The 57671-nt window shown below is 36.1% G+C and carries 54 protein-coding genes (1 of these 54 running past the window's edge); 32 read left to right on the top strand and 22 right to left on the bottom strand.

The window, feature by feature from the left end; translation table 11 throughout:
• On the top strand, positions 1 to 156 hold the 3' end of the coding sequence (locus ACMA47_RS11370; protein WP_062675364.1) for a carboxymuconolactone decarboxylase family protein. 288 nt of this gene lie to the left of the window's left edge; only the last 156 of its 444 coding nucleotides appear in the window; the start codon falls outside the window, past its left edge; its stop codon occupies positions 154 to 156.
• 490 nt (positions 157 to 646) lie between these two features.
• Here ACMA47_RS11370 and ACMA47_RS11365 read toward each other — a convergent pair whose 3' ends face one another.
• The 6 genes from ACMA47_RS11365 to ACMA47_RS11340 form a co-directional block, all read right to left on the bottom strand.
• The gene (locus ACMA47_RS11365; protein WP_413929881.1) at positions 647 to 1615 is read right to left on the bottom strand and encodes a cyclase family protein; all 969 of its coding nucleotides are present in this window, start codon (positions 1613 to 1615) and stop codon (positions 647 to 649) included.
• 186 nt (positions 1616 to 1801) lie between these two features.
• On the bottom strand, positions 1802 to 2785 hold the full coding sequence (locus ACMA47_RS11360; protein WP_413929880.1) for an aldo/keto reductase: 984 nt from the start codon (positions 2783 to 2785) through the stop codon (positions 1802 to 1804).
• A 228-nt stretch (positions 2786 to 3013) separates the two neighbouring features.
• On the bottom strand, positions 3014 to 3766 hold the full coding sequence (locus ACMA47_RS11355) for a type 1 glutamine amidotransferase domain-containing protein (RefSeq protein WP_413929879.1): 753 nt from the start codon (positions 3764 to 3766) through the stop codon (positions 3014 to 3016).
• Positions 3767 to 3768: 2 nt separating this feature from the next.
• Positions 3769 to 4056, bottom strand: coding sequence for a putative quinol monooxygenase (locus ACMA47_RS11350; RefSeq protein ID WP_413929878.1), 288 nt, complete (start codon positions 4054 to 4056; stop codon positions 3769 to 3771).
• Between the two features lie 2 nt (positions 4057 to 4058).
• Positions 4059 to 4943 carry an NAD-dependent epimerase/dehydratase family protein gene (locus ACMA47_RS11345; protein WP_413929877.1) on the bottom strand — a complete coding sequence of 295 codons (885 nt, stop codon included), beginning with the start codon at positions 4941 to 4943 and terminating at the stop codon, positions 4059 to 4061.
• Positions 4940 to 5557 (bottom strand): NAD(P)H-dependent oxidoreductase, encoded by a 618-nt coding sequence (locus ACMA47_RS11340; RefSeq protein ID WP_413929876.1) that lies wholly within the window; start codon positions 5555 to 5557, stop codon positions 4940 to 4942. The genes ACMA47_RS11345 and ACMA47_RS11340 overlap by 4 nt, the downstream gene beginning before the upstream one ends.
• Positions 5558 to 5972: 415 nt before the next feature.
• Between ACMA47_RS11340 and ACMA47_RS11335 the strand changes: the two genes are divergently transcribed.
• Complete coding sequence (locus tag ACMA47_RS11335; protein ID WP_413929875.1) at positions 5973 to 6719, top strand: metallophosphoesterase family protein; 747 nt, start codon at positions 5973 to 5975, stop codon at positions 6717 to 6719.
• 40 nt (positions 6720 to 6759) lie between these two features.
• Positions 6760 to 7656: a LysR family transcriptional regulator gene (locus ACMA47_RS11330; RefSeq protein WP_413929874.1), complete on the top strand. Its 897-nt coding sequence runs from the start codon at positions 6760 to 6762 to the stop codon at positions 7654 to 7656.
• Here ACMA47_RS11330 and ACMA47_RS11325 read toward each other — a convergent pair.
• Together ACMA47_RS11325 and ACMA47_RS11320 are read right to left on the bottom strand one after the other, a co-directional pair.
• The gene (locus tag ACMA47_RS11325) at positions 7633 to 8100 is read right to left on the bottom strand and encodes a GNAT family N-acetyltransferase (protein WP_413929873.1); all 468 of its coding nucleotides are present in this window, start codon (positions 8098 to 8100) and stop codon (positions 7633 to 7635) included. The genes ACMA47_RS11330 and ACMA47_RS11325 overlap by 24 nt on opposite strands.
• Positions 8101 to 8535, bottom strand: coding sequence for a GNAT family N-acetyltransferase (locus tag ACMA47_RS11320; protein ID WP_413929872.1), 435 nt, complete (start codon positions 8533 to 8535; stop codon positions 8101 to 8103).
• Positions 8536 to 9013: 478 nt separating this feature from the next.
• Here ACMA47_RS11320 and ACMA47_RS11315 point away from each other — a divergent pair, with 478 nt between their 5' ends.
• The 4 genes from ACMA47_RS11315 (at position 9014) to ACMA47_RS11300 (ending at position 12609) form a co-directional block, all read left to right on the top strand.
• Positions 9014 to 9889, top strand: a complete 876-nt coding sequence (locus tag ACMA47_RS11315; RefSeq protein ID WP_413929871.1) for an aldo/keto reductase — start codon at positions 9014 to 9016, stop codon at positions 9887 to 9889.
• Between the two features lie 102 nt (positions 9890 to 9991).
• A complete protein-coding gene (locus ACMA47_RS11310) occupies positions 9992 to 10696 on the top strand; it encodes a DNA alkylation repair protein (RefSeq protein WP_413929870.1) in 705 nt (234 codons plus the stop codon).
• A 147-nt stretch (positions 10697 to 10843) separates the two neighbouring features.
• Positions 10844 to 11902, top strand: a complete 1059-nt coding sequence (locus ACMA47_RS11305) for an NAD(P)H-dependent flavin oxidoreductase (RefSeq protein ID WP_413929869.1) — start codon at positions 10844 to 10846, stop codon at positions 11900 to 11902.
• Positions 11903 to 11997: 95 nt separating this feature from the next.
• The gene (locus tag ACMA47_RS11300) at positions 11998 to 12609 is read left to right on the top strand and encodes a hypothetical protein (RefSeq protein ID WP_413929868.1); all 612 of its coding nucleotides are present in this window, start codon (positions 11998 to 12000) and stop codon (positions 12607 to 12609) included.
• A 50-nt stretch (positions 12610 to 12659) separates the two neighbouring features.
• Here the strand turns inward: ACMA47_RS11300 and ACMA47_RS11295 are convergent, their stop codons facing one another.
• The 4 genes from ACMA47_RS11295 to ACMA47_RS11280 are packed head-to-tail and all read right to left on the bottom strand — an operon-like array spanning position 12660 to position 15920.
• Entirely contained in the window at positions 12660 to 13997 is a 1338-nt protein-coding gene (locus ACMA47_RS11295; RefSeq protein ID WP_413929867.1) for a UDP-N-acetylmuramate--L-alanine ligase, read from the bottom strand.
• Positions 13998 to 14003: 6 nt separating this feature from the next.
• The gene (locus tag ACMA47_RS11290) at positions 14004 to 14441 is read right to left on the bottom strand and encodes a hypothetical protein (protein WP_413929866.1); all 438 of its coding nucleotides are present in this window, start codon (positions 14439 to 14441) and stop codon (positions 14004 to 14006) included.
• A gap of 15 nt (positions 14442 to 14456) precedes the next feature.
• Positions 14457 to 15263: a lysophospholipid acyltransferase family protein gene (locus tag ACMA47_RS11285; RefSeq protein WP_034697173.1), complete on the bottom strand. Its 807-nt coding sequence runs from the start codon at positions 15261 to 15263 to the stop codon at positions 14457 to 14459.
• Between the two features lie 27 nt (positions 15264 to 15290).
• A complete protein-coding gene (locus ACMA47_RS11280; protein ID WP_413929865.1) occupies positions 15291 to 15920 on the bottom strand; it encodes an NUDIX hydrolase in 630 nt (209 codons plus the stop codon).
• Positions 15921 to 16400: 480 nt separating this feature from the next.
• On the opposite strand from ACMA47_RS11280, the gene ACMA47_RS11275 reads away from it, so the two are divergent.
• The 6 genes from ACMA47_RS11275 (at position 16401) to ACMA47_RS11250 (ending at position 21811) form a co-directional block, all read left to right on the top strand.
• On the top strand, positions 16401 to 17219 hold the full coding sequence (locus tag ACMA47_RS11275) for a hypothetical protein (RefSeq protein WP_413929864.1): 819 nt from the start codon (positions 16401 to 16403) through the stop codon (positions 17217 to 17219).
• A 117-nt stretch (positions 17220 to 17336) separates the two neighbouring features.
• Positions 17337 to 17735 carry a hypothetical protein gene (locus ACMA47_RS11270; protein WP_099049832.1) on the top strand — a complete coding sequence of 133 codons (399 nt, stop codon included), beginning with the start codon at positions 17337 to 17339 and terminating at the stop codon, positions 17733 to 17735.
• Between the two features lie 7 nt (positions 17736 to 17742).
• Positions 17743 to 18477, top strand: a complete 735-nt coding sequence (gene csgH, locus ACMA47_RS11265; protein WP_413929863.1) for a curli-like amyloid fiber formation chaperone CsgH — start codon at positions 17743 to 17745, stop codon at positions 18475 to 18477.
• Positions 18478 to 18488: 11 nt separating this feature from the next.
• The gene (locus tag ACMA47_RS11260) at positions 18489 to 18899 is read left to right on the top strand and encodes a curli production assembly/transport component CsgF (protein ID WP_034697196.1); all 411 of its coding nucleotides are present in this window, start codon (positions 18489 to 18491) and stop codon (positions 18897 to 18899) included.
• Between the two features lie 24 nt (positions 18900 to 18923).
• Positions 18924 to 20288, top strand: a complete 1365-nt coding sequence (locus ACMA47_RS11255; RefSeq protein ID WP_413929862.1) for a CsgG/HfaB family protein — start codon at positions 18924 to 18926, stop codon at positions 20286 to 20288.
• An 11-nt stretch (positions 20289 to 20299) separates the two neighbouring features.
• Positions 20300 to 21811, top strand: coding sequence for a carboxypeptidase-like regulatory domain-containing protein (locus tag ACMA47_RS11250; protein WP_413929861.1), 1512 nt, complete (start codon positions 20300 to 20302; stop codon positions 21809 to 21811).
• A 291-nt stretch (positions 21812 to 22102) separates the two neighbouring features.
• Here ACMA47_RS11250 and ACMA47_RS11245 read toward each other — a convergent pair whose 3' ends face one another.
• The 5 genes from ACMA47_RS11245 to ACMA47_RS11225 all read right to left on the bottom strand — a co-directional run bounded on the left by ACMA47_RS11245 (position 22103) and on the right by ACMA47_RS11225 (position 26923).
• Positions 22103 to 22753 carry a LuxR C-terminal-related transcriptional regulator gene (locus tag ACMA47_RS11245; RefSeq protein WP_413929860.1) on the bottom strand — a complete coding sequence of 217 codons (651 nt, stop codon included), beginning with the start codon at positions 22751 to 22753 and terminating at the stop codon, positions 22103 to 22105.
• 213 nt (positions 22754 to 22966) lie between these two features.
• Complete coding sequence (locus ACMA47_RS11240) at positions 22967 to 23434, bottom strand: OsmC family protein (RefSeq protein ID WP_413929859.1); 468 nt, start codon at positions 23432 to 23434, stop codon at positions 22967 to 22969.
• Between the two features lie 280 nt (positions 23435 to 23714).
• On the bottom strand, positions 23715 to 25274 hold the full coding sequence (locus ACMA47_RS11235) for a ribonuclease E/G (RefSeq protein WP_079240676.1): 1560 nt from the start codon (positions 25272 to 25274) through the stop codon (positions 23715 to 23717).
• 368 nt (positions 25275 to 25642) lie between these two features.
• The gene (locus ACMA47_RS11230; protein WP_002984212.1) at positions 25643 to 25933 is read right to left on the bottom strand and encodes an HU family DNA-binding protein; all 291 of its coding nucleotides are present in this window, start codon (positions 25931 to 25933) and stop codon (positions 25643 to 25645) included.
• A 318-nt stretch (positions 25934 to 26251) separates the two neighbouring features.
• Positions 26252 to 26923 (bottom strand): response regulator transcription factor, encoded by a 672-nt coding sequence (locus tag ACMA47_RS11225; protein WP_034697153.1) that lies wholly within the window; start codon positions 26921 to 26923, stop codon positions 26252 to 26254.
• A 179-nt stretch (positions 26924 to 27102) separates the two neighbouring features.
• On the opposite strand from ACMA47_RS11225, the gene tssO reads away from it, so the two are divergent.
• The 15 genes from tssO (at position 27103) to polA (ending at position 46503) form a co-directional block, all read left to right on the top strand.
• Entirely contained in the window at positions 27103 to 27639 is a 537-nt protein-coding gene (tssO, locus tag ACMA47_RS11220; protein ID WP_034697151.1) for a type VI secretion system TssO, read from the top strand.
• An 11-nt stretch (positions 27640 to 27650) separates the two neighbouring features.
• Entirely contained in the window at positions 27651 to 28175 is a 525-nt protein-coding gene (locus ACMA47_RS11215) for a type VI secretion system transmembrane protein TssO (protein WP_034697149.1), read from the top strand.
• 48 nt (positions 28176 to 28223) lie between these two features.
• The gene (locus tag ACMA47_RS11210) at positions 28224 to 29135 is read left to right on the top strand and encodes a PKD domain-containing protein (protein ID WP_413929858.1); all 912 of its coding nucleotides are present in this window, start codon (positions 28224 to 28226) and stop codon (positions 29133 to 29135) included.
• 47 nt (positions 29136 to 29182) lie between these two features.
• A complete protein-coding gene (tssR, locus tag ACMA47_RS11205; RefSeq protein WP_413929857.1) occupies positions 29183 to 31588 on the top strand; it encodes a type VI secretion system protein TssR domain-containing protein in 2406 nt (801 codons plus the stop codon).
• Positions 31589 to 31961: 373 nt separating this feature from the next.
• Positions 31962 to 32369: a type VI secretion system tube protein TssD gene (gene tssD / locus ACMA47_RS11200; protein ID WP_034697144.1), complete on the top strand. Its 408-nt coding sequence runs from the start codon at positions 31962 to 31964 to the stop codon at positions 32367 to 32369.
• Between the two features lie 170 nt (positions 32370 to 32539).
• Positions 32540 to 34465, top strand: coding sequence for a type VI secretion system Vgr family protein (locus ACMA47_RS11195; protein ID WP_413929856.1), 1926 nt, complete (start codon positions 32540 to 32542; stop codon positions 34463 to 34465).
• A gap of 3 nt (positions 34466 to 34468) precedes the next feature.
• Positions 34469 to 35872 carry a hypothetical protein gene (locus ACMA47_RS11190; protein WP_413929855.1) on the top strand — a complete coding sequence of 468 codons (1404 nt, stop codon included), beginning with the start codon at positions 34469 to 34471 and terminating at the stop codon, positions 35870 to 35872.
• Positions 35856 to 36920, top strand: coding sequence for a hypothetical protein (locus ACMA47_RS11185; protein ID WP_413929854.1), 1065 nt, complete (start codon positions 35856 to 35858; stop codon positions 36918 to 36920). Before ACMA47_RS11190 ends, ACMA47_RS11185 begins: the two co-directional genes overlap by 17 nt.
• Positions 36921 to 36947: 27 nt before the next feature.
• Complete coding sequence (locus tag ACMA47_RS11180) at positions 36948 to 37346, top strand: hypothetical protein (RefSeq protein ID WP_413929853.1); 399 nt, start codon at positions 36948 to 36950, stop codon at positions 37344 to 37346.
• Between the two features lie 39 nt (positions 37347 to 37385).
• On the top strand, positions 37386 to 38057 hold the full coding sequence (locus ACMA47_RS11175; protein WP_413929852.1) for a hypothetical protein: 672 nt from the start codon (positions 37386 to 37388) through the stop codon (positions 38055 to 38057).
• Between the two features lie 259 nt (positions 38058 to 38316).
• Positions 38317 to 40812, top strand: coding sequence for an ATP-dependent Clp protease ATP-binding subunit (locus ACMA47_RS11170; protein WP_413929851.1), 2496 nt, complete (start codon positions 38317 to 38319; stop codon positions 40810 to 40812).
• Between the two features lie 63 nt (positions 40813 to 40875).
• Positions 40876 to 41739 (top strand): lytic transglycosylase domain-containing protein, encoded by an 864-nt coding sequence (locus ACMA47_RS11165; protein WP_062675332.1) that lies wholly within the window; start codon positions 40876 to 40878, stop codon positions 41737 to 41739.
• 347 nt (positions 41740 to 42086) lie between these two features.
• On the top strand, positions 42087 to 42500 hold the full coding sequence (tssD, locus tag ACMA47_RS11160; protein ID WP_047429480.1) for a type VI secretion system tube protein TssD: 414 nt from the start codon (positions 42087 to 42089) through the stop codon (positions 42498 to 42500).
• A 583-nt stretch (positions 42501 to 43083) separates the two neighbouring features.
• A complete protein-coding gene (tssD, locus tag ACMA47_RS11155) occupies positions 43084 to 43497 on the top strand; it encodes a type VI secretion system tube protein TssD (protein ID WP_034697132.1) in 414 nt (137 codons plus the stop codon).
• Positions 43498 to 43662: 165 nt separating this feature from the next.
• Positions 43663 to 46503 carry a DNA polymerase I gene (gene polA, locus ACMA47_RS11150; RefSeq protein WP_413929850.1) on the top strand — a complete coding sequence of 947 codons (2841 nt, stop codon included), beginning with the start codon at positions 43663 to 43665 and terminating at the stop codon, positions 46501 to 46503.
• A 115-nt stretch (positions 46504 to 46618) separates the two neighbouring features.
• Here polA and ACMA47_RS11145 read toward each other — a convergent pair whose 3' ends face one another.
• Positions 46619 to 47182: a hypothetical protein gene (locus ACMA47_RS11145; RefSeq protein ID WP_413929849.1), complete on the bottom strand. Its 564-nt coding sequence runs from the start codon at positions 47180 to 47182 to the stop codon at positions 46619 to 46621.
• Between the two features lie 7 nt (positions 47183 to 47189).
• Positions 47190 to 47588, bottom strand: coding sequence for an immunity 22 family protein (locus ACMA47_RS11140; protein ID WP_413929848.1), 399 nt, complete (start codon positions 47586 to 47588; stop codon positions 47190 to 47192).
• 231 nt (positions 47589 to 47819) lie between these two features.
• Between ACMA47_RS11140 and ACMA47_RS11135 the strand changes: the two genes are divergently transcribed.
• Positions 47820 to 48467, top strand: coding sequence for an MgtC/SapB family protein (locus ACMA47_RS11135; protein ID WP_413929847.1), 648 nt, complete (start codon positions 47820 to 47822; stop codon positions 48465 to 48467).
• 41 nt (positions 48468 to 48508) lie between these two features.
• Here ACMA47_RS11135 and ACMA47_RS11130 read toward each other — a convergent pair whose 3' ends face one another.
• A complete protein-coding gene (locus ACMA47_RS11130) occupies positions 48509 to 48994 on the bottom strand; it encodes a copper resistance protein NlpE (RefSeq protein ID WP_413929846.1) in 486 nt (161 codons plus the stop codon).
• Positions 48995 to 49319: 325 nt separating this feature from the next.
• On the opposite strand from ACMA47_RS11130, the gene ACMA47_RS11125 reads away from it, so the two are divergent.
• The 3 genes from ACMA47_RS11125 (at position 49320) to ACMA47_RS11115 (ending at position 53601) form a co-directional block, all read left to right on the top strand.
• Positions 49320 to 51458, top strand: a complete 2139-nt coding sequence (locus tag ACMA47_RS11125) for a S46 family peptidase (protein WP_413929845.1) — start codon at positions 49320 to 49322, stop codon at positions 51456 to 51458.
• Between the two features lie 71 nt (positions 51459 to 51529).
• A complete protein-coding gene (locus ACMA47_RS11120; protein WP_413929844.1) occupies positions 51530 to 52528 on the top strand; it encodes a polysaccharide deacetylase family protein in 999 nt (332 codons plus the stop codon).
• Entirely contained in the window at positions 52525 to 53601 is a 1077-nt protein-coding gene (locus ACMA47_RS11115; RefSeq protein ID WP_413929843.1) for a GNAT family N-acetyltransferase, read from the top strand. Before ACMA47_RS11120 ends, ACMA47_RS11115 begins: the two co-directional genes overlap by 4 nt.
• An 87-nt stretch (positions 53602 to 53688) precedes the next feature.
• On the opposite strand, the gene ACMA47_RS11110 is transcribed toward ACMA47_RS11115, so the two are convergent.
• Positions 53689 to 56556: a M16 family metallopeptidase gene (locus ACMA47_RS11110; RefSeq protein ID WP_413929842.1), complete on the bottom strand. Its 2868-nt coding sequence runs from the start codon at positions 56554 to 56556 to the stop codon at positions 53689 to 53691.
• Between the two features lie 911 nt (positions 56557 to 57467).
• Positions 57468 to 57671 (bottom strand): hypothetical protein (locus tag ACMA47_RS11105; RefSeq protein WP_413929841.1); only part of this gene is annotated, 204 nt, incomplete at its 5' end.

Below are 57671 nucleotides of genomic sequence, written 5' to 3'. Positions count from 1 at the left end.
ACACTGATCAGCGACAAAGGTTTAACCGAAGAAACGTATCAGAAAGCAAAGTCTTTCTTTGATGATAACCAGATCGCTCAGATCATTATGGCGATCATTACGATCAATGCCTGGAACAGAATTGCAGTAAGTACTCATCTTCCGATTGCAAAATAATGAAATCAGGGAGTGAGTAGATGGAGGATGGATGTGATGAAGACTGCATCATCTACGGATGTTTACTTTATTTAAAAAAACGGCCTTTCAAATTTTTGAAAGGCCGTTTTGATGCAAGATGCAAAGTGACAGTGTAACACAGTTCGGGTATTAATTCTAAAAATAAATTCTTTGGTTCATTTTATTTTTTAAACCGGAATTACATTGTCTCTCCGTTTCTCGGATATAAAAGTTGTTTGAATTTTATCCAACCACAAAAGTCACAAAAGGTTTTATTTTAGAAAACTTGAGTTGACTTAAGTAAGTTTAAAATGATACCGCAGAAAAGTTCACACAAGATGAAAATCAAAGATTTTTACAAAACTTAGGGGTACTTATTACGCATAAGGCCTGGTTCTGAAAAAACTTAAGTGTTTTAAACTTTTGTGCCTTTTGTGGTTAAAATAATGAATATAAAAGTTTAAACGATCTTATACTTTAAGCATTTAATTTAATAAATCGCCACAGGATTTACATTCACCTGAGTAGAGCCTACATATAAAGGCTGACCCAGCACGAATAGAAATTCCCAGACTTTTTGCTTCACCAATGGACGACTATCGATCAGCTCCAGATTATAGATTCCTTTTTTTGCCAGCATAAACTGGTTGATAGGGAATTCTTCTTTACTTTTAGGGTTGGGATATACTTCTGAAGCCCAGGTGTCACCACCAAAAGCAACGATTCCCTGATCGGCAAGCCATTTTGCGGCCTCCATTCCGATTCCGGGTTCTGTTTCCAGGAATTGTTGGTTGTTTTTGCCAATCAATTCAAGCCATCCCGTATTGAAAAGAACGATATCGCCTTTTCGCAGAGTAAGTCCCTGTTTCTTCAAAACAGATTTAATATCTTCTACTGTAAATTCTGTTCCTCCGGGCACGATTGATTTTCCATAATGAGTAGTCATATCAAGCACTACACTGCGGGTAACGAAAGGAGGTACTTTTTCAACACCCAGTTTTTTCACACCTTCTACGGTTACAAAATCTGTTGCCTTGTTGCCGTTGTAGTAAGTATTATCAATACCGATGTGTCCGATACCGTTCAGCTGTGTTCCCACTCCGGTCCATCCGTTTACTAACTCGTCATTGAAGGTGAATTTATTAGGACCTATGCTTTTTCCACCCTGCTCTCCGGGCTGAATATTATATAAATTGAAGCTTCTGTGTCTGAAAGCAGGAAGGTTTTTATCAATAGGAACGGCAAGTGCTAATGTTTTACCTTGTTTTACCAGTCCTAGTGCTTGTTTTACAACTTCAGGTGTTAATAGATTGGCTGCTCCAATCTCATCTTTCGCGCCGTAAGCAGAAGGATACCATGATTGATCTTCCGGATTGACGAGTGTCTGGGCTTTTAAACTCATGCTGTTGAAAGTCAATAGGGTAGCTAACCCGAACATTTTGATCAGATTATTTTTCATTTTTTATGAGGTTTGGGGTTAAAGGAGGGAAGCAGGAAGCTGGGCGAGGGAGGTTCTTGAAGTCTGATAACAGATAGATTAGTGTACAATTCAACTTCAGTCATTCCGACGAAGGAGGAATCTCTTTGTTGCATTCAGAATAGTACAATAGAAACCTAACATAGCATCCAGCTTCCAACATTTACATTAAATTTCGCTCAATGCCGAATTGATAAAGTTCAATTCTTCCTGTGAAAGGTCAATAGACATTGCTTTTGCGTTTTCGATGGCTTGCTGTGCATTTCTTGCTCCTGCCAATACGACTGTGATTGCCGGCTGCAAAGTAGTCCATCTTAATACCAGTTGAGAAAGGCTTGCACCTTTTTCCTGAGCGATAGGTTCTATTTTTTCTAAGAATGTTTTCACTTTATTCAGATCAAACTGAGAGAAATATCCGTTTCTGTGATCGTTATCTTTCAATTGAGTTTCTTTGAAATATTTACCGGTTAAAAGACCTCTTTCCATTGGACTGTACACGATGATTCCTGTATTGTTTTCTAAAGAATAAGGAACAAGATCGTTTTCAATAGCGCGGTTCAGCATGCTGTAGGAAACCTGGTTGCTGGCAAGTTGTAAAGTTCTGTTGGCTTCTTCCATTTGAGCTACACTGTAGTTGCTTACTCCTGCTGTACGAATTTTTCCCTGTTGGATCAATAATTCCATGGCTTCCATAGTTTCAGAGATAGGCGTTGTGCTGTCCGGCCAGTGAAGCTGTAAAAGATCAATATAATCTGTGCCTAATCTTTTTAAGCTCTCTTCAACTTCTTTGATGATGTTTTCTTTAGAAGCCAATTTATAAACGGGAAGTGTCTTTCCTTCGTCTTCTGCATCAAAGAAAAATTCTCCTTTGCCATTATTGCTTCCGTACCATACCAATCCGAATTTGGTTAAAAGCTGGATTTTTGAACGGTCTTTTCCTTTGATGGCTTCACCGATCATTTCTTCACTCAGTCCGAAACCATAGAATGGTGCAGTATCGATAGAAGTTACGCCATGATCCAATGAGGCGTGAATAGAATTGATAGAATCCTGTTTTTCATTACCTCCCCACATGTTTCCGCCAATGGCAAAAGCTCCGTGTGTGATGGTTGATAATTCTAAGTCAGTGTTTCCTAATTTTCTATATTCCATTTTTGTTTGTTTTAAAATTGTTGTTGTGTTAAACCACCCCGTCAAAAATTCTTTGAATTTTCGCCACCCCTCCAGAGGAGGGGAATTCTCGCCGTTTCAATGGTGACACTTTTAAGAACTTTTCGGATTTAAAAAGAACTTAAGTGTTCTTTTCTGTATTCTGAATAGCAACTTCTTTTTACTTAAGTGTGTGAAAACTGTTGTGACTTTTGGGGTTAAAATTGTCTGTTATTTCTTTAGTTCTTTTGCGATAGCTTCTCCAACGCTTTTTGCAGACTGTGGATTCTGTCCTGTGATCACTCTCTGATCGGTTACCACATGATTCTGCCATAGCCCGGATTTTTCAAATTTTGCTCCTCTTTCTTTCAGTTTATCTTCCAGTAAGAAAGGAACAACGTTGGTTAATTTCACTTCAGATTCCTCTTCATTGGTAAAAGCATTGATTTTTTTACCATCTACAAGATATTTTCCGTTATTCAGTTTGATATTCACCAAACCTGCAGGACCGTGACATACTCCGGCTACAATTCCTCCGTTTTCATAAATTTTAGAAGCAATATCTGCCAGTTCCTTATTGTCTGCAAAATCCCACATTGCTCCATGTCCTCCTGCATAAAAAATGGTTGAATATTCTTTTGGATTCACCTGTGACGGAGTCATTGAATGATCAATCTTGTTTTTGTATTCCTGGTTTTCCCAGAATTCTTTATTGACAGGATCTTTCAAATCGAAGCCGTCTACCGGAGGAGTTCCGCCTTTCGGGCTTACAAAGTCAATTTCATATCCTGCTTTGTGAAGAACTTCCCAAGGATGAGAAACTTCACCCAGATAATATCCTGTATCTTCGCCTGTACTGCCTTTTTTATCATGGCTGGTAACGACGAATAAGATTTTCTTTTTCATATTCTTTGATTTTTTGGTTTGTGCCTGAACGAATCCTATCGTAAAGACTGCCAGCATTAACAACGCTAATTTTTTCATAGTTAAATGATATTGGTAAGATAAATCTGTGGTTTTTCCTGAAGCTTTTCCTCTACCAAAGCTCCGAAAGCCTGAATGTAAGGTTGCTGATTGTGTTGAGCCAGTCCTTCCTCGCTTTTCCAGATTTCGTAGAAAACAAATTCATTTTTGTCTTCAATGCCCTGATGCAGACTGTAAAGTTCGCAAGCTTCTTCTTTTCTTGTTTCTTTTACCATATTCTGAAGAACTTCCAGGACCTCTGCCTGATGTTCTTCTTTGGATTTTATAATAGCTGTAAGATGAATTTTCATAATTAAATAAAATTTTCGATTGAGTTATAGATAGGTTTCCAATCCAGTTCTGCTTTAGCTTTATCCGAGCTGCATCTGCTGTTGGAGGCAAATCCGAAATAGCCTCCCGCAGGACCGAATTTATCAACTGCTTCCTGTATACTTAATGATTCTGCAGGTTTTAGACTATATTTTTTACTGATGTTTTCTGCAATGTTTTTTAAAGAAGATGAACCATTTTCTGCATAATAAATGGAGCCTCCTTTTGCTTTTTCCAATGCGAGTACATACAAATCTGCAAGGTCTTCAATATGTAAATTAGACCAGATATTTTCTCCTTCACCAAAATACACTCCATGTCCTTTTTCCTTTGAAAAATTGATGAGAGCGGGAATCTGGATACTGTCTTTTTTTATTCCCAAACCTTCTCCGTAAACCATTGTAGGAACAATAACAATACTTCTTATGCCCTTGTTTGAAGATTGTAGGACATAATTGTTGATCAATACTCTTGATGCCATTTCCAGTCTTGGTTGCAAAGGGAAATCTTCTCTGAAGATAAAATCACTTTTTTGACCATTCTCTTTTCCTCCAAAAATGGCAGAGCCTGAAGTGAATATAAACGTTTTGTGACTTCCTTCCAGAGCTTTGATAAAGTTATCTGCTGCATAAGAATCATCTGCTGAATCTGCATTATGGATCACTGCATCTACACCGGAAACCGCTGTTCTGATAAGATCTTCATCATGGATATTTCCCACAATAGCTTTGATTCCTAATGATTCCAGTTCCTGTACATGGGTTTCATTACGAACCAGTCCTGTCACTTCATAATTCCTGTCAAGGAGTTTTTTTGCGATAGTTCCGCCAATATAGCCGGTAATACCTGTGATCAGTACTTTTTTCATAATACTAATTCCTGTTTTAATTCTTTTTCAAATACATTTCTTACATGCGCTCTGTACAATGTCATATCACGTTCTACATTAGCATTTTTCTCTACATCATGGAAGTGGAAGCTTTCCATTTTTTCTAGTGAAACAAAGGCATTCATTCTGTGAAACCCAAATAATGGTCCTTCATCCACACTTTTTTCACTGAAAAATTCTCCGGGAAGAGTGAAAGCTGTTGCAGGAGCATTCCAGCTGGTAGTCAGCATATATTTTCTTCCTCCAAGCATTCCTCCTGTTCCGTAGTTGATTTCCGGATTCTCAGCATTTCTTCCGTCGCTCATATAAATTCCTTTGGCATGACCCGCTGTGAACACTTCGTCAATATATTTTTTCAATCCATTAGGCAATTGGAACCACCAGATAGGAGTGTGGTAAATAATGTAATCTGCCCATACAAACTTCTCCACTTCTTCATTTTTGTCGTAATTTTCACTTACATTGGTTATCTTTACTTCTACATTCTCAAATTCTTTAAGAACGGCTAATGTATTGTCTGCGATAGTCTGATTATATTTTCCTCCGGAATGTCCGAAATTCTGTCCTCCGTTGATGATTAGTACTTTTTTCATTTTTTTATGATTGTTTAAATTTTACTCTGCAAAGTTAGGATGGATGTTTGTATAATAAAAATAATATAAATTATAGGGTGTTATTATTTTTATGATAGTTTATTGAGTTCAAGGTTTTGGGTTCAAAATTTAAGGTTATGTATGTGAATGGTCAATGGTCAATGGTCAATGGTCAACCCGCTTTGCTTGTGAATTTGTTATGTGTTTCGGGTTGCGTGATTCGAGGTTGAGTTCAATTGATTCGTTTGTGTATGCAGGTATTGCTAACCAGTAGTTAATCATTCACAATTGACTTTGCGCAGCAAAAATTGACAATTGACAATTGACCATTTCCTTTTTCATGGTAAAATGTCATATTCTCTTTGAACTGAAATTCCTTTCCGTCATGTAAATTTGTCTAACAAATTGAAGGACAATGATACAGATAGCTGTTTTTAGTGATGTGCATGGAAATCTTCCTGCATTGGAGGTTGTGTTGAAGGATATGGAGCAAAGAGGAATCCGCCAGAGGTTCTGTTTGGGAGATCTGGTAGATTTTGCACCCTGGGGAAATGAAGTGATAGAAAAAATAAGAAGTCTGAACATTCCTTGTCTGATGGGAAATCATGATGAAAGAATTGCCTTTGATATTCCTGTGGTTCCTTTATCCAAGCATTCAGAAGAAGAAACCACTGCCAGATTCATTGCGATAGATCATTCAAAAAAACATATTACAGAACCAAACAAAAAATTTCTTTCCGAACTTCCTTTTCATTTAAAATTAAATTATAAAACAGGTAAGAAACATTGGAATATACAGTTAGTACACTCCAGTCTTGAAAGTAATGATACCTATTTATACGAATCTGAGAATGATGAGGTTTTCACATCTATGCTGAAAAATGCGAAAGCTGATCTGATAGTGATGGGGCATACTCATTTATCATTTAAAAAACAGTTTGAAAATAATACATGGGCTGTCAATTGTGGCTCGGTGGGACGTTCTAAAGAAGAAAACAGACTGGCTTCTTATCTGGTTCTGACTTTAGATGAAGAAAAAATTACTCCTGAAATTATACAGTTGCCTTATCCCATCGATGAAACTGCCCGCCAGATAAGGGAAAGCGGAATTCCGGATTATTATGCTTCTTTTTTAAAGAATGAAAAATTATCAATATTATAATTATTTTGTAATTTTGTATCAGAATATTAATAATTAAGTCATGGTTAATTTAGAATGGTATCGTACTTTTAAGGCGATCTATAAAACCGGGACATTGACAGGTGCTGCCGATGCTCTGTTTATATCACAGCCAGGAGTGAGCCTTCACTTAAGCTCATTGGAAGCTTATGTAGGATACAAACTATTCGACAGGACGGGTCGAAAAATGATTCCGACAGAAAGAGGAAAAGTATTGTTTAATGCAGTTGCTGAACCTATTACCAAACTGGAAGATGTAGAGAAAAATTTTCAAAAATCTACAGAGAAGCATACTCCAACCATCAGTGTAGGGATGTGTTTTGAGACTTTTCAGACCACTTTGGAGCAATATGTTTCTTCATTGCCTTTTAATCTGATTATCAGTTTCGGAGAATATCCTGAAATGTTGGATCAGCTGGACAAAGGGATTCTTGATCTGATCATCACTCCGAAAAAAGGATCTTCACCCAATATCGAACATGAAGCATTCTCTTCCGAGCAGATCATTCTGGTAGGAGGGAAGGATGTAGATAAAACAGCTTTCAATAAGGTGTTGAAAACAAAAGATGCAGAGCAGATTGAAGAGTGGCTGAAGAATGAAAAATGGTATGGAACCACCGGTGATATGGAACACCTTTTCCAGTACTGGATATTGAATTTTGGTCATAAACCGAATTTCCGTCCTAATTATATCGTTCCCAACATGAACTCAATCATCCGTTGTCTCAAAGGAGGGACAGGATTAGCTGTTGTTCCTGATTTTCTGTGCAGAAATGACATTGAAAGCGGTGATATTCAGCTGATCTGGGAAGGAAAGAAAAAGTTTGAAAACACCCTGTATTTCGGTTGTCGTAAGAAAACCAATTATCAAACCGAAATAGAGCATATCAAAGGATTATTCCGCAAGGTGATGGCTTAATAAAACCATATCTCTCATCTGTAAACCGTTTTCATAAATAGGAGCCGGATAGTTTTCAATAAAAAAATCTTTCAGGATTCCACTTTTAATGAAACCGTTTTTCTCATAAAATCTGATCTGTTGGACACCGGTATCCGATGTTCCAACAGTCAGTGTTTTATAATGATTTTCTTTTGCAATTTCTTTTGCTTTGTCCATCAGGGTACTTCCGATGCCTTTACTTCGGTAGTTTTCAATGACGGCAATATTCTTAATTTCCAGTTCAGTATTGCTTTTTCTGTACAATGCCATCACCGCAATGTTTTCAGTACCATCATGTAAAAGATAGATGTCAGAATTAAAAATATATTGATTAATTGCCTCTTGGGTTTCATCTGCCAACAACAAAAGATGATAAGGAATTTCCTCATCAGAATGTAGCAGACTGAAAGTGAAATTTTCCATTTACAGACTCATATGAATAAGTGGATAATCTTTTCCTGAACCGTCTTTTTCAGATCTTCCCGTCTTTTTGAACCCCATTTTTTCATAGAATCCAATAGCTTGAGGGTTTTGTTCATTGACGTCTACTTTGGTTAATCCGGTTTTCTCTTTCATAAATTGGTAAAGCGTTTTTCCGTAGCCTTTTCCACGGGTATCATTATGAATGAAAAGCATTTCCAGATTGCCTTCTGCTACGGATGCAAAACCTTTAGATTCGTTGTTTTCAGTAATTAAATACACTTCCAGATGAGGAAGATAATCTCTTGGTATGGCTTCTTTGAAATAATTGAAATCCTCTTCAGCAAGAAAATCGTGAGTTGCTTTTACTGCTGATTCCCATATTTCCATAATTCTCGGATAATCCTCTGCTGTAGCCAATCTTATATTTTGTGACATGATTTTTAAATTTTGAACAAAAATAGAGAAAATAGAGGTGAGATGCTAGGAGAAGGGTGAATTTTGAGGCTAGAGGCTGGGAGATGGGTGCTGGAAGTTAGAAGTTAGAAGTTAGAAGTTAGAAGTTAGAAGCGGACATAGTCGGTTTTATTGACCACTTTATTCCCCTTCTCTGAAGGGGTGGATTTTTGTGAAGCAAAAAGACGGGGTAGTTAAAAATTCGGTATATAATGTTTTGGTTAACGCAAAGACGCAAGAAATCTTTCTAAAGACGTAATAGATAAGACGCAAAGATTTTATCTTCGATAAAATTGATTAATCAAAATAAACAACTTTACACCTTTACATTTTCTAACCTATTCTGGGGCTAATAAAATACCTTTCTTAGAAGAAAAACAGTAAAATTGGTAGGCAGGATTTTCAATTTTTTATTGCAAATTTGTTTATCACTTTATATTAATAACTAAAATAAAGATTTATGCAAAAGAAAACCTATACAGGACAACCTGTGGTAACATTAAATAACGGAGTGGATATTCCGGCTTTAGGATTTGGAGTATGGCAGATGGAAGATCTGAAAGAATGTGAAAATGCGGTAATCAAAGCTATTCAGACGGGATATAGAATGATTGACACTGCTGCTATTTATCAGAATGAAACTGCGGTAGGTGCTGGCGTGAAAAATAGTGGTGTAAACAGAGACGAACTGTTTATCACATCCAAAGTATGGGTTCAGGATCATGGATACGAAAAGGCAAAAAGTGCTTTTCAGAGAACGTTAGACAGATTACAGATGGATTATCTTGATATGTATCTTATCCACTGGCCTTACGGAGATTTTCTGGGTACATGGAAAGCTTTGGAAGAATTATATCATGAAGGAAAAATCAAAGCAATTGGAGTGTGCAATTTTACAGTAGAAAAACTGGAGGAATTGAAAGCTAACTCAACCGTTTTACCCGTTATCAATCAGATTGAACTGCATCCTGTGTTCCAACAGAAAGAATTACAGGTGTATGACAGAGACAATAACATCGTAACTCAACCTTGGAGCCCGCTTGGAAACGGTAATGCGAATCTTTTAAGCAATCCTGATCTGAAAGCCATTGCAGAAAAATATGGAAAAACAGTAGCTCAGGTAATCTTGAGATGGCATCTGCAGGAAGGGTTTGTAGTGATTCCAAAGTCTGTAACCCCTTCAAGAATTGAAGAAAACTTTAACGTATTTGATTTTGAGCTGACAGAAGATGAAATGAATGTTGTTCGTTCTTTAGATACAGGAAAAAGATTATTCTTTGATCCTAAAGATCCTGAATGGGAGCAAAAAATGTTAAATTCCGTAGCGGATATTTAATCTGGAATTTAAAAAAAATACATCCCGCAGTTTTCACGAATTTACAGACCTACGAATCTGAGTTATTGTGAGATCTGCGGGATTTTTAAATCAATAATCACCATGACTGCAAAAGAATTCATAGAAACACTCGCGCTATTTAAGAATGAAAAAGAACTTAATAAAGCTGAGAAGTTTTTCAAAGGAAATGATGGCATTACCAAGAGTTTCGGAGTGAAATTCGGAGATGTTTTTACTACGGCGAAGGCATTTTCGATGATGCCTCTGGAGGAAATCAACAAGCTTCTTGATAGTGATTTTTATGAAGTAAGAATGGGAGCGGTGAGTATCATGGATTTTCAGGCGAGAAGTAAAAAAACGTCTGAAGACCTGAAGAAAGCCCTTTTTGATTTGTATCTCAACCGTCATGATCGGCTGAATAACTGGGATTTTGTTGACAGAGCAGCCAGAAGTATTATTGGTGAATATCTTATCGATAAACCAAGGGATATTTTATATAAACTTGCTGATTCTGAAAGTCCGTGGGAAAGAAGAACGGCTATTGTAAGCACTCATGCATTTATCCGGAAAAATGATGTGGCAGACACCTTTGCTATTGCGGAAATCCTTGTTCACGATCCAAACGAGCTTGTGAATAAAGCGGTAGGAAGCTGGGTTCGGGAAGCCGGAAAAAAAGACAAAAAGAAATTACACGGTTTTCTCACTGCTTATGTAAAAACAATGCCTGCCGTTACATTTTCTTACGCAACAGAAAAACTGGATACGGAATCAAAATTATCCTACAAAGAACTCAGGAAGAAAAAGTAAATCTGCATTCATTTAATATACAATAGAAGTTAATCAACAACCTTAAACCTTAAACTTTAAACCTTGAACAAGATCGTGAGCAATATCATATCCTGGAACAAAAAGTATTGCTTTGTTCTTCGTACATTTTAATAAAAAATAATTCTTATGTTTTGGCCGGATACAATCAGTAAAAAACTAGGGATAGAATATCCTGTAATTCAGGCTCCAATGTTTGGAGTGAGCACAGTACAGATGGCTGTAGCAGCTACAAAAGCAGGCTGCCTAGGATCATTGGCACTGGCTGATCTTTCAGCAGATCAGTCTGTGGAATTGGTCCGAGAAATGAAGACGTTGACTGATCAACCTTTTGCAGCGAATATATTTGTTCATCACATTCCTGAAGTGACGGATGCTTTAAAAGAAAAGTATAGTAAAACCAAACAGTTTATAGAACAGCTGGCCAAAGACAATAGTATTGAAGTACACCTTCCGGATCTTGAAGAAATGAATGTCAATGGTTACCATGAACAAGTGGATGCTATCATTGAAGAAAATTGTAAAATATTAAGCTTTACGTTCGGAAATCTGGATGATCAGAGTATTCAGAAATTAAAGGAAAATGGTGTTACCCTTATCGGAACCTGTACTTCTGTGAAGGAAGCTTTGTTGCTTGAAAAATCCGGTATTGATATCATCTGTGTTCAGGGAATAGAGGCTGGAGGACACAGAGGAAGTTTTGAAGCAGAAAATATTCCTCAGATCGGAGGTTTATCTTTGCTGTCGCAGATCTATGATCAGGTAAATGTTCCCTTGATTTACGCAGGAGGGATTTACGGAGCAAGAACATTAAAGGCTGTGAAAGACTTAGGTGCACAGGGCTTTCAGGTTGGAAATCTTCTATTGACTTCTCAGGAAAGTGCTCTTTTACCTTTTGAAAAAGAAAGGTTGAAAAAAGTAACAGAAGATGAAATTGTTTTAACGAAGAGTTTCTCTGGAAGATATGCCAGAGGAGTGAAAAACCAATTTATAGAAACGGTAGAAAATTCAGAATATATTTTACCTTATCCTTATCAGAACAAACTGACCAATGCTTTACGTAAAGCAGCAAAATCTTTGCAAAATCCAGAATTTGTAGGAATCTGGGTAGGGCAGTCTATCCATCAGTACAGCGAACTTTCTACCGAAGAAATTTTGAAGAAACTGATCGAAGAATGTGAAAGATAGAAGTGTATGTTTTTAATTTGGTGATAATTTTATATTTTCGTGACTCAGTATCATAGATCAGATGCAGTATAAAACTAAAACCAGCTAAAACATAAATGAAATATTCAGAAGGAATTCAGAGATCGCTTCCATTCGGATATCTTTTTCTCGTTGTCATGGGAATATTAAAGGAGAGTGTCTTCTACTATCAGATCAATATTAATATTCTAAAGTATTCAACCATAATGGATATTCTGATAAGCCCGATTGCGACTTTAACAGCTCACCCTATTATATTGATTGCCCTGATTGGGGTTGTTGTATTTTCATTTGCTTTTCCCTCTTTTTTATCAAAGCAGGCCAATAAAAATAAACGTTGGGCATTGCAAATGGCATCTCTTAAAGAACATGAAAACATGAGTAAAGAAGCTATTGAGAATCATTTTACCAATATGTTTGTGAGATTTCTTGCCATGATGTTGCTGTCTTTCTTTGTAGGAATAGGATGGGGAGAAGGCCTTGGGCTTACCAGGAAGATAAAGGAGAACAAGCTTAAATATGACTATAAATTAAACTATGGTGATGAAAGCTCTGAGCAGGTGCATCTGATAGGATCCAACAGCATGTATTATATTTATCTGGCCAAAGGTAATAAAACGATAAAAATAGCACCGGTAGGTTCCATAAAAAGTATGGAACTGACCAATAATAAAAAGTTGATTGAATAAAAATAAACTATCATAAAAAAAGCTTCAGAATATACTCTGAAGCTTTTTATTTATTTTGTTAAGTCTAATCCGCCAAAATTTCCGGAACTCATCATGAGATAAACACCATCCGTTTTATCTAATGTATTCCAGTAGGCATGAAGATCTTCGGCATTCGTGAAAACCTTCAGCTTTTCATTCTTGAATTTTTCTTTAATAAACTCAGGAGAAATAGGTTCCATTCTCTTGATCTTCAATGCGTCTTCAGAGTAGAAAACAATGGCTTCCTCCAGACCATCCATCGCATGATCATACTGCTCAAGGAAAGCAGGATTTAAGCTGGAATAGGTATGTAGCTCCAGGAATCCATATTTCTTATCCTTTTTAAACTGCTCTGCGAAGGCTTTTACCGCTGCTTTCACCTTACTTGGTGCATGGGCAAAATCTTTGTAAAGCGTTCCTTTATCTTCTCTTTCCACTTTTTCAAGACGCTTGGATGCTCCTTTGAAGCTCATGATTGCCTCATAGAAATCTTCATCCATAATCCCAAGTTGTTGGCAGATATGTCTTGCACCTTCAAGGTTCAATAGATTGTGTGCTCCAAAAACAGAAAGAGGAACATCTCCCATTTCGGTTTTTAAATACACTTTACCATTATTGATTTCGTATTCAGGAGTTTTATAAGGGATCTTTCTGAAATAGTTTTCTGCATTTTCCACCACTTTCACTACTTCCGGATCTTCTTCATTATATACAAGAACTCCGCCTGCTGTAATGCTTGCCACAAACTTTCTGAACTGCTCAATATAATCATCAAATGTTTTGAATACATTGATATGGTCCCATGCAATACCACTCATTAAAGCGATATTAGGCTGATACAGTAAAAATTTTGAACGAAGATCAATAGGAGAAGAAAGATATTCGTCACCTTCCAGCACCATGAAATCATTATCCTGAGTCAGCTTTACCATACAGTCAAAACCTTCAAGCTGAGCGCCTACCATGAAATCCACATCTTTCTGATGGAAATTCAAAACGTGAAGGATCATTGAAGTAATAGTCGTTTTACCATGTGATCCTGCAATAACAACTCTGGTTTTGTTTTTAGACTGTTCGTACAGGAATTCAGGATAAGAATATATTTTCAAACCCAGTTCTTTTGCTCTTGCCAGCTCAGGATTATCCTGGTGTGCATGCATCCCAAGAATGACAGCATCAATATCCGGAGTGATCTTTTCCGGGAACCAGCCCATTTCCTGAGGCAGAATTCCTTTCTTTTCCAATCGGGATTTTGAAGGCTCAAAAATAGCGTCATCAGAACCTGTCACCTGATATCCTTTGTCTTTTAGTGCGATTGCAAGATTATGCATGGCGCTTCCGCCAATGGCAATGAAGTGGGTTTTCAATTGTATTTACTGTTTTTTAACATTAGTATTAATGATCTGCTGGAAAGCTTCAAGAATATTGTTCCAGTTGGTCTTGTAATTCGGAATAATCATACTTGCATCCGTTTTACTGCCTTCATTAGGACCTTTCTTGATATTGATGGAAGTTGAAATATTGTCGTACAATTTTTTACGGTCTTCCTGTATTCTTCTGAAATTATTCTGAGAAAGAACCTGATCCAGTTTCTTTAAATCTTCATCAGAAATTTTAAAATCCTGTTTGTATTTCTTTCCCTGTCCTTCAAAAGAGTAGTGTACATTATTTCCTTTGATAAGAAGATTTTCATAAATAGGAGCAACACCTCCGCTTTTCGAATAGCTGATGTCAAAATCCGAATATACCTTTTGGCTGTTGCATGAAACTAATACTATGATTGCGAATAAGATTCCAAGTATTTTGTTCATAATTTTTAATTTACTTTAATTATTTGAGTCCTTTTGTTCTAATTTTTTAGCTTTAAGTTCTTCATCATAACTGTGTAATACATTGAAATCTTCTGTCTGCTCAATAGCAGTCATAATTTTCAATAAAATTTCCGGTGCTTTTTCATTATCATAATCAATATCCAAAGGAGCTTTGAATTCCATCGTAGGTTTTACACCGGTTACCTTTACGCGGAGTCCTTTTTTATCAAAAGCTCTTCTGAATCCGTTTATTTTGATTGGAATTACTATAGGACGTTGGTTTTTTACCAATTTGGCTGTTCCTCTTCGTCCCTGTGCAAAAGCGGAAGTAGTTCCTTGAGGGAAAGTAGCTACCCAGCCATTGTCCAATGCTTTCATGATATTATCTACCTCACTCATGTCTACCATTCTGTTGACATTTTTACCTTCAGCTCTCCATGTTCTTTTTACGGTTACAGCGCCTGCAATTTTGAAAATTTTGGGAAGAATACCTTTGTTCATGGTTTCTTCAGCTGCTACATAATAAAAATCAATCTTTGGGTTCAGCAGATAGATCGGGTTTTTTATCGTATTTAAATATCCGTTGTTTACAGCACAGAAGGCATGGTACATTGCTGCCACATCTGCAAAATACGTCTGATGATTGGATACAAAAAGGACGTTAGAGTCCGGAAGATCCACAAGGTGTTCTGTACCGGTTATTTTTAACTTATTAAAGCCATTGAATCTTCTGTAAGACACAATACCTAAAATAAAAATAATAAACCTTTTCAAAAAATAAGGAGTTCCGAATGCATCGGTGAAAATATTTTTCTTCGCCATCTCTCAATTAAACACGGTAGTGCAAAGTTACATTTTTTTCAGCAACTGACTGAATTCACTTAATATCATTGCTGTAGCACCCCAAATGATGTATCCGTTGAAATTAATGACCGGAACATCATGTCCACCTGCACTTGGCAGAGCCATAATTTCCGGGGTATCCGACAGGTTTAAAAAGGAAGTGATAGGAAATTCTATGGTTTCCACGGCTTCTGTCTGTTGAAGAACAAAAGCAGGATTCTTTTTGGTATAAGAGATATAGGGATATACATAAAAATTGCTTGGCGGAATATAGATAGGAGACATTTCTCTGATGATCCTTACATAATGCTTATCTATTCCGATTTCTTCAGAGGTTTCGCGAACTGCGGTTTCAGCAAAGTCTCTGTCCATTTCCTCACGCTTTCCTCCAGGCAGTGATATCTGCCCGCTGTGTCTGTCGTGCTCATTAATCGTTCTTTGAATCAATGGAAAATACCACTCGTTGTCTTTCAGATATAAAACAATATTGACTGCCGCAAATTTGGGATTCTTTGACAATACTTCCTCATAAGTAAAAACGGGACGGTAGGGAGGGGAGAATACTCCATGCGCGTGTTCGCCGGGAAGTGCCACGCTTTTTATTTTTCTCAATAAATCTTTTCCAAAATTTTCCATAGCTCAAATTTAGCAATATATCTTGAAGAAATAAATGCCTTAACATTAATTAACCTATGAAAAAGGCTGTATTATAACCGACAATTTTGTTCCGTAAAGCCAATGATATGATGCTCATGATAAAATACAATGAATTTTAGCTTTTAACCTTTAATTTTTAATTCAGAATTGATTTTTGGTTGAGAAAATAAATTTGAGAGGAGTTTGTAAGAAAAAGCGTAAAACCCTGAATTGTGATGTTTTAACAATATAAAAGATTGGGCTTGCTTAGAAGAAATCATCCTTGTAGAAATATCAATATTCACTATTGATGGATTTTACTGTAAATCAACATGTTGTGATGGTGTTTTTCCGTAACGGTAAACAATGACTTGTCCAACTGGAAACCGTGATTTTCAAAATTTACACTTTGATGGTGGTTTTTCATTTTGACGGGGAAGCTACCTTTGCCTTACTATTAACCAATTAATTTTTACTAAGATGAAAAATTTACTTACAGGTGTACTTACACTATTCGCAATGAGTTTCGGATTCGCACAATTCAATATTGATGTGACTACTCAAACAGGAAACTTAAATGTTGCTACAGTAGACCAGACTGGTCTTTTGAACATCAATTCTCTTACACAGACAGGGAATCGTAATACTGCAGATATTGACCAGGTAGGAATTTTTAATGTCAATAATGCACAAAGTATCGGAAACAGAAACTCTGTAGATGTAGATCAGATGGGAATTGCAAACTCAAATGAAGTGTTACAGATGGGAAACAGAAACTCTGCTTCAACTTGGCAGTTAGGAGTACTTAACTCTACAGAACAAACTCAGATCGGAAGAAGAAATGATGCTTCTTCAGTACAGATTGGATTAGGAAACTATGTTTTCCAATATCAGGATGGAAGAAGAAATGATGCTTCTGCTATTCAGGTGGGTATTGGGAATGACGCTTATCAGATTCAGTTGGGAAGAAGAAATGATGCCAGCGGACTTCAGATAGGAGCTAATAATGTTCTTGTTCAGTATCAGGATGGAGATGACAACAGTGCCACTCATATTCAAGCAGGAAACGGTAATATTGCTGCTTCAGTTCAGGTAGGAGATGACAACACTTCTGCAGGATTACAGATAGGTAATGCCAACCAGCTTTATCAGTTCCAGATAGGAGATTCCAACACAGCTATTGATCTTCAGATGGGTAATGGTAACTTTACCTGGGTGGCTCAGAGCGGTCTTGGCCATGTTCATGTAGGAACTCAGATGGGTAATGGAAACTCAATGATTGTAAATCAGTCGAATTAAGCCCTATAACAACATACTGTAAATCTTAGAAATTGTAAAGGAGAAACTGCAGTGTTTCTCCTTTTTAACCCTTCGATTTTCTCCGTTTTGTTATCATGTAATTTTAATACTAAGGCTATGTTTAACTTGAAATGGAGTGTTTTGGCTCTTTTCATAATGTTGCCACTACATGCACAGGAAATAGACTGGGATAAGGTCAACAGCAATACAATCTTTAATCTTATAGCCAGACAACAGACAGATCAGAGTTCTTATGGATCCGATATCATTCAGATAGGAGACTATAACAATGCCGAACTTTCCCTTAACGCCCGAACCAATATTATAGTAAGACAGCTGGGTGATTTCAATACCCTATATTTTATCAATTCATTCACCGATAAAGAAACAAAAGCTGCCATTACTGCACAGGGGAACAATAATATTATTGATGTTACAGGAAGCAACAGTATTTCGGATGGAATTCAGATTAATGTAAAGGGAGATAATAGGACAGTTTTCATGAGAAACTATTAAAACACAAATGATGAAACTTTTATATTCCCTTAGCTTGGGTACATTTTTTACCTTCCTGTCTGTATGGGTTTATGGGCAGGAAGATAAGAAAGTAAACGCAAGGATAGAGAGTAGTGTCCTTGAAAACCAGGTCAGACTGAAAGCAGTCGTAATCAATAACACCGCTGTATATAAAGAACTGAATTACCTTTTGATTTCTATTAAAAAAGGAAATAGCGGAAATCTCTCCAACAATCAGCAGAACGGTAAATTTTCTGTCAATCCCAATGAAGTAAAGGTATTATCGGAAATCAGTGTGAATCTCGAATCAAAAGATGCTCTCAAAGCTTTCCTTTACATCAGGGATGAAGAAACCCAGAAGCTGATTGCCAAAGACAGCCTGGAACTGAACAGCGACCTTTTCAAAAAAAAAACAGCTAAGATAGAAGAAGATGCTGCTTACGAACTCAGAGGACTTACCATCGATGAGACAAAAACCAAAGTAGGAAAAGACTTTTATGATATGTTTTACATGCAGTACAGTCAGCTTCCTGATAAAAGCAGTAGCGTAATAACTATTACAGAACTTCCTCTCCGCGGAACCAGTGGTCAGATTAATATTCAGATGGAAGATAAAATTATTTACAGTTTTATGACCAATCCGGCAGAGGATTATTTAAAAGAACAATTAAGCTATAGCTTAAAATATATCAAAGAATTTAATGCTAAGAAAAATCTTATAAAAAATGAATTCATCTATTAAAAATGTCCGCCATGAAAACGTTTATCATTATTTTGACATGTATTGCGGGTATTTTCTACGGAAAAGCTCAGCAACTCGTCTATAAGCCGGTAAATCCAGCCTTTGGAGGAGATACATTTAATTATCAGTGGCTTTTAAGCTCTGCTAATGCACAGAACCCATTTGATGAAAAAAATGATTTCAGCGATTTGCTGGATCGAGTGAACTCTCTTGATAGTTTTACTGAAAGTCTTAACAGGCAGATCCTCAGTGAACTTTCACGAAAACTGTTTGAAGAACAGTTTGGTGATGGAAACATAAAACCCGGAAATTATCTTTTCGGTTCCCTTTATCTACAAATTACCAATACTAATCAGGGACTTTTAATCAATATTTTGGATACCAGCAATGGCGATCAGTCCGAGATCGTAATTCCGAAATAGGTAATCACTAAAAATAAACTTACCATGACAACCTACACTTATACCAGAATCTTTTTCTGCACCTTCCTGCTATGCATTTTGCAGGCCTGTAGTTCAATATTTGGTTTACCTTCGGATCCCGAAAAACCAACAATGGGAGAGGTTACATCTTCCACCGCAGAATTAAAAAATCTTCCACTTCCCAAAGAGAAGATTGTAATAGGAGTCTACAAATTCAGAGACCAGACCGGCCAGTATAAACCTTCCGAAAATGGAAACAACTGGAGTACGGCAGTCCCTCAGGGAACTACTACCATTCTTATCAAAGCATTAGAAGACAGCCGCTGGTTTGTCCCTATTGAAAGGGAAAATATAGCCAATCTTCTCAATGAAAGACAGATCATCCGTTCCACCAGACAGGAATATATCAAGGATGCAGACAAAAACAATCAATCACTTCCACCTCTTTTATACGCCGGGATTCTTCTCGAAGGCGGCGTTATCTCATACGACAGCAATATTCTGACCGGAGGACTTGGAGCAAGATATTTCGGAATCGGAGCTTCCACACAGTACCGTCAGGACAGAATTACCATCTATCTCCGCGCTGTCTCTACACTCAACGGAGAAATTCTTAAAACGGTTTATACTTCTAAAACCATTCTTTCAACCAGCGTTAATGGGAGCTTTTTCAGATATATTGATACTGAAAGATTACTGGAAGCTGAGGTAGGTCTGACTCAAAACGAACCTGTTCAGCTCGCCGTAACAGAAGCAATAGAAAAAGCTGTGAAAGCCCTGATTGTTGAAGGAATCAGAGATAAAATATGGGGGAAGGCAATAGATGAGAATGGAGGATATCAAAGCTTAATCAACGAATATAACAGAGAGCAGGAGCAAAATAATGACAGAGCTATTGGAGGCAGATATCCGCAGGATTACAGACAGAAAGTATCCATATTTGCGAATGTTGAAGGACAGAAAGTTAAAGATGACTATGTAGGTCCTAAAATGAATGTTGGTGGAAAAATAGGACTTAAATATTTCCTTACTCCTTATCTGAATATGGAACTGAACGCAAGCTATTTTACGCTTGAAAATTCAAATATTGTGAAAAGAAACTACTATGGTCCTGAAGTGAATCTGGAATACATCCTTTTTCCAAAATACAGATTCAGTCCATTTGTTTATGGTGGAGCAGGAGCGTTGTATTCAAAATATAAACCCCAATATAAAGCACAGTTCGGTGGTGGGCTGGAATATATGATCAGCAAGAATTTTTCGCTGAGAGCCTCCGCCCAATATGACCTTGGCTTCAAAGACGATTGGGAAGGCCTTGTGAATGGGAAAAGAAAAGATCAGGCTTTGCGCTTTGGAATAGGAATCAACTTTTACTTCGGAAACAAATAAAAACACGAACTATGAAAACTATAATTAAAATATTCAGCATATTCATCTTTGCTTTTTGTCTGTTTTCATGCAATGAAGACCTTGTAGAACAGGCTCAAACAGGAATGTTAAAAGGAAAAGTCGTAAAAAGAGGTAGCAATGTGCCGCTTTCTAATGTGAAGATATTTACCAATCCTACGACACAAACGGTTTTCAGTGGTACAGACGGTTCATTTGAAATCGCTACCATGCCGATAGGTAATTATTCTGTAAAAGCAGAGCTTTCAGGATATATCACAAGCTTTCAGTCAGTCAATATACAAAATCAAAATCAGGTGGTAACGGTAGTTTTTGAGATGGATGATGATACTTCATTGAATTCTCCTCCCGCTACACCACAGTTGCTAAGTCCGATAGATAACGCAGTAAATCAACCTTTGAGCGTCGAATTAACCTGGAGCGCAACAGATCCCGATACAGCAGATGTATTAAGATACAGTCTGACCATTAAAAATAATCTTGACACTAATGTGATTCAGGTTAATGATTTGACAGCAAACCACTATACGCTTTCAAATCTGAAGTTTGGTGTAAGTTACTTCTGGCAGGTGTCTGTTTCGGACGGCATTCACCAGCCAGTTTTAAGCTCTATCAGTAAATTTACCACCAATACAGTTCCGGCCAACAGGTATCATTACGTTCAGAAACAAAATGGAAACTTTGTGATCATTTCCAGTGATGACCAGGGAAATAATTTCCAGTTTACCAGTTCTTCCTACAACAGCTGGCGACCGCGCAAAAACAATAATGCAGGTCTCATTGCATTCCTTCGTACGGAAGGTGGAAGTACCCATCTTTATACTGCCAATCCGGATGGCTCCAATCCATTTAAAGTAACAACAGTGGCTGTTGCAGGCTTTAATAACTATGAAATGGACTTTGCATGGAGTACAAATGGTAAAGAACTTATTTACTCCAATTTTAATAAGCTTTATAGAATTAATAAAGATGGAAGTGGCTTGAGCTTAGTCTATACAACTCCGGATGGAAGCCTGATCTCCGAATGTGACTGGAGCTATGATGGTAGTAAAATAGCTTTGAAAACCAATGATTATAACGGATATAATACTAAAATTTATGTAATAGACATAAATGGCGCTGTTCTTAAAACAGTATTGTCAGGTACTGCAGGTGCCAGCGGAGGCTTGAACTTCTCTGTAGACGGACAGCTTCTTCTCTTTACCCGTGATATGTCCGGATATTTGGATGGAAGTGGAAATTACCGTCAGCTGGATTCACATATCTTTATCTATAATCTTGTTACAGATGCTGTGAGTGATATTTCTGCTGAAAGCGAAAAAGTACTGGGAACGAATGATCTCGATCCTAGGTTCTCACCAAATAATGCTCAGATTATCTTCATGAATACCTCCAACGATAATATTTCTCAAAGGAATGTAATGGTCATTGACCTTAGTAGTACGCTGACCGATATGACAAGGGCAACACTGTTCAGTAATGGAGAAATGCCGGATTATGAGTAAGATATAGCGTTTAACGTTTAAAGTTCAATGTTTAAAGTCCAAGGTTTTAGTTTTAAAGTGAGGTATGAGATCATATCTGTACCCATTAGAGATCAATTTTTAGAATTAATTAAATAAGTTTTCATGTTTTGTCTCTAGTTTCTCTGCCTCACTTTTTATTTTCAAAACTTTGAATAAATTTAATAATAAAAGACTTTCCCTGAAGTATGATAGAAATTAATATCAGGTGTTAAAGAAAAAATTCCAGACTTTGCATAGGCCTGGAATTTTTGAGTGATTCATGGAAGTCTTTCAGTCGATGATATGATTCTCGATCGCATATTTTACAATTCCGACTGAGTTTTTGGCATTGAGTTTCAAAAGAATTCTTTTTCTGTGTGTTTCTACCGTATTGATACTGATAAATAATTTTTCTGATATATCTTTACTGCTGCATCCGTCGCATATAAGTTTGAGAATTTCCATTTCTCGACGGGTGAGAGGTTCTTTGATGTGAGGATTGGGTTTTCCCTGTTCACTACTAATAAAATTGATCATTCTTTCTTTTGCGTGATCACAGATGTAGATCTCATTAAGAAGTAAAACATTGATGGATTTAACAAATTCGTCATAGGAACAGTTTTTATCCAGATAAGCTTTAATACCTTTATTGAAGAGTTTTCGGATGTCAATCACATCATATGAACTCCCAATGATGATGATTTTGGTATTTTTATGTTCTGAAATAATACTTTCCACCAGCTTGCAGATTTCCGAAAGCACGAGCATGTTGGAACTCATCACAAGCATTTCCGGAGGTTCTTCTTTTAAATGTTTGGAAAGGTTTTCTAAAGAATTACAAATATCAATGGTACTGAAAATTTTGCTTTGGGTAAGCAGTCTTGATAATCCCTCTGTGTAGAGCATGGGCTCATCAAAAATGGTCAATCTTGGTTTCATCATGGTTTGTTTTATTTATATAAAAATAGGAAAAAAACTTCACATTTTGAATAAAATTGTTAAATATTTTAAAATTATTATGTTTTTATTAGTAGTAAAACGTTATTTTTATTGATTTTTCATTAAATAATTCTCTTTTTGTGGAGTTTTTTGGAGTTATTGCTGTTAAAATCTATTGTTCATCATTGTTTTCAAAGGTTATTTTGAAATGTGGTACTATTTAACTAACGTGGTAGGGATATGCTTTACCGGAAAATTAACGGAGTTCGCAATGAAGCAGAATTCGTTGGCCTTATGATGAAGTTGTTCTGCTTTTTCAAGCATAGATTCTTCTGAAACCGTTACGGTGGGGTGTAAAGTTACTTCTGTAAAATGACCGCTTCCACTGGCTGTTTCTGCCATGATACCTGTTGCTTCATCAGTATAATCTGTAACGATAATACCGGCTTCAGAACAAAAATGAAGATACCATAGCATATGACAGGAGGAAAGTGAAGATAACAGCATGTCTTCCGGATTGTGTTTCGTTTTATCACCTCGGAACGCCGGATCAGATGAACCTTCAATAACAGTTTTGTTTTCTGCTGAAATAGTATGGCTTCTTTCATAATCTCTATAACTGCTTGTTCCCGTTCCCTGGTTTCCTGTCCACTGAATGGTAATTTTGTAATGGTGGTTTTTCATATTTTAAAGATAAAAGATAAAAGATAAAAGATAAAAGATAAAAGATAAAAGATAAAAGATAAAAGATAAAAGATAAAAGATGTTGTTGTTAAAATTCAATAGGGGTGGGCTATAATTCTGAGCATAACCTGAAAGGTTACGAACGTCAGTTCACGAAGAAAGCCCGCCTTTAAAATTATAAAATTCATTGGCTTTAGCCAAAACTTAAATTATAAATCATATTCTATAGGTATAAATGCAAAATAAAAAAACCTCCAGAAAACTGAAGGTTTTAAATTTTTTAATTAGAGAATTCTATCAATTCTTCTTTTTTGGCATTGTAGATTTTGTATTCTAAATATTTAAAAGAATCCCTTGGGACAATGGTTACCCACTTTTTGTATTTGATAAACCATTTCATCTGGATACTTTTAATGCCTTTTGTAAGGTAGGCTTCCACAAATGGGTGTACATGCAGGTAGATTTTTCCTTTTTCTTTCTGCAGAATGTTTCTTAAGGTTTCACCCATTCTTTCCACGATAACAATTGGAGCTACAATTTCTCCGTCTTTGTTCGGGTTTTCTTCTTTGGTGTCGATCTGTTTTTCCGGACGGTTTCTTTGTCTGGTGATCTGAATCAAACCAAATTTACTAGGAGGAAGGATTTTGTGGCGAGCTTTGTCGCGCTTCATTTCCTCTTTCAGATGCTCATAAAGATCTCTTCTGTGATCAGAATTCGGCATATCTATGAAATCGATAACGATGATACCTCCCATATCGCGGAGGCGAAGTTGTCTTGCGATTTCTGTAGCAGCCATTTTGTTCACTTTCAGTGCATGCTCTTTGTTGACAGCAGTTCCGGTAGTAATATTGTTTCCGGAGTTGACATCTACTACGTGAAGTGCTTCTGTGTGTTCAATAACAAGATAGGCTCCTTTGGAACTCGGAATGTTGACGTGTTTTCCGAAGCTCTGTTTAAGCTGTTTTTCAACATTGTAATATTCCAGAAGTGGAATATGAGAATCATAAAACTGGACAATATTTTTCTTTTCAGGGGCAATTACTTCAATGTAATTTTTCATTTCGTTAACCATTTGCTCATCATCGCAGATGATATTCACGAAATCCTGATTAAAATTGTCTCTTAGAATAGCTGAAGCTTTGTCTTCTTCGCTTAAAACTTTAGACGGAACTTTATTTCTCTGGATGTTTTTGAAAGTGCTTTCCCATTTCTGAACCAGCTGGTTCATGTCATTATGCAGGTCGGCTACTTTTTTTCCTTCTGCTACCGTTCTGATAATCACTCCAAATCCTTCAGGCTTAATGCTGTCGATAAGAGTTCTTAATCTTTCTTTTTCTTCAAAGCTTCTGATCTTTTTGGAAATGGAAACTTTATTGTCAAAAGGAATTAAAACCAGGAAACGTCCTGTTAATGAAATCTGGGTAGAAATTCTTGGGCCTTTGGTAGAAATAGGTTCTTTCGTAATTTGTAGCAGAACCACATCGTCCTTGGCAATTACTTTGTCTACCGTTCCGTTTTTGTCTATTTCGGGTTGTATCTCGAAATTCTTTAAGCTCGAAGTGCTTTGTTTTTTGGAAATAGTATCTTTTAAAAACTTTCTGTATGTAAGATACTGAGGTCCCAGATCCTGGTAATGCAGAAATGCATCTTTGTCATATCCGATATTGACGAATGCTGCATTCAGATTGGGTGCCAGTTTTTTTACTTTTCCTATAAACAGATCTCCAACTATAAAATCGCTTTTGTCTTCTTGCTCATGAAGTTCACATAGTCTTCCGTCTTCCAGCAGCGCAATCTTTGTAAGATCATCTTCATGCGAAACTATTAGTTCTTTCTTCATTTTTTAATAAGATAAAATTGTTAAGATTATAGGAAGTGGATGTTTTTTATCGATTAATTCATCTATTAAATATAATGATTTTGAATGAAAACCTTTATATGTTTATTAAAATAATATTTGAAACCCTCCGTTTTCCGCGGAATCTTATAGTTGCAAACAAAAATATAGTTAGTGAACTTTAAAAATTTAAATCCACCAACTATATTATTATATTGTAAATCTCGAGAAAAAGAGATTATTTTTTCTTATGTCTGTTTGCTCTTCTTCTTTTCTTTCTTTTGTGAGTAGCAACCTTGTGTCTTTTTCTTTTCTTTCCGCTTGGCATAATTTTAATTTTTTAGTAACTAGTTAATATTCAGTTAATGTTCTTATTTTACTGCAACTTTAGTTTTTACTTTCTCAACAAAAGATTTTGAAGGTTTGAAAGCAGGAATGTTATGAGCAGGAATCTCAATTGCAGTGTTTTTAGAAATATTTCTTCCTGTTTTAGCAGCTCTTGTTTTAATGATAAAAGATCCAAAACCTCTTAGATAAACGTTATCCCCATTATACATAGAAGTTCTGATCTCCTGCATAAAAGCTTCTACAACTTTCTGTGTTTCATTCTTTTCTGTTCCCAACTTATTTGAGATGGTGTTTACCAATTCTGCCTTTGTCATTTCCTTATTTTAATTTTAAATTTTAGGTGTGCAAATTTAGTTAAAAAAATTGAATACTAGCAAATTAGTGGCAAAATATTTTTATTCAAAGAGTTGGACTTTTTATGTATACACTATATTAAGGTGCAGTGAAGATTATTTAACAATAAAATAATACAGTCGGATAAAGGTACAAAAATTTGATGAACAAAATTTAATAAATGCTGGTTATAGCAGGCTTTACAGTACTTTCTTATCTTGAATATAATATTTTGAGATCCTCTTCTCTGTCCTCATACATCACGGGGAATTGATTTTTTTTAGTGAAATCAATTTTTTTTATAAACTGGAATTATAATATCCGTTTTCTACACAGAAGCGTATAAGGTGAAGTTTGGTTTTTAACCCCAGTTTTTCTGTTAGCCTGTTGATGTAAGTATCTATAGTCCTGGTACTCAGATTAAGTTTTTCTGCAATTTCTTTATTACTGAATCCTTCATAACAGAATCTCATAAGCTGTATTTCTGCCGGTGAAAGCTCTTCCTGTCCTTTTTTCTGCCTGTCCATATATTCCTGTACGGCAAGAGGTTGTTGTTCCCATTCTTTAGAATATGCTTGATAATCAAAGTCTTCAGAGGCAATGCTTCCTTTAATAATATCTTTTATGATGGTACTCTTTTTCTGACAATAATAGATATTGGGAATCTTTGAAAGGATTTCGGCCATATCTTCCTGATAAGTGCCGGAGTAGGTAATGATGGGAGTTTCTGTATTGTTTTTTCTGATGTACTTAATGGCTTCAATTCCACTTAATACCGGCATGAAGAGTTCAATAATGAACACATCTTCCTGTCTTCTGTAGATTCTGTTTACCAGTTCATGCCCATTGTTACAATCATTCAGAAGCATATAGAAAGGATTTTCCATAAGGGTTTTGATCATTATTTTTTTAAAATAAAAATCACTGTCTGCAATGGAAAAACGTACGGTATTAGATAATATTTTACTCATTCTTAATATCGATTTGGCGAATGATATTTAAAATTTAGAGGTCTAATTTATGAAAAACTTATCAAAGTGAAAATTAATATTAATTTAATCAGGGTTTTCACGAAACAGGGTTGGGGAAATTACGTATTGTGCATAAAATTTTTTTTTTATATTTTCACAGGCCAAACAAATCGCAAATTATGTCTTCTAACAGGGAAAAAAAATTAAACAAATCTGACGTCAGAACGGGCATTTGGAAGTTTATTCTGTCATTTGTTGTTTTGTCGGTTGTATCTTTTACGTGCTTATTTCTCTTCTTTAAGAGTTATGATATACAGCGCGAAGGGATTAGTCGTGAAGCTGAAGCCTATAAAGAATTGATGCTTCGAAGTGACGTGCTAAAGGATCACATTGATGATATTTACGACAAAATGAACCAGCTTAGCATTAATAAGGTGGAGAATGAAGTGTTTCTCAGAACCAGTATTATGGATAATGTGAGAGATGCTAAAAACATTATGGGTAAAGACAGTGTGCAGAGCTTTAAACATTATGCTGTGCTGATGAAACAGATTGTACCGATGATGACTTTAAAAGCCAAGATCATTGAAGTGGAGTATCAGAAGAAAACAGTTTTAAGAGATCTTGATGAATGTATGGGTAAGATCAAAGTAACCAATAATGAACTGAGAAAAGACCCTACAAGAAATTTCACAGGAAGTAAAAGAAGAAGATAAAAAGAAAAGATATGCAAGGACAAATCACATTATCTAAGAAAGAAAGGCATTATCAGTTTTTTTATTTAATACTGATGCTGGTAACCGCCATGTTATTTTTGGGAGTGATCTTTTTAAAAGGATTTGTATCTCCTTTTTCTGATGAAGATGTAAGAGGAATTCAGAATCTTGAGCAGAAAGCAGAATTTGAACAACACCAGAAAGTTGTTCTTCCTATCATGGACAGTACTTATACCATGATTACCAAACTTACGGACGACGGGCCACAGCCTTTTATCGAAAACAATATCCAGTTGGGAGTCAACGACCTTAACAGCTATTTCAATAGTACTGACGTTGTGGACATTCGTAAAGATGCCTATCCACAGATCGCAAAATTTTATAAAATGTATTTTGATGACAAAAAAGTCATTTCAACAACCTCTGAAGACATTAAAATTTTCCAGAAACAGGTAGATGAATGCAGAATCGGATTTAAAGATAAGCAGAATAAGCTTTATCAGCGCGAGCAGGATCTGAAAGCAAGAATGCAGTAAGCAATAAATACTAGGAACTTTAAATAAAACACATCACAATTACTAACTATGAATTATTTTCAAAAGAACAAGAAAAACATTATTATCGGTGTTATTGCAACTTTGCTGATCGCAGCATTGGTTGCTCTGTGGCTGCAGAAAAAGGTAATACACTCAGCCGATGATATTGTTGGGGTGGTTTATCCGTCTTCATTGGCGGTAGGAGACACACTTTTATTCGAAGATAAAACCCAGTTTGCGAAAACCAAAAGATGGAATTTCGGAGATGGGACAACTTCAGATAAAAACAGTGGTATTCACTTCTATAATAAACCAGGGTACTATCAGGTAAGTTTGATCGTTGACAACAAGTACACGAAATCTTTCCCTGTAATGGTAGGCGCAAGAAGCGTTCAGAAACCAAAAGATACGGCAATGTCAAAAACGACTATCGAAGCTGTGAGCCAGGCGATGCAAAATGAAAATGTGACTTTCCGTGCTGTTTCTGATGCAAAACAGTTTGCATGGAAATTCGGTGAGTCTGGAAATACAGATGCTAAGGATAAATTTACCATCTATTCCTATAAAAAACCTGGAGAGTATCTGGTGACTCTTTACACAGAACAAAGCCAGGATCCTATCTATCACCGTATCAAAATTCTTCCGGCTTATGATGCTCTTGCAGAGGATGAAGTTTCAGTAGAAGACTCTTATGCAAAAGTAGATAACGATTTTAAATATCACCTGCAGCAGATTGCTAACGGAAACAGTTTCAATATGCATTACAATTACCTGTTGAAAACGTATCTGTGTAACAATGAAAATACTGTGGTAAAAGTAAACGACAGCAAAGTCAATAACTTCTACATGTATTGTGCAGGCCTTCAGTTTGACAAAAATACGGTAATCCAGACAGTAAAAGTAAACCTGGATGATACGCAGAACTGTGTAACTAAAGTAGATATTAATCAAAGCAAATAATTTCGTCCGGTCTTACGGATGTGCCAATCATAAAAAGATTAAATAGGATGAAAAATAAATTTCCTCTAGCAGCATATTATATAGGGTTATCAGTATTATTGACGAGTTGCCAGGTAAAACTGCCGTCAAAGAAAACCCCGGAGCCTTCACAGTATGGGCAGGTGGATGCTTCACCTGTCGTTAACGGATATCCAAAAAAGTCAGTTCCATGGATTGTTATTTCAGACAGATCCAGAAATACGGCTTATTTGGATAAAGATAATGAGAAGTCTTACAAAGAAGTAAAATTCCTTGAACCTTTAATGGTTTTAAAACATAGAGACGGAATGGTAAAAGTAGCGGAATATGTTCCGGATGCTTTAATGAAAAAAGTTTCCTCAAAATCAGTCAAGACCTACGGCTGGATTCAGGAATCTGATCTCCTTCTTTGGAATAATGCCTTAAAAAGCGAAAAAACAGGTTATCCTGTAAGAGTGGCAGTAGTGCCTAATAACAGCGAAGTCATCAGAAATGCTGAAAGATACTACAAAAATGACTCTATTATGGTGTTTAATTCACCAAGTCTTATTGAAACAGCCAACGTGAAAATTCCTAACGGACAAATTGTTTACGTATACAAAATGGCTGAAAATAACAAACGTTTCCTGGTAGGTAAAAAACCGTCTGTTGATATGGATAGTATCAACAAAGGACTTTACGGATGGGTAAGCTCAAATGTAATTTCCAGCTGGGGAGAACGTTCTGCAATCAAACTAAAAAATACAACAGGAATTAATGATACGGCATTGGGAATCCATGAAGGACACCCAGGTGGATCTGCTTCAGATGCGGATAATAAAACAGCAGTTCTTCTTACTGACGTAAACAAGAGAACACCTCTTGAAAATATTTTTCCTGTAAATCTTCCTTTAGAAGAAGCTCCAACTCCGGATTCAAAGACAAAATATTTCACCAATATTTTAGATTACAGCAAAAACTTTGTATCCAATGTATTGGGAGAACCTATCTATTTTGACCGTTACAGAGAAATCACGGAAAGAGATAAAAATATCAATATTGTTTTCGCATTAGACGTAAGTGCTGCCAATGCACCTTATGCACCTATTGTAAAATCATTATTACAGGATCTTCAGCTTAGATTTGAAAAACCATCTTATTTTAGTAATGTTAAATACGGAGTGGTTTTATATAAAAATAATCCTTGTGGGGAGAATATTTCTGTATCCAATTTAAGTACAGATTACAGCAAGATTTCCTCGTTTATTGATCAGAAAACAAATGAAATGAACTGCGCAAGCAATAATGGTTATCAGCCGGTAGGAGAGGCTCTTACTGCCGCTGGAAATCTTCTTTCAAATGTTCCTGATGAAACCAATATTGTAGTAACTGTAGGTACTTCTGCTAACCAAAGCGGAAATATGTACAGTGTAATCAGTTCTTTGACCCAGGCTCAAGCAAGGTTAATCATGTTCCAGACCAGTGCAAGATCATCTGATACTTACAATGATTTTGTATTGATGGCAGAAAATGTGGTAACCAATACAGCTAAAAACATTGCTGAACTTAAAAAGCAGAAGATCATCAACCAATATGATGTGCTTACCAAAAACAATTTCAGCCTTGTGGAAGGTGATGAGGGATTCTTCTCTTTAGCTTATCCTAAGCAGAGTATGTCTCAGGGATTCGTTATTTTCCCTAAAAAAGGAGATATTACCACTCCGGGATTCCTGAAAAAATCTGTTGACAGCCTTATTGCACAGGTTACTTTGGATAATCAGACTGTAGATAAATCTTTGAATGAATATTTCCATTCATCGGTAGGTGCAGGAAGAACAGATGTAGATTTAAAATATAAATATCTGTATCCGGGACTTACCAATCCGGTTTCTGCCGGAATTGCAGCACAGCTGATCAACTACGGAAGCCCATTCCTTGTGAAAGGATATATTCCAAAAGAACTGAAAGAGTTTACACCGGGAATAGAAAAAGGAATCCTTATTTCTGAATCCGAATATGATAACTTAAAAGCTTTCTATACCGAAGTTTACAGAAATACTCAGGCGGACCGTGCAGACTTCAACCAGGCAAGAGCAGTGAAAGAATATGTAAAGCTGTTGAAGAAATATAATCCTACGATAAAATTCTTAGATAAAGGAGCTCTTTATGAGCTGCCAATGTCTTATGCTATCGGAATGAGTACAGGATTTGATCTTACTGAAGAAGAACTGATGGCTAAATATAAGCTGAAAGGTTGGAAAAAATCAAAAGTCGTTCCTAGTGAAACGGTAAAAAATTATTTCCAGCACTATAAAAATTTAGCGGACAGAATGCTTGCCAACAGAAACAATCCAGCTGTAAAGATTCAGCAGAACGGACAGACTTTCTACTGGCTGAATGAGTACTTTACTCCATCAAGAATTCCGACAGAACAACCGGAATACACAAAACATTAAGAAATTCATTTTATGATATCAAAAGCAGGAGTATATACTTCTGCTTTTTTTTGTACTGTAAAGTCAGGGAGATATATTAATTAATTTTAAACCTTAAACTTTGAATTTTTGAACCCTAAACTCTCTTTATTTCTCTTTGAGGTGTAAAAATATTTTTTATCTAAAAATAGAGATATAATTTAAAACGCTGTTTCAATGGGTGTTATAATGCGGTGTGTAAATCCATTATCGTAGAATTACTACAAGAAATCGTAGAACTACTACAAATTTTCAGATTTATATTCAAAAGTTTTTTTTAGCGGAAAAGAGCCTCTATATTTGCTAACACAATCACCACATCACAAAATATTACTAACGATTAAATTTACTAATCATGGCCGAAAGAAATTCAAGAGGAATCTTAAAATTCAATAATGGAGAAGGGCAGAAGCTGTTAAAAATGAACTACAGCGTTTCCAGATCTACAGACGTTTCAGGACGTGTAGCATCAGATCCTTCTAACGCATTAATCAAGGTTACAGTAGAAGCTACTGAAAAGTCAGACATCCTTGAAAGCTTACTAAACGGTAAATATAAGCCAACAGTAGGAGAGATTACTTTCAACAAATCTCACGAGGAAGGAACATTGATTACTTTAAACTGGCAAAACGGATATGTTATCCAGCATCAGGTAGACTTTGATGCCATAGACAGCAACAGTATGCTGATCAGCTTTGTAATCAGTGCTGAGACGATTGACTACGGTACTTCTCAATACGCTGGGCTATGGCCATCCAGCTAAAATTGACACACATTATCAACATTCATAAGAAAAAAGACTGTCCCTATTTAAGACGGTCTTTTTTTGCCTGAATGAAAAAACTATACCTGAAAATTTCATTCTGTAACATATTTATATAGTGTCTGTTATATAATTTTGTTATCTTTAATACCAACACAAACACAAAGCATATGAAAACCGAATCAAAGACCAAAGGATCTTCCTTCCGTCCGTCACAAAACGCAGATGGAATATCTGAGAATCATCATGCAGGCATCAACCGGCTGGTTAAATTGTCACTGGTTATAGAGGGTAAAATTATTTCGTACTATAAACATTTCACTCTTAAACAAAAAGCGAGTCACCATCATGAATTCTGCCTTACCCTTGCTCATGATGCATTGGGAGACAGGCAGAGCCATACCCTTGAAGAAGCCAATAAATTTCTTGGAAAACGCCTTACAGCAGTTATTTCCTACAAAGATATTGAAAAGAGCCCGGAAAGAAATTTCGTTGGGATTATTACCAAAGTAGGATTCAGCCAGGAAAAAATGAGCCTGGGAAATATTGTACTTTCCGGATACAGTCCCACAATCTTGCTGGATGGCGCTCCACATATTCAGAGTTTTGGTGGTGGGCAACCTGTTAATATGGGAATCATCGCCAAAGAAGTAATTAAACAGGGAATAGATAAAGAGCGTTTTGATATCAGAGTAGATACCAATGATTATTCTCAAATCATCTACAGCAGCCAATATAACGAAACCCATTATAATTATCTGGCGAGAATGGCAGAAGCTTATGGCGAACAGTTCTATTACGATGGTGAAGTATTGCATTTTGGAAAACTTCCTCCACAGAATAAGCCTATAAAACTGTTATACGGAAGTAATGCAGATAATATCCGGGTAGAATTAAAAGCTGTTCATACAAAACCTCAGTATTATGGCTATAACAGCAGTAAAAACGAAAAGCTTACTTCAGGGGAAACTCCGGTTGGTCATTTAGGTGATCTAGCCCGTACAGCATACAATCATAACGATAAAATATATAAAACTCCGGCACTACAGGTTGCACCTATCAAAGCAACAACTCATCTGGATGTAGAACATTCTCAAAGAAGTACATCAGGAAGTGAGGCCGTTAATGTATTTTCAGTTTCCGGATCTACAACCGTTCCTTTTTTACACCCGGGATGTATTGCAGATATTCACATGAGAAAACCGGACAGTAATGAAACTTCCTATTTTACAAAGGTAATGGTGACAGAAGCTGTCCATGAAATTGATACAATTGGTCATTACACCGGTACTTTCAAATCTATTGCTGCAGACACGGGATTTCTGCCCAAACCGGAATTTACTGAACCCGCTGCGCAGCCACAGATCGCAACCGTTATCTCTAACACAGATCCGGAAGGTCAGGGAAGAGTTCAGGTAAGATTCGACTGGCAGATGAATGATAATACTCACTTTGTAAGAGTAATGAGCCCTGATGCAGGAGGAACAGATCAGATTACTCAAAATCGTGGCTATGTAGCTATTCCCGAAGTAGGTGATCAGGTGATGGTTAATTTCGTGCACAGTCATCCCGACAGACCGTTTGTGATGGGAGGAATGTTCCATGGCGGAATAGGCCTTGGTGGAGGAGCAGACAATCGTGTGAAATCTATTCAAACGAGAAGCGGCCACAGAATCGTTTTCACAGAAGACGAAAGCATTATTATTACAGATAAAAGCGGGAATGAAATTCATCTGGATACCACGGGAAGCAATATTAATATCACGGCACCTGAATCCATGACCCTGAACTGTAAGAATATGAATATTAATGTTGGGGAGAATATGACGACAACGGTGGGAATGAATAAGTCTGATAGTATTTCAATGAATCATACGGAGAGTGTGGGAATGATGAAAAACCTTTCTGTAGGTACTAATTTCATGACCAATGTTGTGGGTAGTTTAATGGAATTTGTTAAAGGAAATAGAGAATCCAAAGCAAAAGAAGTAAAAGAAAATTCTAAAAGAAGAGAAATTATTTCTCTGGAGAATAATGATATTCATGCACAGAATCAGTTTAATAATAATAGTGGTGAAAATTCAAAAATGCATTAAATCATGTCTATTATAAGAGTTACTGAAGGCGAGAATATAACAGCAATAGAAAAAAATTGGACAGTTTTTACTGATCATTTTGAAGCGTATGCTGGAAATAATAGTCATTTTACAGCTAAAAATGGTACATTTATCGGTGAACCTAAAAAAGATTTGTCTGAAGAAAAAAAATATTTTGTAGAAGGAAAATGGTATTCAGATGCTGAAGGTAAAAATCTAATAACCCAGGCAGCTATAGGCCAGGTTGTATATTTTCATATAAAAACGCAAAATATTACAGATCCTGATGCAAAAGTAACCTTACAATTATATGATGATGATGGAGGGCTTGGCGGAGAACCTGATCCAATAAATGTAAGAGAAGTTAAAGAAGATGGAAGTCCTGGTGCTCTGGTTACTGAGAAACAGGTAATCAATAATAAAATTGTCTATAATCTCACTTTAAGTGATGGCTTGGCAAGTTTTATTGAAAATGATTTTGGAGATAATATTGAGCTTTATTTTGAATGCAGTTATAAAGAAGATTTAAATATTAAGCTTCCATTAACGTCTGATTTTTATCTTAATGTTGAAATCTGCGATAAAAATGTAGTGCAAAGCTTCAATAATAGACAATATGGAAGTTGTGATTTTTATCGTTTCAGGTATGATGATTTCATGCGTCGTCATAAACATTGTGGACACACTCCTCCTGTATATTATTTTGGAGAGATGAGAGAACTTAGTTTCTGGAGTGCAATAGATGATATCAAAGAATGGTGGACCCCAAGTCTCACTGAAGAAATGAAACAAGTAAGTATTTCAGTAAATGAGGTAGAAAAACAGGGGAATAAGTATAAACCTGTTCCTTCAAGCAGTTATGGATTTAAATATTGCACTCGTTTTTCTAGAATTCTTATGCCCAAGCTAACTTCACGCGGTAAAGCATGGCTTACAGAAGCCAGATATAAGCTGCAGGAATATATGGAAAAAGGTGTCATTGACAAAAATTATATCGCAACATATGATACAGTTTTGCCTGAAGGATTAGAAGATAATTTCAACGATCATTTTAAACCCACTTTATTTGAAAGAATTCAATACAGGAATGATCCCCGAAAGTTAGAAGAAATTAAAAAGAATAATATAGAAAAATATTATAGTGATATAGAGATAGATAATGAACGTTTTCAGGAGTTTGCATTTGCTACCCATCCAGATGCTTATGATCCACTAAAAATGAGATATTTGCCAGCGGATGATTTATTAAAGGTAATGTCTACACCAGATATGAAAGAATGGTTGGGAGCTGCTACATGGAAACAAGCATTAATTATGGCAAGAAATTTAGATTATCGTGAAATAACTGAAGTGACTTTAGAACGGTTTTTCAAAAAATATGTATTAGGAAATGATGAATTTAAATAATATAAGAAAGATAATTTGTATTATACTTTTAATCAGTATTAATTATGGATGTTCACAAAACACAAAGCTAGGGCAAATGAAATGGATCTCAAAATATGACTTTTTTGATTTATATAAGAAAAATATAAATAATGGAAATTTTGGTCCTGAGACTGGACTGAAATTAACAACTTTAATGTTTTTAAATGAAAACACTATTTTTTTAGCCGGAAGTAAAGATTTACATAGTTTTTACAATAAACCTGGATACTCAGCAGTATTGTTTGTTTCAAAAGATAAAGGAAAGAGTTACCAGGAAATTACTTTTCCGGAAGAATATGTAACATTTATTACTCCTTCAGATAAATATACTCTAATTGAGACAGGTAGTGGTGGTAATAGCCAATCTGGGAAAGTAGTGCTTTATCTCATGAATAATCATACGTTAGAATATAAAAAAATTGATGAATATTCTTCTAAATCTAAAATTATGTATTCGCAGTTTAATGGTGAAAATGTTGTTTATTCAGAAAATGATAATCAAAAAATATTAAATCTTCTGACAAAAGAAGAAACCGAATTACCGGAGTATTTGAAAAAAACACCTTTTATTCTGAAAAAAGATAATACAGTCGCTTCTTTATTGAAAGATGAAATACAAGAATATAATTTAAAAACCAAACAACAAAAAGTCATCAAAAAATTAAAAAGTAATTATGATGTTCTGTATTATGAAAATGAAGAATATTTATTAGGAAAGTCTGGCAGATTTAAAACTGAAATGACAATTTATAATCAGAATGAAGGCGAGCTATTTGTGGAGAATGAAAAAACAATAGAGTATTACCGCTACAAAAACTTCGCTTGCTATTTCAAAGAAACCCGTCCTTATGTTACATTCTATTATTCTTATGATTATGGTAGAACGTGGAATGAATATCATGCAAAAGATTTTTTTACTACTACTATTCCTAAAGGCTTCTATAAAGATCAGCTTATTGTTTTGGATGTAGCATTTTATGATAAGAATGATAATAGCCACATTATTGTAGGAGAGTTTCAGAAATAAAATATTTCATATGTAGTGTTAATAATTATGAAAGAATTAATTTACATCGTATCGATATGTAGTTTATTTTCATTGTTAGGATGCAAAAGTAATGAACAAAAATTTTTGGATAATCATAAAGTAATTCTTTATGAGACTAAGGAAGCAGGAGATTTTATTAATACTGCAAACATAAAACCTGATGAAGCAAAACAGATTCAAGCAGCTTTTGCTATAAAAAATAATAAGAAACCTGAATCTTATAACTTATTTATAATAGACAATAATTATGTTTTTACCTCTTATTTTCATCCTAAAGTTCCAGAAGCTTCAACAAGGGGAATATGGGTAGATGCTAAAACGGGTAATGCAAAATACATGGAAACTGGAATATGGTTAAGAGCCTATAAACCTTACCTTGAAAATGATGATTCCTTTCCTTTTTAATTAAAACTAGACCATATTATTCAATTAAACAATTTGTCAATGAACAAAATCACAGATCACCTGAAATATTTGTCCAAACTGTCTGCAGTATTCATATTCAACGTGTTGAAAATTTACGCAATTGGAGCCATTTCAACCATTATAGTACTTGTCCTGGGAATTTATATCTTATCAGAAAAACTAGGGCCGTCTTTAGGGCACAGTGGTGCTGGAGGATTTTTGATAACCACTATTACTGCTCAACCTGTTTCAGCGAGTATTTTTTATCTGCTGATTATCATAGCTCCGTTTTTTACAGTAGTTTTTGCCACAAAATATGCGATGTCTGTAGTCATTAATAAACTGCTGCAGGACCATTCCAAGACCATTGTCGTTCCCTTTATAGATAAGGTCATCACTACATTTAAAGCAAAACAGCCTACGGTAATCCGAACCAGTGCAGATTTTGCTATTGCAAAAGTTAAACTGTTGAATGAATTCAGAACCAGTTCTGAGAACAGAATATTGAAAAAGATTTTAGGATATGCCTTAAATAAGATCAAATTTGATGAACTGAATTTAGGGCAGGATAATGCAGACTTTTCCGAAATTATCAAAACCACATTGATTGAAAAATTATATGAACTGGCAGAACCTTCAGCCATGCTGTTCTATATCTACATAGGACTTCAATGGGTCAGCTTGATTTTATTATATTTTTTGAATATTTAAAAGAAAACGGAGTAGGGAACAACAATGGGGCATTAAATGATGGTCATGGAATCATGCTTTAAAACAAAAAAAATACAGTGGCTACTTCTCTAATTGAAGAATTAACTATCTTTATATCATTTAGAATAAAATAGCTAATTTTAGCTGCACAAAAAGAATAAGTTTTGATTCTTTGAAAAAAGAGATGAAAAACATACTTTAAAATCATCAAATCGTAAGCACAACAGAACGCAAATATATTAATATAAGAAAATTATAAATGGGAGTACTAGTAACCAACGAAACAGTAAAGCAACTATTTCACATTGCTCAGTCGATAGCGAAGGAAAATTATAATGGAACTTATGGTGGCCCGCATATTCTGCAGGCTTTAATGCATAAAGATATCGGGCTTAATGAATTCCTGAAAAGTATAGATAAAGATCCGGGCTATTTCTACGAATGGGCTGATGTCCGTATTGAAGAATATCCAAAAACCAACCACCTTCCCGATGAGGTAGGGCAGGATGATGCCATAGATACCCTTATTGAAGAAGCTGATGATATCCGTTTAAAATTAGGATTGGATGAGATTACTCCCATCTGTATTCTTACCGCAATTGTAAAACCACAGGTGGTATTCTCCCTTCAGCAGTTAAAATCACTTCCGTTGAGAGAACATGAGATCTTTAACCTGTATAGAAAAGATACTCCATTTACCGTTTCAGAAGACGGAAATTTTTCATCATTATTTTCAAATGGTGCAGAGTATTCAGACTCTTCCTTTCCTTCCATTAAAAGCTATTGTGTGGATAGAACAGCACAGGCAAGAAAAGGGGAAATCGAAAATATCATTGGTAGAGATAAAGAACTGAGAATGTTGGTGGAAATTCTTTGCCGAAGAAGCAAACCGAATGTAATCATTATCGGAGAGCCGGGAGTAGGGAAAACAGCATTAGTAGAAGGTTTCGCTACAGAAATTATTAAAGGAAATGTTCCTGAAATGCTTAAAAACGGTACTCTTTTAGAACTGGACACCGGAGCACTATTGGCAGGAACTTCTTATAAAGGCGAAATTGAAGACCGTCTGAAAAAAGTTATCAATGAATGTAAGAAAATTGAAAAAGCCATTCTTTTCATTGATGAAATTCATACCCTTTTAGATCCTAAAGGAAGTATTGGAAACGTTGCCAACCTCCTGAAACCTGAGCTTGCCAGAGGCGAAATTACCGTAATCGGAGCTACCACGCAGGAAGAATACAGAAAAATTATAGAGCCGGAACAGGCTTTCAACCGTCGTTTTGAGGTGTTAACGGTGAATGAACCGGACGAGAAAACCTGTGTCAAAATGATTGATGTACTTCTTGAAGGATACAAAAAACATCACGGAATTGAAGTTGAAAAAACAGCTCTTCCGGAATGTGTACGTCTGGCAAAAAGATATGCAAAAGGTAAAAAATTACCGGATGCCGCTATTGATTTATTAGACAGAACAATGGCTGCCATCAAAATGCTGGATGAATTATCAGAAAAAGAGCTGGACAGCTGGAAAGAAAGCTACGATGCGATTTTAATGGAAGAATATGCAGACAGCAAAGATAAAGCAGATGAACTGATCTGGACTTACAACCTGCTAAGAGATAAAATAAGCCCGATTCTTTGGGGATCACTGAGTGAGCAGCCATCCATTGATAACTCTATGCCGGTAGATCAGATTCAGAAGATTATTGAAGATACTTACGCAGAGCTTTTACAGCATGCTGCCAAGAAAAGAGAAAAAGTAGACAGACTGGAACTGGCAGCCGTAATGGCCGCCAAAACCAATATTCCCATCGGGAAAATCCAGGCTCAGGAAAAAGAAAAACTTCTGAATATGGAATCCCTTCTATTGAACAGAGTCGTAGGACAGGATCATGCACTAAAAATCCTTTCCGATGCTATTGTTGAAAACCGAAGCGGATTAAATAAACCAGGACAGCCAATCGGATCATTCTTCCTTCTGGGACCTACAGGAACCGGTAAAACAGAGCTGGCCAAATCAATGGCTGAGCTTCTTTTCAACGATGAAAAGGCAATGGTACGCTTTGATATGTCAGAATTTAAAGAAGAACATTCCGCAGCTTTGCTATACGGAGCGCCTCCGGGATATGTTGGATATGAAGAAGGAGGGATGTTGGTGAACAAAATCAGACAACAGCCTTATACCGTTGTGTTATTTGACGAGATTGAAAAAGCCCACCATTCCGTTTTTGATGTATTCCTTCAGATTATGGACGAAGGAAAAGTTCATGATAAATTAGGTAAAGAAGGAGATTTCAGTAATGCATTGATCCTGTTTACCTCCAATATCGGAAGTGAAGAAATTGTAAAACAGTTTGAAGAAGGAAAAATTCCGGAATCATCTTCACTCATGCAGATTATGTCAAACTCCGGACGATTCAGACCTGAGTTCCTGGCAAGAATTACAGAGATTATTCCTTTTGCCCCCATCACAGAATCCATTGCAGAAAGAATCTTTAATATTCAGCTGAAATCACTTCATACGTCATTAACAAGATTGGGAATTGCTTTAAAAATTACAGACGAAGCTGTGAAAAACCTTGCATTAGGAGGATTCAGCAGTAAGTATGGTGCAAGACAGATCTCCGGAGTCATCCGTGCTCAGCTTGCAAGACCAATCTCTAAAATGATTGTGAGAGAAGAAGTGAAATCCGGCCAGACTATTCATGTAGATTGGAATAAAGAAGAAGATAAATTAAACTGGAAAGTAGATTAAATATAAAGTAAAAAGGCAAATTTGTTACCCACTTTTGCCTTTTAGCTTATAAATAAAATTAAAATGAAAACAATTGTCAGAAATATCTTTACAGGTTTTCTATTATTAGGATCCGTTATCATGATCAACGGACAGTTTCTTGCCGCCTCCGATACCTCGGAAAGCAGTGTGAAAAAGTATAAAGGTATCATTAATGCCAATAAGGATCTTGTAGAATTTATTGAACAATTACTCCTTCAGAAAGGCCTTCCCAAGCATTTGAGAAATCTCGCCCTGATTGAGTCCCATTTTGACAGAAATATTACCTCAGGCGCCGGAGCAGTAGGAATCTGGCAGTTTATGACTGCACATGCCAACCAGTATGGGCTTACAGAGCAGGGACGTACCGATATTTATAAAAGTACCAAAACCGCTACCATTTCCTTAAGCAATCTTTATAAAAAGTACAATAATTGGGTGACCGTAGTAGCTGCATATAACTGTGGTGAAGGAAATATTGCCAAAGCAATGGAAGCTGCCGGTTCTACTCAATACCATGTGTTTTATAAATACCTTCCTGGAGAAACCATTAATCATGTGAAGAAATATCTTAATGCATGCTATGCAACAGGAGAACTTCAGAGTGTATTGAACAATTATAATTCTGCAAGGCTCAACAAGATTTTCTTTGAGGGAGACCGTAAAGAAACTGCTGCAGCGCTTTCAGAAACAGAGATCAATGCAGGGTTCAATCTGAACGTAGTTGCTGCTGAATTGAACGTAGAAGTAGATAAAATACTGGCCTGGAATCCAGGAATCGTGGAAGAACTCCAGAAAAAAGGGGAAAGCCCTTTCTACCTTCCTGTAGATCTGATGCCCGATTTTCTTCTGAGAAAAAATAAAATATTGGTTCGTTCCATCAAAGAAGGTGGAAAAACTCAACAGTAAAATAATATCCAATTAAAATAAAAAAGCAACCCATAAAACGGTTGCTTTTTTATTGAACAATCTGTTAAAAACATCCTAATATTTTATTAATAAAATCATAATATTTCTCACTGATGTGGAAAATTATTGTTTTTGTTGTTAATTTTCAATCAATTAAAACCCTTTATTGATGAGCTTTTGACTGGTATTGTTAAATCCATTGTCGTAGAATTACTACAAGAAATCGTAGAACTACTACAAATTTTCAGATTTATATTCATTTTTTTTTTTTAGCGAAAAAGAGCCTCTATATTTGCTAACACAATCACCAAATCACAAAATATTATTAACGATTAAATTTACTAATCATGGCCGAAAGAAATTCAAGAGGAATCTTAAAATTCAACAACGGAGAAGGACAGAAGCTGTTAAAAATGAATTACAGCGTTTCCAGATCTACAGACGTTTCAGGACGTGTAGCATCAGATCCTTCTAATGCATTGATCAAAGTAACAGTAGAAGCTACTGAAAAATCAGACATCCTTGAAAGCTTGTTAAACGGTAAGTACAAGCCAACAGTAGGGGAAATCACTTTCAACAAATCTCACGAAGAGGGAACACTGATTACTTTGAAATGGGAGAACGGATACGTAATCCAACACGAAGTAGATTTCGACGCAATAGACAGCAACAGTATGCTGATCAGCTTCGTCATCAGCGCTGAAACCATTGACTACGGTACTGCTCAATTCGCTGGGCTATGGCCTTCAGCAGGTAAATAAGCCTATTCATCATCTTAGTAAAAATAAAATTGGTACAGAACAGTACACTCATTCGGGTATACTGTTCTGTTTTTCCGTTTAAAAGAATTTCAAAAATCCTTTTTCAAAAGGAAAATGATAGATGCGCAAGTGATTTTATTTTTCTGAAGACTCAAGAAGAATACTAGCCAATGCAATGGCAGAAGATGCCGGAAACGGAATCCATGTAATAGCAAATGATGCCTAAACTTAATCCATTTTTCTGATTTAAAAAAGATAAAATAACCAGACCTGAATAAGGTCTTTTTTTATGAAAATAAGTGAATTTTATGTATTTTATTTCTCTTAATAGTGTAATAAATTGTGATTTGAAAGCGGTTTTTAGTCGTATTTAAAACAGTTATTTATAGCATGTTGTGTTTTGTTTTTAAATCTAATGTCGTAGAATTACGACACGAAATCGTAGAACTACTACATCAAATCGTACAATTACGACACTTTTTCAGATTTCCCTTCAATTGCTTTTTTTTCAAAACCAATGAGGTTATCTTTGTTATATAATTATTGAATTACAATTTATTACTAACGATTAAAATTTACAATCATGGCAGAAAGAAATTCAAGAGGAATCTTAAAATTCAACAACGGTGAAGGACAGAAACTGTTAAAAATGAATTACAGTGTATCAAGATCTACAGACGTATCAGGACGTGTAGCATCAGATCCTTCTAACGCATTAATCAAGGTGACAGTAGAAGCTACTGAAAAGTCAGACATCCTTGAAAGTTTATTAAATGGTAAATACAAGCCAACAGTAGGAGAAATCACTTTCAACAAATCTCACGAAGAAGGAACATTAATCACTTTGAAATGGGAGAACGGATATGTGATTCAACACGAAGTAGATTTCGATGCAGTAGACAGCAACAGTATGCTGATCAGCTTCGTCATCAGTGCTGAGACGATTGACTACGGTACTTCTCAGTACGCAGGACTATGGCCTTCTTCAGGTAAATAATCCCATAAACTTAAATAAAAAAAGAAACAGTATGCCTTCGGGTATGCTGTTTTGTTTTTTTAACCCCATCTCGAACCCCCAAATCCTGAATCTCCATTCCCGAAACCCTTCAACAGGCTACCAATTTTTACTCCTATTTTCTTATATTTGTTCATTATTCAAAATATGGACGCAACACACGATAAAAGGCTGTTTCTCATCGATGCTTATGCGATGATTTTCAGAGGATATTACGCATTAATCAGGAATCCGAGACTTACCAGCAAAGGACTGGATACTTCTGCCATCTTTGGTTTTACCAATTCTTTGATCGAATTGATCAGAAGAGAAAAACCTACTCACCTGGCAGTGGTTTTTGATGTTGGACAGGCCAGTGTAAGAACTGATGACTATTCAGATTATAAAGCCAACAGAAGTGAAACTCCTGAAGCAATCAAAATTGCGGTTCCATACATTCACAAAATTCTGGAAGCAATGCATATCCCGATTCTTGGTGTAGAAGGATATGAAGCCGATGATGTCATTGGAACTATTGCATGCAAAGCAGAAAAAGAAGGATATACCACTTTTATGGTAACGCCGGATAAAGATTTTGCACAGCTGGTTACCGATAAAATTAAAATTTATAAACCAGGATTAAAAGGTGGCGATATCGAAATTCTTGGTGTAGATGAAGTAAAAGCAAAATATGAAATTGAAGACCCTAAACAGGTGATAGATTTCCTTGCCATGATGGGAGATGCGGTAGATAATATTCCTGGACTGGAAGGAGTAGGAGAGAAAACGGCAATGAAATTCCTGAAAGAATTCGGAAATATCGAAACATTGCTTGCCAATACCGATAAACTGAAAGGAAAGCTGAAAGAAAAAGTAGAGGCTTCAGCAGAACGTGGTATTATGTCTAAAAAACTGGCAACCATTATCTGTGACGCTCCTGTAGAATTCCATCAGGAACAATATGACCTTGAAACTCCGGATTTTGAAAAAGTAAAAGAAGTCTTCGATGAGATAGAATTCAGAAGACTATATGAAAACCTTTACAGAGCTTTTGCTCCTGCTACTGCGGAAGCAGTAGTGGTAAACGAAGTAGAAGTAAAAGAAAAGCAGGTTTCTGCAGCTGGAGAAGTGAAAGGACAGGTGATGCAGCTTGACCTTTTTGCCAACTTTGAAGAACTGGAACAGGCTACTTCTACAAAGTCTACCATTGAGAATAATGATCACCTTTATCAGTATATAGACAATCCAAAGGCTCAGAAAAAACTGGTTGATAACTTATTACAGCAAAAAGTAGTTTGTTTTGATACGGAAACCACTTCATTGAATGAGCTGGAAGCAGAACTGGTAGGAATGAGCTTCTCTTACAAGAAAGGATTGGCCTATTATATTCCTCTTTCTGAAAACAGAGAAGAAGTGTTGCAGACTCTGGAGATTTTCAGACCGTTTTTCGAAAAAGAAGACCTGCTGAAAGTTGCTCACAATCTTAAATACGATTATAAAGTTTTAAAACAATACGACATCACCGTTAAAGGTGCTATGTTCGATACCATGATTGCCCACTACCTGCTGAATCCGGATGGAAGACACGGGATGGATTACCTTTCAGAAGTGTATCTGAACTACAAACCGGTATCTATTGAAACCATTATTGGAAAGAAAGGGAAAAAACAGGGTAGCTTCAGAGATGCAGATGTAAGAACACAGACAGATTATGCGGCAGAAGATGCAGACGTAACTTTCCAGTTGTACGAGCTTTTTGCTCCTCAATTGAAAAAGGAAAATCTGGAAGAGCTTTTCTTCAATATCGAAATGCCTCTGATGGAAGTACTGGCAAAAATGGAGCTTTCAGGGATTTCTCTGGATGAAAAATGGCTGGCACAGGAAAGTGTTGACCTTGAAAATGACCTGAAGCAGCTGGAAACAAAGATTTTTGAACTTTCAGAAGAAGAATTCAATATGAATTCCCCTAAGCAGTTGGGAGAAATTCTGTTTGAAAAATTACAGCTGGATCCAAAGGCTAAGAAAACAAAGACAGGACAATACGCAACCTCAGAAGATGTTCTTCAAAAATTAGCTTCAAAGCATGAGATCATCAAGTATATCCTGGAATACAGAACCTATCAGAAATTAAAATCAACCTATGTAGACGCTTTGCCTTCACAGATTGAGAAAAAAGATAACAGAGTACATACCAACTTCTCACAGACTACAGCCGCTACAGGCCGTTTGGCGAGTGTAAACCCGAACCTGCAGAATATTCCGATCAGAACGGTGAGAGGACAGCAGATCCGTGGAGCATTTGTTTCCGGAGAAGGGAAAAAGATTATTTCTGCCGATTATTCACAGATTGAACTTCGTTTGATTGCTGAGATTTCCGGTGAAGATAATATGATCAAAGCTTTCCAGGATGGAGAAGATATCCACGCTTCTACAGCTGCAAAACTTTTTAAAATTCCTTTGGCTGAGGTTTCAAAAACCCAGAGAAGCCAGGCTAAAACCGTAAACTTTGGAATTATCTATGGACAGGGAGCTTTTGCTTTGGCAGAACAAACCGGATTATCCCGTACAGAAGCTAAGCAAATGATCGAAGCTTACTTCGAAACCTATCCGAAATTGAAGGAATACATGGCAGAACAGGTGAACAAAGCACGCCAGTTAGGATATGTGGAAACTATTTTAGGAAGAAAACGTCATCTGAAAGATATTAATTCCAATAACTTCGTGGTAAGAGGTCATGCGGAAAGAAATGCTGTGAATGCACCAGTTCAGGGAAGTGCTGCAGATGTTGTCAAGCTTGCCATGATTAAAATAGACAGGGAACTTGAAGAACAACAGCTTAAAACAAAAATGCTGCTTCAGGTACATGACGAACTAGTGTTCGAGTCTCCGGTAGACGAGATCGAAGCTGCCTCAAAACTGATCAAAACCGAAATGGAAAGTGCCTTAAAGACACAGGTTCCGCTATTGGTAGAAATTGGAGTAGGAGATAACTGGTTAGAAGCGCATTAATCAATACTGTAAATCATACCTTAAATAAAAAACTTCCGTCTTTTGGCGGAAGTTTTATTTTTATTAGAATTAGGTTATTGTTTTATATATACCCTTGATTTCAATAAACTGTTTTTTAGTAATGATAACCACTTTTGAAAGCTTCAAGTTTTATTTGCAGATCCTGTTTTATCTTTTCATTAATCGTTACCCATTGATGAGGATTATCAAGTTTGAAATCTTTGTATATACCTAGTAATTCCTCAAAATTAGTTTTAAAAAGATTTAATTTCTCAAAGACTCCGTTTTCAAAAAGGTCAGTATATTCATCAAAACGGTAAAGAAGAAATTGCTCATCATAGGTAAGCTGTTCTTCGTAAGAAATATGAGTGGCGGTTTGAAAGATATTTTTTAAAACTACTTTATTATTCTCATCTAGCAGATGATATAAAATTCCCAATACAGCTCTGGATGTGATTTCTGAATCTGAATCAAGAGTATTCTTGTTTAAGACCTGTATGATATCTTGTGTATTTGCACAAGTGGAAAGCTCAATGAATACATATTCAGATTCATTCTCAGATGCCAATATGGAATCAGCCCAGCTAATGATCTTCTCTTTTCTAATCACACCATAATCTAAAAGGATTACAAAAACCCTCAGCAGATTCCCGTAATCCTTTATTGAAGCTCTTTTCATTTGACGGCTAAATATCGTATTCTATTTCCCCCACATAATGCAGTGAAAAATCATCATTTTCTACAGAAACCGGATTAGGAATCACAAATCTTGTTGCAAAAATGATAGCATTTACAGGCGTATCCAGACTTAGTTCATTCAATTTTTTCTCTAAGATTGGAATCCATTGGTCTGCATAAGAATATTCTGCAAATTTGTCATAAAGACTAAGGTTTTTATCCTCAAAACCATATTCTATAAAGTCATCGTCAAACCACTTAATGTTCTGTGATTCTGCAAACTTGGAAACATACTGATCATCAGTTTCTTCCTCTATATAGTAGTTTTCATCCTCTTCTATGAAGCTATAAAAGTCTTCTTCATTCTTGAAATATCCTAACCAGAAGTGTGAAATTTCTTTATCCATAATTGTATATAAGTATTTTTTTTTATTTTTTATAAGCGAGATTTTTCCTGCTGATAAGCAATATCCTCAGTACTGCTTTTATACAAGAAAATTGTAGCAATTAAAATGTAATATTACAAAAGTTTTTTTGTGAAATGAATTTTTTGAGGTCATGGCACAAAATCTCTGCAGCAAAGATAGTTCCTTAATGGTATTTTATTGTAAATTTATTCTCAGTTTAAATGTAAAAAAATGGATTTTCTTCAGGACCATTACGCTATTAAAAATGAATTGCTGCTGATTCTTATTTCAGTTATTTTAGGACTGTTCATTGGTGCTGAACGTGAATATCGTAACAAATCTGCAGGTCTCAGAACTTTTATCCTGGTATGCTTCGGAGCCTGTCTGTTTACTATACTTTCCATAAAAATAGGCGTGGCCAATCCGGATCGTCTGGCAGCTAATATCATTACCGGAATAGGATTTCTGGGAGCAGGAGTGATTTTCAAAGGAGATAATAAAATTGAAGGAATTACCACAGCAACTACTATTTGGGCCACAGCTTCTATAGGAATGGCGGTAGGTTCCGGTTATATTTATATTGCTCTTCTGGGAACTGCGTTGGTTTTGATTGTTTTGAGTGCTTTAACCTATCTTCAGAATTTTATTGATAATTATAATAAAGTAAGAGAATATAAAATTGCTTTGACTCATGCTGCAGATATCCAATATTGTGAGCATATTTTTAAAGGACATCATTTAAGATATCAGATGCTCAAACAGCAATATTCATCGGAAAGTTTAACGGTTATCTGGAGGCTGACAGGAAAAAACAGTCACCATGAAGAAGTGATCAGAAGATTCATAGATGATCCGAAGATTACAGCCTATCAGTTCTAGAGGATATAAAAGCAAAAAAATAAAGGCCTGAGCCTTTATTTTTATTTTTTCTTGAATACATAAAGATCCTTGTTCGGACCATCAATTTCTTTTCCTTCCATATCCAGCTGGATCAGCATATTCTCACCCACTTTATATTTATAGTTTGCAGATTTCCCTTTTAAAGTAATCATGCTTCCTGTTGCATCCCAAGAGAAAGATCCTTTATCCTGATTTTTTGAGTTTCTGTCAAGATATTCTTCACTAATGCTGAATGTTTTATCATCATTCAAAGTCAAAGAAGTCTTGATTCCCGGGCAGTCGGCACACGGAACAGTTGCTTCATAAGTACCTGCCCAGTCTAAAGCATTTTCAGAAGTATCTCCGGCTGCTGTAGGGGTTGCTTTTGTAATACTGTCTGTAGCAGCAGGCTGTACTGCCGTTGCAGAATCTGTAGTAGCTGTTGTTTCAGTGGTTTCTTTTTTAGAACATGAAGCAAAGAATAGAACAGATGCCATTCCCAACATGAGCATTTTGCTTTTCATCATAATAATTAATTTAAGGATGTTTTTAATAATAAAGTTACTTCCAATCAACAAAAATTAAGCCATAGGGAAGGGATAGGATGAGTGAATAAGTAGTGAATGGTGAATGGTGAATGGTGAATGGTGAATGGTGAATGGTGAATTTGCTTCGCTTGTCAATTTTTAATGAATTTACTTATTTTTAATTATAAAAATTCACCATTCACTTGCGAAGCAAAATTGACTATTGCCTATCCATATTTTCAAAAACGAACTCTTAATAACTTTTCTACGTGTTTTATAAAGCCTGTTCCTATTTTTCTTTGTAAATTGGGGCAAAATTTTGATTATGACAAAAAAGATACTTTTATCTGTATTTCTTTTGCCAGCTGCAATGGCATTTGCGCAACAATATGGAGGAATGTGGATTCCTACGGAGCTGAATGAAAAGGAAATGAAGGATTTAGGAATGAAGATTTCTGCAAAAGATATTTTCAATCCTCAGAAACCAAGCATTAAAGATGCGGTAGTACAGTTTAATGGCGGATGTACTGCAGAAATTATTTCGCCTAAAGGATTGCTTTTAACGAACCATCACTGTGGTTTTGGTCAGATTCAGGCACATTCTACCGTTCAGAATGATCTTCTTTCAAACGGATTCTGGGCAAAAAATACAGAAGGTGAACTTCCTAACCCGGGAGTAAAAGTAGATTTTATTGTAGATATAAAAGAAGTTACTGATCCGATATTAGAAGGTACAGACAATCTTACAGAGCCTGAGCTTACTAAAAGGATCAACAACAATATTGAGGTGTATAAAAACTCTCAGAAAATTGAATCTTACCAGTCGATCATGGTAAAGCCAATGTATTATGGGAATAAATATTATGCTTACACGATCGAGACTTATAAAGATATCCGTCTAGTAGGAGCTCCGCCTCAAAGCATCGGAAAATTCGGAAGCGATACGGACAACTGGGTTTGGCCGAGACATACCGGAGATTTCTCTATGTTCAGAATTTATGCAGACAAAAACAACAAGCCTGCAGAATATTCAAAAGACAACGTACCTTACGTGCCAAAACACTATTTACCGGTTTCTATCAAAGATAAAAACGAAAACGATTTTACTTTTGTATTCGGATTCCCGGGAAGAACTACAGAATACCTTCCTGCAATTGGGGTGGAGAAGATTATGAAAGATATTGACCCTGCAAGAATTGCCGTACGTGATGTTGCTTTAAAAACTTTGGACGAGAAAATGCGTGTTGACAACGAGACGCGTATCAAATATGCTTCAAAATATGCTTCAGTAGCCAACTATTGGAAAAAATGGATCGGTGAAGTAGAAGGATTGAAAAAATCCAATGCTGTAGAAAAGAAAGTAATGTATGAAGGTTCTTTGGTCGCTAAAAACCCGGAGATCAAGACTACTTTGGACCAGTTGAATAAACTGTACAATGATCAGGCTTCTTATGCATTAAACAACGCTTACTATACAGAAGTAATCAGAAATGCTGAGACTTTGAAGCTTGCTGGTGATTATTACGACTTCGTAGCTTCTGTAGAAGCTGGAAGAATGGATGAAAAGGAACTTTCAAAGTTAAAAACAAAATTAACTTCTTTCTATAAAGATTACAGTGCTGAGCTTGATGCAAAAGTAACTGCAAAACTATTGGCTTTATATGTGAATAAAACTGCACCACAGTTTTTACCGGCAGGATTCAACAAATATAAAGACGAGAATGCTAATATTCCTGTAGTAGAAGATATGTCTAAAAACTCTATCATTACAGGAAGAACTGCTGTAAACGGAGGAGCATTGACTACAGATATTGATAAAGCGTTTTCTAATCAGGATAAATTAATCAAGACTTTAAAGAAAGATCCAATTTATCAATTATATGTTTCCATGAAAGAGACGTATATGAAAACGGCTGATCCGCAATATACTTCTATGCAGGCAAAAATTGATGCCTTACAGAAAAAGTTCATGGCGCAGCAGATGCAGACGGATAAAGACAGAAAATTCTTCCCGGATGCGAACTCAACACTTCGTGTAACGTATGGAAAAGTAAAAGGTTCTACTCCTAGAGATGCCGTTTCTTACGGATACCAGACTCACCTTGCGGGAGTAATGGAAAAATATGTTCCTGGAGACTACGAATTTGATGTTCCAAAGAAACTGATTGATCTTTACAACAAAAAAGATTTCGGAATTTATAAAGATAAAACAGGTGACATTCCTGTGGGATTCACTGCAACCAACCACACAACCGGAGGAAACTCAGGAAGTCCTGCTCTTGATGCCAACGGAAACTTAGTTGGATTGAATTTCGACAGACAGTGGGAGGGAACAATGAGTGATATCAATTATGATCCGCGTTTCAGCAGAAACATCATGGTAGATACAAAATATATCCTTTTCATTATCGATAAGTTCGCTGATTCAAGATGGCTTGTTGATGAAATGAAGATTATAAAATAATTTTAAAAGTTATACCTTTAAGAATCTATTTGAATTTAATTTTGAATAGATTCTTTTTTATTTAAAATAGGATGAAAGACAGGATCGTCAATGTTTTGGCCGCTTTTGAATCTGAGAATATCGGGAAATCATTTCCGCTGGACTATTGTCTGCCGCTTTATCATAGTGTTTCCGATAAAGAACTTCCTCATTTAAAACATGTGATCCGTTATAAGAATACCAAACAGTTTGAAGACGATCTCGATCATATGGCTAGGAATTTTCAGTTTGTAAACTGGCAGGAGTTTAAAGATTATTGGTCAGGGAGTTTCAAGCCTTCGAAAAAAATTGCCCTTCTAACTTTTGATGACGGTTTCAGAGAGTTCTACGATATTGCCGTTCCCATATTGGAACGAAAAGGAATTTATGCCTGTAATTTTATCAATCCGGCCTTCATAGACAATGAAGATATGATGTTCAGATGCAAGGCAAGTCTTATTGCCGATGCTGTTGAAAAAATGAAAACCATAGATCCTGAAATTTATATTATTCTATCATTGAAAAATGTAGATAGACGCGTTTTACAAAAGAAAATTTTATCCATAAATTATCAGGAAAAAGATATTCTGGATCAACTCGCAGAAAAATTTGAAATAGATTTTAAGGCTTATTCAAAGGAATTTAAACCTTATTTAACAACAGAAGAATTACAAGAACTTACCCGCAAAGGTTTCGGAATTTCTTCGCACAGCTGGGATCATCCGAAATATGGAGATTTATCATTGAAACAGCAAATGGAAACAACAGATAAGACTTTTGATTATTTAAAAGAAAATGATTTCCTGTATGAAAGTTTCGCCTTTCCGTTTACCGATTTTGAAGTAAAGAAAGATTTTTTTGAAGAACTCTATAAAAATGAGGAAATCTACTGCAGTTTTGGGTGCGCTGGTATAAAACTGGACAGTATACAAAGAAACTTTCAACGAATTCCAATGGAAATGGGAGAGAGCGGAGCACAGATCCTGAAAAAGGAAATCGCTTACTTCAGATTGAAAAAACTTATCAATAAAAATACGATTATTAGAGAATGATAACGCTGAAAACATTCAATAGAAGAGAACTGGAAGATTTTATATCCTCCGGAGATTTTCAGCAATATGATTTTCTTCCGATTACCAAACACCGTGCGCTGTCTCATATTCAGAATCCAAAAGCATTAGACGGGGATACGCTTCTTATTTTAGCTTTTTATGAAGAAAAATTGATCGGTTATGTGGGATGTTTTCCGGACCATTTTATTATAGATGGAAAAAAAATCCGTTATGCGTGGCTCAGTACCTTGTATGTAAACCCGGAATACAGAAAGAAAAGACCGGCAAAAGCATTGCTGAAAAGAGTTTTTGAAGAGTACGAAGGCAGAATTGCTATTACAGAATTTACCAAAGAAGCCGAAGCCCTCTACAATATTATGGGTGTTTTTGAATATGTCTTTCCAAAAGAAGGGATACGCTATTACTTCAGAACCGATGCAGCCAAAATGATTCCTGAAAAGAAACCGGAAACACAACCGCTGAAACCTCTTTTTCAAATTCTGGATGCTGCCGCTAATGGATTGATCTCAATAAAGAATCTTACAGCATCAAAACCGGATTTCAAATACGAAGTTCTGGATCAGATCGACAAAGAAAGTACAGATTTTATTAATGGATTTTCTGGGAGACGTGATGCAGATGAAATCAACATTTTTATCACTCATCCCTGGGTTTTGGAAGGTAAAAAAGAAGAAAAATATCTGTTTTCAAGTTTTGCTGATAGCTTTAAATATTTCTGGATCAAAATTTTTGATAAAAATAACAAGCTTACATCCTGTTTTCTGTTACAGCTCCGTGATGGCTATCTTAAAATCCCTTATCTTTTTTCGGCCGGTAATTCAGATGAGGTTGTCCGGTTTTTACAATACTTCATTGTGAGCCATAAAGTAAAAGGATTTACCTCTTATCAAACCAAATTGAATAAAGAAATACAACAGTCAAAAGTATTTTTACCTATCTACGAACGTGATTTCAAACGGGAATATCTGTTTCACAAAAACCTGCTGGAATTACTTCCTGATCATTTTGACCCAAACTATCAGGATGGAGATGGGGATTGTATGATGACGTAAAAGAATGAGGAATTATAAATGATGAATTATGAATTATCATTTATGAAAAACAAACCGCCCGATTGAATTATCAGGCGGTTTGTTTTTTTAATGTCCGAATATATCTTTCAGACTTACTTCTTTAAATGTTCCCATTTTGTTGACAGCTTCCATATCAAGATTCTCCTTTTTCCCGATAATGGCCGTATTAAAATGTATTGATTGAACTTCCGTCTGATAAAAATGTTTGATATCTTCAAACTTCAGGCTCTGGATCTGTCCATAGATATCCTTTCTGAAATCATGATAGATATTCAGTTTCTGTAATCTTAACGTATTGAAAAATATATTATTTCGGGTAACCCTTGTTGAGGCAATCTGTTTCAGTGCAGCATTTCTGGCGTTTTCAAACTGAATCGGGACTTCAGGAAGTTCGTTCATCAGTTCATTCAACGTATCTACAGCGATCATCAGTTTGTCAGGCTGAGTTCCGATATATGTCGTCACATAGTCAGGATGTTTCAGCTCAGAGTTCGCAGCATAAGAAACATAAGCAGAGTAAGCAAGACTTTTACTTTCACGCATCTCCTGGAAAACAATGGAAGATAATCCTCTTCCAAAATATTCATTGAACACATTGATCTTTCCGAAATGAAGTGGATTCACCTCGTTTCCTTTCCCAATCTTGCTCATTTCCATCTGAACCATATCGTAGTTGATGAAATTCACATTTCCTCCCGTTGCTGGTTCCGGATATTGCTTGGCTTCCGGGATCTGAAGACTTTCAGGCTTGATATACTGACCGATGTATTCTTTAAAGCTTTCAAAATTTTTACCATAGAAAAACACCTGATAAGGATATTGGAAAAGCTTCTTCATTCTGTTGGTGAATACTTCAGAATGGCTGCTTTCAAGCTCTTCCTTAGAAATAACATCCGTAAAACGGGAGTTGCTGCCCAGTTTCGTGTAATTGTTCAGTGCCGTTATAATTCGGTTTTTATCTTTCTTAATGGCTTCACGGTTTTCCAGTACTGTACCCACAAACTGATTATAGATTTCCTGATCAGGTTGTACGTCATGCATCCAGTGCTGGAGAAGACCGATTCCCTTTTCTATATTTTCTTCTAATCCGCTTAAAGAGATAATAAGCTGGTTGTTCGTTGTTTTAAAATCATTGCTGATTCCTATTTTAAAGAATTCCTTTTTTAAATCTTCCGGTGAAAGCGTATCTGTTCCTAAATACTGCAGAAGCTGAGTTGAAATCCCTAAATCTCTGTCATTATCACTTCCCAAAGGAAAAATAAAGTGCAGCTGGGCGATATCGTTATATTTATTCTTTACAAAGCTTAATTTCTTTCCATTAAGCTGATCAGTGATAATTTCTTTTTGATAATCAATAAATTCAGGTTTAATATCCTCCGTTTTATCTGCCAGAATCTCTTTTAAAAACTCAGACTGAGTATCACGGTTGATCTTAACAGGAGTAATTCCAGGATTCTCAACTCTGATCAATTTATCGTTTACTCCTTTTTCTTTATTGACAACCACATAATTTTCTTTGAAAAAATCATTGGCAAAATTTACGACATCCTCTTTAGTGAAAGCGGCATATTCATCCATTTCGTTCAGTTCCTCTTCCCAGGTTCTTCCTTTGATATAGGAATCATAAAGAGTTGTGGCAAGTCCTTCGGCAGTTTCAAGCCCTTTCATTCTTTGAAGTTTGAAATCATTGATGATCGCTGGCAGCATCCAGTCCGGAAAATCTCCTTTCTTGATCAGCTCAATTTCATCCAGTACCATATTCCTGGCTTCCTCCAGAGTTTGCGTTTCCTTAGGAACAGCGACAATAGAAAAATATCCATATTGTCTTAGCCCTACAGAAAAGGCTTGTGCCCAAAGCATTTTCTGGGTCTGATTGATATGCAGATCCAGTAATCCTGCTTCCCCTCTGTTGCTGAGGATATTTGCAACCACATCAGCCAGCATTGCTTCTCTTGTTCCATAGCTATCTGTTCTCCATGCAAGCTGAGCGCGTGGAGTAGTAGGACTTTTTACCGTTCTTGTTACAATTTTTGTAATAGGTTCTTCAATAACGGGTGTCTTTTTAGGAAGCTCCTTATAAGGTAGAGTCCCGAAATATTGATCGATTAACTGGATGGTCTCTTCAAAATCAAAATCCCCAACCAGTACCATAGCATAATTATTAGGAACATAATATTCATCAAAATACTTATGAATAGCCTTCATCGATGGATTCTTCAAATGTTCCGGTTTTCCCAATGTTGTTTGCTGTCCATTTGGATGAGTGGGGAAAAGAGCATCCATCAGTTCGTAGTTCACAAGTCTTGTGTCATTGTCCTGCGCCCTGTTGAACTCTTCATATACAGATTCCAGCTCAGTATGAAAAAGACGAAGGACAATTTCAGAGAATCTTTCCTTTTCTATTTTCAGCCATTTTTCAAGTTCGTTATTCGGAATGTTATTTTTGTAAACCGTTTCATCAAACCAGGTATGAGCATTGGTTCCACTCGCTCCCAAAGAAGAAATTGCTTTGTCATACTCATTGGCAATGGCATATTGACTGGCTTCCTGAGAAACTTCATCAATCTTTTTATAGATTTCTCTTTTCTTTTCAGCGTCCTGTTCTGCTTTATGCTCTTCATACAATGCTGAGATCTGATCAAGAAGTTCCTTCTCCTTTTCCCAGTTCTGAGTTCCGATGTGGGAAGTTCCTTTAAACATCATATGTTCAAGGTAATGAGCCAAACCTGTATTATCAGAAGGATCATTATTACTTCCTGTTCTTACAGGAATGAAGGTCTGTATTCTTGGAGCATCAAAATTCTGGGCAAGAAAAACCTTTAATCCATTTTTCAAAGTATAGATTCTGACGTTATTTTCGTCGTGGGTTACCGTAATATAGTCGTATTGGTTTTTATCTGTATGTACCGTTTCCTTATATTTTCTGTCTGTCATATATAAAACTCATTTCATTCCTTAGAAACCGGAATGCACTACAAATGTAAGGAATCAAAAAAAATGTAGACCTCTTTTTATCATTATTACATCTATTATTACAGTTGAGAAGGTGAATCATTCAACAGAAACTGTTTCCCAATCCCGTAACCATCATATATATACTATCACTACAATTTCATCCATCCAACTCTCAAACTCTCAAACCCTCCAACTCTCCAACTCAATTAGGAGCTAATTCCTGCTATCCATTCCTACTCCTCGCGCCAGCGCACTCCCACGCTCCAACCCACCCAGTATCCAACCCAAGCTGCGGGGTAACCATTACTATCAGGGCTAGGGAAGGAGTTGTAAATGATGAATGATGAGTTATGAATTATAAATTAGGCGTTTCGGGTTATTGAGTTGCGGGTTTCGTGTTTCCAGTTAGAAAAGGAACCTTGCTGATTTCTATGGAAACGGGGTATTGAGTATAGGTCTCTATTCCCATTGTGTCATTCCGCAGGAATCCCAACTCCTTTATGAGAGTCTTAAAGGAATTAAAATGACAGTATAATGTCTAATGCCTTTTAGCATTTAGTATTAGTAGTGTCATGCTGAGCAGAGTCGAAGCATTTTAATTAATTACAGGTCTAGGAGTTAAATCTTATTACTTTATATAATACACTCTTTAGCATTTCCCATCCTTCCAATTCTCTCTATATATACTATAAAAGCAAACATCTTATCTGTGTCAATCTGTGAGATCCGTGGGCAATCATCACCCCGCAAATAAACAACAACAATCTCCCTTTATTATATATATGACTTTCTATCAATAGGAACGGGCTAAAATCCTGAGCTCAGTCGAAGGAAGCCCGTTTAAAAATAACTCCATAATTCGGCTTTATCCAAAGCTTATATATAGGCTATTAATATAAAAAAGCTCTACTATATAATATATATACCTTATTTTGATCAATAGTCACCCCAAAACCCCGCATCTCGTCTCCCGAATCATCCCTCTCACCCTCTCCAACACTCAAACGCTCCCACACCCCCACGTTCTCACCCAACCCTCCAAACAAATGTTTAAAATTTTTCACCCTGCCTTCCAGTGTATTAGGATAAAATAT

Source organism: Chryseobacterium sp. T20 (assembly GCF_047345655.1).
Lineage (GTDB): Bacteria > Bacteroidota > Bacteroidia > Flavobacteriales > Weeksellaceae > Chryseobacterium.
This window is presented reverse-complemented; position numbering and strand designations above follow the sequence as displayed.

Excerpts from the sequence above, each read along its gene's own strand:
- ACMA47_RS11120 (WP_413929844.1), top strand. The coding sequence starts at position 51,530 with ATGAAAGACAGGATCGTCAATGTTTTGGCCGCTTTTGAATCTGAGAAT.
- tssD (WP_034697144.1), top strand. The coding sequence starts at position 31,962 with ATGGCCGAAAGAAATTCAAGAGGAATCTTAAAATTCAATAATGGAGAA.
- ACMA47_RS11345 (WP_413929877.1), bottom strand. The coding sequence starts at position 4,943 with ATGAAAAAAGTACTGATCACAGGTATTACCGGCTATATTGGCGGAACT.
- ACMA47_RS11230 (WP_002984212.1), bottom strand. The coding sequence starts at position 25,933 with ATGACAAAGGCAGAATTGGTAAACACCATCTCAAATAAGTTGGGAACA.
- ACMA47_RS11195 (WP_413929856.1), top strand. The coding sequence starts at position 32,540 with ATGAAAACCGAATCAAAGACCAAAGGATCTTCCTTCCGTCCGTCACAA.
- ACMA47_RS11330 (WP_413929874.1), top strand. The coding sequence starts at position 6,760 with ATGGTTAATTTAGAATGGTATCGTACTTTTAAGGCGATCTATAAAACC.
- polA (WP_413929850.1), top strand. The coding sequence starts at position 43,663 with ATGGACGCAACACACGATAAAAGGCTGTTTCTCATCGATGCTTATGCG.
- ACMA47_RS11210 (WP_413929858.1), top strand. The coding sequence starts at position 28,224 with ATGAATTATTTTCAAAAGAACAAGAAAAACATTATTATCGGTGTTATT.
- ACMA47_RS11260 (WP_034697196.1), top strand. The coding sequence starts at position 18,489 with ATGAAAACGTTTATCATTATTTTGACATGTATTGCGGGTATTTTCTAC.
- ACMA47_RS11335 (WP_413929875.1), top strand. The coding sequence starts at position 5,973 with ATGATACAGATAGCTGTTTTTAGTGATGTGCATGGAAATCTTCCTGCA.
- ACMA47_RS11185 (WP_413929854.1), top strand. The coding sequence starts at position 35,856 with ATGATGAATTTAAATAATATAAGAAAGATAATTTGTATTATACTTTTA.
- ACMA47_RS11135 (WP_413929847.1), top strand. The coding sequence starts at position 47,820 with ATGGATTTTCTTCAGGACCATTACGCTATTAAAAATGAATTGCTGCTG.
- ACMA47_RS11355 (WP_413929879.1), bottom strand. The coding sequence starts at position 3,766 with ATGAAAAAATTAGCGTTGTTAATGCTGGCAGTCTTTACGATAGGATTC.
- ACMA47_RS11320 (WP_413929872.1), bottom strand. The coding sequence starts at position 8,535 with ATGTCACAAAATATAAGATTGGCTACAGCAGAGGATTATCCGAGAATT.
- ACMA47_RS11245 (WP_413929860.1), bottom strand. The coding sequence starts at position 22,753 with ATGATGAAACCAAGATTGACCATTTTTGATGAGCCCATGCTCTACACA.
- ACMA47_RS11175 (WP_413929852.1), top strand. The coding sequence starts at position 37,386 with ATGAACAAAATCACAGATCACCTGAAATATTTGTCCAAACTGTCTGCA.
- ACMA47_RS11310 (WP_413929870.1), top strand. The coding sequence starts at position 9,992 with ATGACTGCAAAAGAATTCATAGAAACACTCGCGCTATTTAAGAATGAA.
- ACMA47_RS11325 (WP_413929873.1), bottom strand. The coding sequence starts at position 8,100 with ATGGAAAATTTCACTTTCAGTCTGCTACATTCTGATGAGGAAATTCCT.
- tssO (WP_034697151.1), top strand. The coding sequence starts at position 27,103 with ATGTCTTCTAACAGGGAAAAAAAATTAAACAAATCTGACGTCAGAACG.
- ACMA47_RS11110 (WP_413929842.1), bottom strand. The coding sequence starts at position 56,556 with ATGACAGACAGAAAATATAAGGAAACGGTACATACAGATAAAAACCAA.
- tssD (WP_034697132.1), top strand. The coding sequence starts at position 43,084 with ATGGCAGAAAGAAATTCAAGAGGAATCTTAAAATTCAACAACGGTGAA.
- ACMA47_RS11305 (WP_413929869.1), top strand. The coding sequence starts at position 10,844 with ATGTTTTGGCCGGATACAATCAGTAAAAAACTAGGGATAGAATATCCT.
- ACMA47_RS11165 (WP_062675332.1), top strand. The coding sequence starts at position 40,876 with ATGAAAACAATTGTCAGAAATATCTTTACAGGTTTTCTATTATTAGGA.
- ACMA47_RS11315 (WP_413929871.1), top strand. The coding sequence starts at position 9,014 with ATGCAAAAGAAAACCTATACAGGACAACCTGTGGTAACATTAAATAAC.
- ACMA47_RS11190 (WP_413929855.1), top strand. The coding sequence starts at position 34,469 with ATGTCTATTATAAGAGTTACTGAAGGCGAGAATATAACAGCAATAGAA.
- ACMA47_RS11280 (WP_413929865.1), bottom strand. The coding sequence starts at position 15,920 with ATGGAAAATTTTGGAAAAGATTTATTGAGAAAAATAAAAAGCGTGGCA.
- ACMA47_RS11255 (WP_413929862.1), top strand. The coding sequence starts at position 18,924 with ATGACAACCTACACTTATACCAGAATCTTTTTCTGCACCTTCCTGCTA.
- ACMA47_RS11340 (WP_413929876.1), bottom strand. The coding sequence starts at position 5,557 with ATGAAAAAAGTACTAATCATCAACGGAGGACAGAATTTCGGACATTCC.
- ACMA47_RS11300 (WP_413929868.1), top strand. The coding sequence starts at position 11,998 with ATGAAATATTCAGAAGGAATTCAGAGATCGCTTCCATTCGGATATCTT.
- ACMA47_RS11145 (WP_413929849.1), bottom strand. The coding sequence starts at position 47,182 with ATGAAAAGAGCTTCAATAAAGGATTACGGGAATCTGCTGAGGGTTTTT.
- tssR (WP_413929857.1), top strand. The coding sequence starts at position 29,183 with ATGAAAAATAAATTTCCTCTAGCAGCATATTATATAGGGTTATCAGTA.
- csgH (WP_413929863.1), top strand. The coding sequence starts at position 17,743 with ATGATGAAACTTTTATATTCCCTTAGCTTGGGTACATTTTTTACCTTC.
- ACMA47_RS11180 (WP_413929853.1), top strand. The coding sequence starts at position 36,948 with ATGAAAGAATTAATTTACATCGTATCGATATGTAGTTTATTTTCATTG.
- ACMA47_RS11215 (WP_034697149.1), top strand. The coding sequence starts at position 27,651 with ATGCAAGGACAAATCACATTATCTAAGAAAGAAAGGCATTATCAGTTT.
- ACMA47_RS11250 (WP_413929861.1), top strand. The coding sequence starts at position 20,300 with ATGAAAACTATAATTAAAATATTCAGCATATTCATCTTTGCTTTTTGT.
- ACMA47_RS11290 (WP_413929866.1), bottom strand. The coding sequence starts at position 14,441 with ATGAACAAAATACTTGGAATCTTATTCGCAATCATAGTATTAGTTTCA.
- ACMA47_RS11235 (WP_079240676.1), bottom strand. The coding sequence starts at position 25,274 with ATGAAGAAAGAACTAATAGTTTCGCATGAAGATGATCTTACAAAGATT.
- ACMA47_RS11270 (WP_099049832.1), top strand. The coding sequence starts at position 17,337 with ATGTTTAACTTGAAATGGAGTGTTTTGGCTCTTTTCATAATGTTGCCA.
- ACMA47_RS11170 (WP_413929851.1), top strand. The coding sequence starts at position 38,317 with ATGGGAGTACTAGTAACCAACGAAACAGTAAAGCAACTATTTCACATT.
- ACMA47_RS11125 (WP_413929845.1), top strand. The coding sequence starts at position 49,320 with ATGACAAAAAAGATACTTTTATCTGTATTTCTTTTGCCAGCTGCAATG.
- tssD (WP_047429480.1), top strand. The coding sequence starts at position 42,087 with ATGGCCGAAAGAAATTCAAGAGGAATCTTAAAATTCAACAACGGAGAA.
- ACMA47_RS11140 (WP_413929848.1), bottom strand. The coding sequence starts at position 47,588 with ATGGATAAAGAAATTTCACACTTCTGGTTAGGATATTTCAAGAATGAA.
- ACMA47_RS11275 (WP_413929864.1), top strand. The coding sequence starts at position 16,401 with ATGAAAAATTTACTTACAGGTGTACTTACACTATTCGCAATGAGTTTC.
- ACMA47_RS11240 (WP_413929859.1), bottom strand. The coding sequence starts at position 23,434 with ATGAAAAACCACCATTACAAAATTACCATTCAGTGGACAGGAAACCAG.
- ACMA47_RS11365 (WP_413929881.1), bottom strand. The coding sequence starts at position 1,615 with ATGAAAAATAATCTGATCAAAATGTTCGGGTTAGCTACCCTATTGACT.
- ACMA47_RS11350 (WP_413929878.1), bottom strand. The coding sequence starts at position 4,056 with ATGAAAATTCATCTTACAGCTATTATAAAATCCAAAGAAGAACATCAG.
- ACMA47_RS11130 (WP_413929846.1), bottom strand. The coding sequence starts at position 48,994 with ATGATGAAAAGCAAAATGCTCATGTTGGGAATGGCATCTGTTCTATTC.
- ACMA47_RS11225 (WP_034697153.1), bottom strand. The coding sequence starts at position 26,923 with ATGAGTAAAATATTATCTAATACCGTACGTTTTTCCATTGCAGACAGT.
- ACMA47_RS11115 (WP_413929843.1), top strand. The coding sequence starts at position 52,525 with ATGATAACGCTGAAAACATTCAATAGAAGAGAACTGGAAGATTTTATA.
- ACMA47_RS11285 (WP_034697173.1), bottom strand. The coding sequence starts at position 15,263 with ATGGCGAAGAAAAATATTTTCACCGATGCATTCGGAACTCCTTATTTT.
- ACMA47_RS11360 (WP_413929880.1), bottom strand. The coding sequence starts at position 2,785 with ATGGAATATAGAAAATTAGGAAACACTGACTTAGAATTATCAACCATC.